Raw genomic sequence first — 57,303 nt, 5'->3', positions numbered from 1 at the left:
CTGTTAAACCTTCCAGTGCAAAATACTCACACTGCATAGGAACCAAGACCGAATCTGCTGCGGCCATGGCATTGATTGTAAGAAGGTTTAGCGATGGAGGACAATCGATAAAGATGAAATCATAGTTATCGCGAACTGACGCAAGTGCATGTTTGAGACGAACTTCGCGCGCAAACACTTCCATCAGTTTGATTTCAGCCGCAGTGACATCGCCGTTGGCAGCAATCAAATCATAGTTGCCAGAGGTCTTGCGACACACGACATCATCAAAGGCGACATCTTCAACCAGCAGCTCATAAGCGGTGGCATCGACCTGATACTTATCGACGCCACTGGCCATAGTCGCGTTACCTTGCGGATCGAGATCAATCACCAATACCTTACGCTTGGTCGCAGCCATAGACGCGGCTAAGTTGATGCACGTTGTTGTTTTACCAACTCCACCTTTCTGGTTGGCGATTGCTACGATTTTTCCCACGGTGAACCTCGCTTTTATTCCTTGCGGGATAAGATTACTAGATGACGCTCACCTTCCAATTCAGGAACTTGCAAAGCTTTGATGTCGGTCACAGAACACCAGTCCGGAAGCTGGTCAATCTCATCCTGAGGCAGTTGGCCCTTAAGGGCCATAAAACAGCCGGTTTGGGCTTTGGGTAAGTGATGACACCACTCCACCATATCAACCATAGAGGCAAATGCTCGGCTTAAAACGCCGTCAAATTTGTCTTGCGGCTGAAACTCTTCAACACGGCTTTGAATCGGCGTGACATTGTCGATCTTTAGTTCATGCAACACTTGTTTAATAAAACGAATGCGCTTACCAAGGCTGTCGAGCAAATAAAATTCTTTGTCTGGATTCATGATAGACAAAGGGATCCCCGGCAGGCCCGGTCCGGTGCCAACGTCAATAAAACGCTGCCCTTGTAAGTGAGAGCTGACCACAATGCTATCGAGAATGTGTTTCACCAGCATGTCACTAGGATCGCGTACCGAGGTCAGATTATAAGCTTTGTTCCATTTGTTGAGCATTTCAACATAACCAACAAGTTGATCTCGTTGGTTATCTGACACCTCAAGCTTAGTTTGTGCGATCAATGCGTCCAGTTGAGTACGTAATGCGTTCATTATGCTTCCTCACCTTTCTTCAGCATGCCTTGCTTTTTGAGATGAACGAGCAAGATGGAGATGGCCGCTGGCGTAATTCCAGAGATGCGTGAAGCAATACCGATAGATTCTGGCTTCGATTCATTCAATTTCGCCACCACTTCATTCGACAGGCCTTTTACGTTGGCGTAATCCATATCAAGTGGCAGGTGTGTATGTTCATGGCGCAGGGATTTTTCAATCTCGTCTTGCTGACGCTTAATGTAACCTTCGTATTTAACTTGGATTTCCACTTGCTCTGCAGCCTGTTGATCCTCCAGCGCAGGCGCAAAGGCTTCTAGCTCTGTCAGCTGCTGATAGGTCATCTCAGGGCGACGCAGTAGATCTTCACCACTGGCTTCACGCACCATTGGTGTTTTTAGTAGTTGGTTAAGCGCATCAATGCCTTGTGATTTAGGGTTCATCCAAGTGTCTTTCAGACGCTGGCGCTCTTTGGTCATGTTGTCGATCTTTTCGTTGAAACGCGCCCAACGAAGATCATCGATCAAACCAAGTTCTCGCGCCTGCTCTGTGAGACGCAAATCCGCGTTATCTTCACGCAGCAACAAGCGATACTCGGCGCGTGAAGTGAACATGCGATATGGTTCTTTAGTGCCCATCGTTGACAAATCATCAATCAAAACGCCGACGTAAGCTTGATCACGGCGTGGGCTCCAACCGTCTTTGTCCTGACTGTACAGACTGGCGTTCAAACCCGCCATTAAACCTTGCGCAGCCGCTTCTTCATAGCCAGTGGTGCCGTTGATCTGGCCAGCAAAGAACAAACCATTAATAAATTTGGTTTCATAGGTCTGTTTTAAATCACGTGGATCGAAGAAATCGTATTCTATCGCATAGCCTGGTCGCACAATGTGGGCATTTTCAAACCCTTTCATTGAACGAACAATTTGAACTTGAACATCAAACGGCAAGCTGGTGGAGATACCATTTGGATAGAGCTCATGCGTGTTCAGTCCTTCAGGCTCGATAAAGATCTGATGGCTGTTCTTGTCGGCAAAACGCATCACTTTGTCTTCAATCGACGGACAGTAACGTGGACCAATCCCCTCGATCACACCCGCATACATCGGGCTACGATCTAAGTTATTGCGGATCACTTCGTGTGTTTGATCGTTGGTGTGGGTGATAAAGCACGGGATCTGGCGTGGGTGCTGTGTTCTTTGACCCATAAAGGAGAACACAGGGGTTGGATTATCACCATGTTGTGCTTCCAACTGGGAGAAATCAACACTTCGCGCATCAATTCGTGGTGGAGTTCCTGTCTTAAGGCGATCAACACGGAATGGTAATTCACGTAAACGATCCGCCAGAGCTATGGAAGGAGGATCGCCCGCGCGGCCACCAGAAGAGCTTTCCATACCAATATGGATCTTACCGCCAAGGAAAGTCCCAACCGTTAATACGACTGCTTTGGCATGAAAACGTAGTCCCATCTGTGTCACAACACCGACAGCTCTGTCCTGTTCAACAATCAGATCATCAACGGATTGTTGAAATAAGGTCAGGTTAGGGGCATTTTCTAATGCTTCACGAACATAGGCTTTGTACAGAGCACGATCAGCTTGAGCACGAGTTGCCCTTACTGCTGGACCTTTAGATGCATTCAGCGTTCTGAATTGAATACCAGCGTGATCGATGGCTTGGGCCATTAACCCTCCCATCGCATCCACTTCTTTGACTAGGTGACCTTTACCGATACCACCGATGGCTGGATTACATGACATCTGACCTAAAGTGTCGATGTTATGTGTCAGTAACAGCGTCTTTTGTCCTGTGCGAGCTGATGCGAGTGCGGCTTCCGTTCCTGCGTGTCCGCCACCGACAACAATGACGTCAAATTTTTCGTGATAAAGCATGAACTGACCTCTGGTATTCAATAGAGAGATGGGCAGATAAAAAGGAGCGCTATTCTACCTGCTTTCACATTGATAGAAAATCGCTTTTCGCGTTTTTAATCTAAGCCTCTGACAAAGCTTACTAATATAGGATCTCTATATATGATCTTTTATTAGATCTATTATAAGGATCGACGATCTCTGTGGATAAGTAAAAAATGATCAACAAGATCATGGATCTTAAACAGATCAAATGATGTGATCTTACCTTGATCAGATCGAGGATTACCTGAGATCAAAATGGCTAGTTATTCACAGTTGAAAAATAGATCAAGAGTTGTTCTTTGGATAACTATAGGTTAATCACCGGATAGTTTGCATTTTATCCACAGATAGAACGATTGAAATTTCACCAGATTGAGAAGAAGAGAGGAAGTGACAATGAGCTATCACTTCCTTATTGGGGTTATAGGCTATTAATATGGTCGGCTAGCCAAGCCTCAGCGGCATCTTCTGGGACATCATGATTGAGCACATCGATTGTCAGACAGTCTGCAACCGGTGTACCACCGATATCCGCGAGTAGTGCATGAGCATGTTGACCCGCAGCACAGAACGTATCGTAGCTGGAGTCGCCAATCGCTATCACGGCATACTTAACCCCAGACATTCTTGGAGGGGTGTTTTGCAGGGCCTGGATAAATGGCTGAATGTTATCTGGGTATTCACCAGCGCCATGGGTCGAAGTGATCAGTAACCAGGTGCCTTCAGCTGGGATCTCACTCAGCTCAGGTTGGTTGTGAATACAGGTCTCAAAACCTTTTTCAATTAGGAGATCACTAAGATGATCGCCAACGTATTCAGCACCACCTAATGTGCTGCCGGTAATTATTTGGATCATAGGGTTTCCTTTTACCTAAAAAACACGCGACTCAAAGGTCGCGCGTATGGGGATTATTTGCCAATACAGAAGGAGGAGAAGATGCGCCCGAGCAAGTCATCTGAGCTGAACTCTCCGGTGATTTCATTGAGGTGTTGCTGCGCAATTCTCAATTCTTCTGCGAGGATTTCGCCCGCCATGTAACCTTCCAGTTGCTGCTGACCTATATCAAGGTGTTCAGCCGCTTTTTCCAGCGCTTCTAGGTGACGACGACGAGCCATAAAGCCGCCTTCGTGCCCACCCGCAAAGCCCATGCACTCTTTAAGGTGCGTACGCAGTGACTCGACGCCCTGACCCGTTCTGGCCGACAGACGAATCAACGTTGGATCGTTAACATGACAGATACCAAGTGTTTCATCGGTTTGATCGACTTTATTGCGGATCACTGTCATGCCGATATTGCTCGGCAATCGATCGACGAAGTCAGGCCAAATCTCTTTCGGGTCAGTGGCATCTGTGGTGGTGCCATCGACCATGAACAAGACGCGGTCGGCTTGCTCGATTTCTTCCCACGCACGTTCGATACCTATTTTTTCGACTTCATCTGACGCATCGCGCAGACCTGCGGTGTCAATGATGTGCAGTGGCATGCCATCAATATGGATATGCTCTCTCAATACATCTCGGGTGGTGCCAGCAATGTCGGTCACAATGGCAGACTCTTTACCCGATAGAGCGTTCAGAAGGCTGGACTTGCCCGCATTTGGACGACCGGCGATGACTACCTTCATCCCTTCGCGCATGATAGCGCCTTGTGTCGCTTCTTTGCGTACGGCGGTGAGGTTATCAATAATTGTCTGAAGGTCTGCAGAGACTTTACCATCGGCAAGAAAATCGATTTCTTCTTCGGGGAAATCAATTGCGGCTTCGACGTAGATACGCAGGTGTATCAGAGACTCTACCAAGGTTTGGATTCGGTTTGAAAACGCGCCTTGAAGTGATTTGAGGGCTGATTTTGCCGCTTGTTCTGAGCTGGCATCAATTAAGTCCGCAATGGCTTCGGCTTGGGCTAAATCAAGCTTATCGTTGAGGAAGGCGCGCTCTGAAAACTCACCTGGGCGAGCGGTGCGGATGCCGGGAATTTGCAGGATGCGCTTGATCAGCATATCCATTACGACTGGGCCGCCATGGCCTTGCAGTTCTAGGACATCTTCGCCAGTAAAGGAGTTCGGATTAGGGAAATAGAGCGCGATCCCCTGATCGAGCTGAGTGCCATCCTGAGCCGTAAATGACAGATACTCTGCGTATCTTGGACGTAATTCTTTGCCTGTTACCTCAGAAGCGACTTTGGCCGCAAGGGGACCGGATACGCGAATAATGCCGACACCGCCTCGTCCGGGCGCAGTCGCTTGAGCGACAATGGTCTCTGTAGTCATAGTGGTAGCCTTTGCGATGCATACCCTGTGAGGGTAAATAGTGAATGAGATGAATTGTAATCAGCCAAAAACAAAAAGGCGACCTTTTGGTCGCCTTTCTCGATTATTTACGCCGACTCGTTATTTTGAGTGCAAGCCTTTCTTCTCCAGCGCCTTATAAATCAGCGTCTGTTGGATCAGAGTAACGATGTTTGACACCAACCAGTAAAGAACCAGACCTGATGGGAAGAACAGGAAGAAACCTGTGAACAGAACAGGCATGAACGTCATGATCTTCTGCTGCATTGGATCTGTCACTGTGGTTGGGCTCATCTTCTGGATCAGGAACATGGATGCACCCATCAGTAGCGGCAAGATGTAGTAAGGGTCTTGCGCTGACAAGTCAGTAATCCAACCAAAGAATGGTGAGTGACGCAGTTCCACCGATTCCATTAGTGCCCAGTAAAGTGCAATGAAAATAGGCATCTGTAGAAGTAGAGGTAGACAGCCACCCAGTGGGTTTACTTTCTCTTTCTTGTACAGTTCCATCATTTCTTGGCTCATACGCTGACGGTCATCGCCGATACGCTCACGCATCGCTTGCAGCTTAGGCTGTAGCATGCGCATTTTTGCCATTGAAGTGTACTGTGCCTTAGTCAGTGGGTACATAGCACCACGCACAATGAAGGTCAGAACGATGATTGCGAGCCCCCAGTTAGACACGAAGCTTTGAATGAATGACAGAAGCGTATGCAGTGGCTTAGCGATAAACCATAGCCAGCCGTAATCCACAACCAAATCTAGATTTGGCGCAGTTTCAGCCATTTCTTGCTGAAGTTTAGGACCTACCCAAAGCGTCGCATTGAATTTGGCTGAATCACCCGTTGCGATGGTTTTGTTCGGCATACGAACACCGATATCACCTAGGTTGCCAATCACGCGAGTGTACAGGTTAGTGCCTGGTTCATTGCGAGGGATCCATGCAGACGCGAAGTAGTGTTGGATCATTGCAGCCCAACCCTGCCCGTCTGGCAGAGTGATAGACAGGTTGCGATCCTGCATATCGTCAAAGCTGTATTTCTTGTAACGCGTTTCTTCTGTTGAGTACGCACCGCCGCGATAAGTTGGCATAGTGATGCTGCCGCCTGCGTCCATTAGGTTTTGACGCAGGTGAGCGTACATACCAAATGTCGCGTTGTTACCTGAGTTGTTGACCACATCGTATTCAACGTCAACCGCGTAGCTGCCGCGCTTAACAATAAATGTTTTGGTGTACTCAAGACCATTTGCTTGGTATGTCATTGGGATGCGAAGTTCATCCTGACCGTCTTCTAGAGTGAAGCTATCCGCGTTCACTGAGTAAGCCGGACGATTTGAGCTGCTCAGATCGATACCTTGAGGGCCCACTAGACCACTTTGCGCAATGAACTGATGACCTGGTTCGTTCTTCAATAGGACGAATGGGTCTGAAGAATCCAGTTCTGCAGAGTATTGGTTCAGGTCTGCAGTGATAACATCACCACCAACCGTATCAATCGACAGAGTCAAGACGTCAGTTGTCACGGTAATCGTTTTAGCAGACGCTTGCTGCGCAGGCGCGGGATCTAAATCATCCGCAAGAGTGGGGGCAGGTAGGGTACTGCTTGATTGTGCCTGTTCAACCGGCTGTGGTGCAGGGTTTGTTTCGACTTGCCATTTTTGAAATAACAAGAAAGAAACCAGTGCTAGCGCGATTAACAGGATATTACGTTGAGAATCCATCGTTATTTATCTCTGTCTTGTTTCTGGACTGGTGGAACGGGATCAAAACCGCCCTCATTCAAAGGGTGGCATTTTAATAGACGTTTGCTTGATAACCAACACCCTTTTACAAAACCGTGAGCTTTTAGTGCTTCTATGGCGTAAGTGGAGCAGGTTGGAGTAAAACGACAGCGTGGTCCGATAAGCGGACTAATGAGACCTTGATAAAGACGGACGAATCCGATTGCTACCCACGCGAAGGGCGAGACAGGCGCTGCCATAATTTATCAAACAGTTTGAACATTTCTTCATTGCTCAGATCTTGGGCGCTTTTCTTGGCAATCACAACAAAATCTTTGTGAGCAAGTTGATGTTGATTGTTACGAAAGCTTTCACGAGCAAGGCGTTTAAAACGATTGCGACCAACGGCGGTTTTAATCTGTTTCTTGGGAACGGCTAAACCTAATCGAGGGTGAGATAGGTTGTTATTGCGAGCAATGATGGTGAAATGTGGTGAGCCAGCTCGATGAGCTTGCTGGAAGACATTTTGATAATGCTCGGGAGTTAACAAACGTAACTCCCGATCGAACGCGTACGTTTTCAAAATAATCGAAGATTACTTAGAAAGACGCTTACGGCCTTTTGCACGACGTGCATTGATTGTTGCACGACCGTTCTTAGTAGCCATACGTGCACGGAAACCGTGAGTACGCTTGCGCTTTAGAACTGAAGGTTGAAAAGTGCGTTTCATGATAATTACCTTTACTGATCAGTAGTTTTAGGTTCTTAGTTAACCCGGCGTGGGCCATTTGGTCTTCTTTATATATAAAGAGGACAAACCGACGCCTCTCAACAAAGAGGCGGAATTGTAATCACAGTCACACAAAGTGTCAATCATTGAGCAACTGCTAAATTCCGGCCGGGCGATTATACGTAGTGTGAGCAAAATCTCAAGGATCAAGCGATCTTCTTTGGTGATCTTTACTCAGCGCCTACTTGGCGAAGGAATCTCTGTAAACGAGGATCCTGTGGATTATTAAAGATATCCTGTGGAGAGCCTTGCTCAACGATATTGCCTTCCGCCATAAAGATCACGCGATCCGCCACTTCTCGGGCGAACTGCATTTCGTGTGTGACCACCAGCATGGTTTGGTGTTTAGTCGCTAACTCCTTCATTAACTGAAGAACTTCTCCGACCCACTCAGGATCTAGTGCTGAGGTCGGTTCGTCAAACAGCAATAATTCGGGTTGCAGTGCCATCGCACGTCCGATACCCACACGTTGCTGCTGGCCACCAGACAGCGCTGCTGGATAACTGTCTCCTTTATCGCCAAGGCCGATGTCGTCAAGAATCTGCTGAGCGCGTGCCAATGCTTGGTCTTTCTTCCAGCCGCGAACGGTGATGAGGCCTTCAGCAATATTCTGACGGGCCGTCATATGAGCAAACAAGGCGTAGTTTTGGAAAACAAACCCTGTCTTACGGCGCAGAGCCAATACTTCCGCTTTGGTGTGCTTTTCAGTATCCACGCTGACGTCATCAATAGTGATGACGCCTTTGTCGGCATTTTCTAGAAAATTCACCGTGCGTAGCAGGGTGGACTTACCCGTACCGCTAGAGCCAATAATGACAATAATCTCGCCCTGTTTGATATCGAGATCGATGCCTTTAAGGACTTCTGTCTCACCAAAGCGTTTGTGAATGTTATCTAACTTGATCATCTTACGTATGCCTTATTCAACTTAGCTTCTGCCCAGATTTGCACGCGAGTCAGTATCACTACAACGCCCCAGTAAATCAGCGCAACGGCAAGGAAAGCTTCGAAAAAGCGGAAGCTCGATGACGCTTCCATTTGCGCTTTTGCCATGATCTCCGCCACACCTAGCGTAAACGCCAGTGAGGTCGATTTGATCATATCAATGAAGTAGTTCATCAATGACGGCAGCGCCACACGCGTTGCCTGCGGCAAGATCACTCGGCGCATCGCTTGCGTCGTTGTCATGCCCACTGACAGGCTGGCTTCCATCTGGCTACGATCTATACCAATGATCGCGGCGCGGATACTTTCCGCCATGTAAGCGGCAAAGTGCAGGGTCAAACCAATCACCGCGGCGCTGAATGCATCCAGACCGACTAGGAACGGAAAAATCTGCGGTAAGCCGTAGTAAAGCAGAAACAGCTGAACCAACAGTGGTGTACCACGGAAGAAGCTGATGTACAGCTGGCTTAACTGATCAAGAACGGGAACGCGAAATACACGGATATTCGCTAAAATGACGGCCAAAATCAGTGAAAATACTAAACCCCATGTCGCCATTTCCATGGTGGTGCCCAGATACTTGAGCAGTATCGGCATCAGGTTCAGCATGTAATTAAAATCGAATCCCATAACGTACCCCAGTTAAAAATAAGCTTCTATACAAAAAGCAAAACCCACTGCAAAGGAAGGAAAGCAGTGGGTTAAGAGCAAATCCGATTGAGTGACTCAACCGGACGAGCAATACTCAACAGTGGTTATTTAGTGATATCAGCACCAAACCACTTCTGAGAAATTTTCTCTAGTGTACCGTCAGCACGCATTTCAGCCAGTGCTTTATTCACTTCAGCCTGAAGCTTTTTGCCGTTGTCATTGTCAACGAAAGGCCAAGCGTTTTGAATCGTCTCAAATGGTTCGCCAGCAAGCTGTAGTGGTAGACCTGTTTTTTTGATCAGCTCAAGTGCCGATAAACGGTCCATAACAAACGCGTCTGCACGACCAAGTGCCACATCGTGTTCGATACCTGTATCGTAAGTCTTGATGTTGATCTTGCCGTCTTTGTCGTAGTTGCGTAGCAACTGCTCAAAGTTTGAACCTAGGTTAACTGCCACCGTTTTACCTTCAAGATCTTTAATACCTTGGATGCTGTCGTTGCCTTTACGAACAGTGATCTGCGCACCATCAACAACGTATGGGTCAGCAAAAAGGTATTTGGCTTTACGAGCATCCGTCATTGTGATCTGGTTTGAAATCGTATCAATACGACCTGTCTCTAGCAGACCAAACAAACCAGAAAAGTTTGCTGTAACGTATTCCACTTTGTAATCGTTACGCTTACCAATTTCATCCCATAGGTCCACTTCGAAGCCTTGCAGCTTGTCTTGCTGAACGAAAGTGAATGGGAAGTAGCGGCCAGACATACCGACTTTAACTTCAGTCGCGGCTTGAACCGTCGCAGCAGAAAGCGCAATTGCTGCTACAGCAGCTTTAATCCAGTTTTTCATAGTACAACTCCATAGTTTTATGGGCACAAATACTACTGTCACTTTAGTTAATTAGATAAATAACCAAGAGCAATAACCTAGACGTCTGTGGAATAAGATAGCTTACTAAAGGTGGCCAGTCGTGTGAGTAATGACGTAGCAAAAAATAAAAAGACGAGATTGGAATAAAATCACACCTTGCGAAAGCTTGATTCACAGACTTATCACCAGATGACGGATCTGTGAGAAAAAGCGCAAATGTGGATCCTTATGTGAGTAAGAATAGGGCAGCTTGTGTTGATCTAGCGGATAATGACGTAAATATTGTGAATAACTTAGATCTTATTCACTGGATCGTCGATCATTTGCTGGCGATCTTGGTTATCAACAGGTAAAATTGCCAATCTTTTTCGATCATTAACTTTGAGTGGGGGCACCGTGTCATCTTCGCTTTGGTTGCAATGTATGCAGCAGCTTCAAGAAGAGCTACCAGCTACAGAATTCAGTATGTGGGTACGTCCGTTACAAGCGGAGCTCAATGACAATACTCTCACTTTATTTGCACCTAACCGTTTTGTAATGGATTGGGTTCGCGATCGTTACCTCAACAGCATTAATCGTTTGTTGCAGGAATACTGTGGCAATGACATCCCAAGCTTACGCTTTGAAGTCGGGAGCCGCCCTGTTTCTGCACCTAAGCCAGCGCCGAAGCGTACGCCAGCTGATGTGGCGGCAGAATCTTCGGCACCGGCTCAGCTGCAAGCGCGTAAGCCAGTGCATAAAACTTGGGATGATGACGAGCAGCAGGTGGCAGAAATCAACCACCGCTCAAATGTGAACATCAAGCACAAGTTCAACAACTTCGTTGAAGGTAAATCAAACCAACTCGGTTTAGCGGCCGCTCGTCAGGTGGCTGATAATCCAGGTGCAGCGTACAACCCGTTATTCCTCTACGGCGGCACGGGCCTAGGTAAAACGCACTTGTTGCACGCGGTGGGCAATGCGATTGTGGATAACAAGCCGAACGCGAAAGTGGTTTACATGCACTCTGAACGATTTGTTCAGGACATGGTAAAAGCGCTGCAAAACAACGCGATTGAAGAGTTTAAACGTTACTACCGCAGTGTTGACGCCCTGCTGATCGATGACATCCAATTCTTTGCCAATAAAGAGCGCTCTCAGGAAGAGTTCTTCCATACTTTCAATGCGCTTTTAGAAGGCAATCAACAGATCATCTTGACTTCTGACCGCTATCCTAAAGAGATCAGTGGCGTAGAAGATCGCTTAAAGTCTCGCTTTGGTTGGGGATTGACGGTGGCGATCGAGCCGCCTGAATTGGAAACCCGCGTCGCGATCTTGATGAAAAAAGCCGAAGATCACCAAATCCACCTTGCCGATGAAGTGGCGTTCTTTATCGCTAAGCGACTGCGCTCGAACGTACGTGAACTGGAAGGTGCGTTAAACCGCGTGATTGCTAATGCCAACTTTACTGGCCGCCCAATCACCATCGATTTTGTCCGTGAAGCACTGCGTGACTTACTGGCTCTACAAGAAAAGCTGGTGACGATCGATAATATTCAAAAGACGGTGGCGGAATACTACAAGATTAAAGTCGCTGATCTGCTGTCTAAGCGCCGCTCACGTTCGGTTGCGCGTCCGCGCCAGCTAGCGATGGCTCTTGCGAAAGAGCTGACCAACCATAGCTTGCCTGAAATTGGTGATGCTTTTGGTGGCCGCGACCATACCACGGTTCTTCACGCCTGCCGTAAAATTGAACAACTGCGCGAAGAGAGTCACGACATCAAGGAAGATTATTCTAACCTGATTCGTACCCTTTCTTCTTAAATCACAGTATTCTAAGCACTAAATAGAATAATACCGTATTAAGCTAAACGAATTCTGATAAGAGCGTACTATGAAATTTTCCATTGAACGTAACCACTTACTTAAACCGCTGCAGCAAGTGTCTGGCGCGTTAGGTGGTCGTCCAACTCTTCCTATTCTGGGTAACCTGTTACTGAAAGTTGAAGACAACATGTTGTCGATGACGGCAACGGATCTGGAAGTCGAGCTTATCAGCCGCGTCGCTCTTGAAGGCGACTTTGAAGCGGGCAGTGTGACGGTTCCCTCGCGTAAATTTTTAGATATCTGTCGTGGTCTGCCTGATGACTCTGTCATTACCTTTGTTTTAGAAGGCGACCGTGTTCAGGTTCGTTCAGGACGCAGCCGATTCTCTCTATCTACCTTACCTGCTAACGATTTTCCGAACATTGAAGATTGGCAGAGTGAAGTTGAAGTCTCGCTGACCCAAGGCGAGTTGCGTGGATTGATTGAGAAAACCCAATTCTCGATGGCAAACCAGGACGTGCGTTACTACCTCAACGGTATGTTGTTTGAAATTGATGGCACGACACTTCGCAGCGTGGCTACTGATGGTCACCGTATGGCGGTATCTCAGGTTCAATTAGGTGCTGATTTTGCTCAGCAGCAAATCATTGTGCCACGTAAAGGTGTACTGGAACTGGTTAAGTTGCTGGATGCGCCTGAGCAGCCTGTGACACTACAAATTGGTAGCTCTAATGTTCGTGCAGAAGTGAACAACTTTGTCTTTACCTCTAAGCTGGTGGATGGACGTTTCCCGGATTACCGCCGCGTGATGCCGCAAACGACGACCAAAACGCTTGAAGCGGAATGTGATGAGCTGCGTCAGGCGTTCTCGCGTGCTGCTATCCTGTCGAATGAAAAATTCCGTGGGGTACGCGTCAACTTAGCGGATACGGAAATGCGTATTACCGCCAATAACCCAGAGCAAGAAGAAGCGGAAGAGATGCTGGATGTCAGCTTCGAAGGCGATCCGATTGAGATTGGCTTTAACGTCAGCTACGTCTTGGATGTGTTAAATACTCTGCGGTGTGAAAAAGTACGCGTGTCGATGTCGGACGCTAACGCCAGTGCCATGATTGAAAACGTGGATGACGACGGCGCTATGTACGTGGTAATGCCGATCCGACTCTAGCATGCCGCTTTCACGTCTTATTATTCAGCAGTTTCGCAACATTAAAGCCTGTGATATTGAACTATCAGCAGGCTTTAACTTTCTTATAGGTCCGAACGGTAGTGGCAAAACCAGTGTTCTGGAAGCCGTCTACTTGCTCGGCCACGGCCGCTCTTTTAAAAGCTCTTTGACAGGCCGAGTCATCCAAAATGACTGTGAGGAGCTGTTTGTACACGGTCGTTTTTTGAACTCGGATCAATTTGAGCTACCAATTGGCATTAATAAGCAGCGTGATGGCTCAACAGAGGTTAAAATAGGCGGTCAATCCGGACAAAAACTGGCTCAATTGGCGCAGGTTCTGCCACTGCAATTGATCCATCCGGAAGGGTTTGATTTACTGACAGACGGCCCAAAACATCGCCGAGCATTTATCGACTGGGGTGTGTTTCACACTGAGTCGGCTTTCTATGATGCTTGGGGTCGGTTTAAACGTCTGAATAAACAGCGCAACGCGTTGTTAAAAACGGCCACCAGCTATCGTGAGCTGTCGTATTGGGATCAGGAGATGGCAAGGTTGGCTGAAAACATTAGCCAGTGGCGAGCCACATATGTTGAGCAGATGACCGAGAAAGCCACGGAAATCTGTCAGACATTTCTCCCCGAATTTGAGATCCAGCTGAAGTATTACCGAGGATGGGATAAGGACACACCTTATCAGGCTATTCTTGAGAACAATTTTGAGCGGGATCAGGCACTGGGTTACACCTTTAGTGGTCCGAATAAAGCCGATTTAAAAATTAAAGTGAACGGGACTCCGGTTGAGGATGTTCTGTCACGAGGTCAGCTCAAACTCATGGTATGTGCATTGCGCGTGGCGCAAGGTCAACACCTCACTGAGATGACCGGCAAGCAATGTGTCTACTTAATTGATGACTTTGCCTCTGAATTAGATAGTCAACGTCGTAAGCGTCTAGCAGACTGCTTGAAGGAGACGGGGGCGCAAGTTTTTGTCAGTTCTATTACAGAAAGCCAAATCGCCGACATGTTGGACGAAAATGGCAGGATGTTCCATGTGGAACATGGCACAATAGAACAAAATATATAGTGGAAGATAACTCATGTCTGAAAATTACGATTCATCGAGTATTAAAGTACTAAAGGGCCTGGATGCAGTACGTAAGCGTCCAGGGATGTACATCGGCGACACGGACGATGGTACCGGTCTACACCACATGGTTTTCGAGGTGGTGGATAACTCAATTGATGAAGCGTTAGCGGGTCACTGTAAAGACATCATCGTGACGATTCATGAGGATTGTTCAGTATCGGTACGCGATGACGGTCGTGGTATCCCGACCGAAATGCACCCGGAAGAGAATGTTTCGGCAGCAGAAGTTATCATGACGGTTCTGCACGCAGGTGGTAAGTTCGATGATAACTCATACAAGGTATCGGGTGGTCTGCACGGTGTAGGTGTTTCGGTAGTAAACGCGCTGTCTAAGCAAGTAACTCTGACCATCCACCGCGGTGGTCAAATCCATACGCAAACCTACCACCATGGTGAGCCGCAAGCGCCACTTGCTGTGATTGGTGAAACGGACAAAACAGGTACGGAAATCCGTTTCTGGCCTAGTGAAGAAACCTTCTCTAACACTGAATTCCATTACGATATTCTGGCTAAACGTCTACGCGAGCTTTCGTTCCTTAACTCAGGTGTCTCGATCAAGCTGGCTGATGAGCGTGAAGAAGACAAGAGCGACCACTTCATGTACGAAGGTGGTATTCAGGCATTCGTAGAACACCTAAACACTAACAAGACGCCGATCATCGAGAAAGTCTTCCACTTCAATGCTGAGCGTGAAGATGGTATTGCTGTTGAAGTAGCGATGCAGTGGAACGATGGCTTCCAGGAAAACATCTACTGTTTCACCAACAACATCCCTCAACGCGATGGTGGTACGCACCTAGCGGGTTTCCGTGCTGCGTTAACACGCACACTGAACTCGTTCATGGATAAAGAAGGTTTCTCGAAGAAAGCAAAAACCGCCACTTCAGGTGATGATGCACGTGAAGGTCTAACTGCAGTTATTTCGGTTAAGGTACCGGATCCTAAGTTCTCAAGCCAAACCAAAGATAAGCTGGTGTCTTCGGAAGTGAAGTCAGCCGTTGAATCTGTGATGGGTGAAAAGCTGTCTGAATTCCTAGTTGAGCATCCAACAGAAGCTAAAACGGTTTGTAGCAAGATCATCGATGCGGCGCGTGCTCGTGAAGCAGCGCGTAAAGCACGTGAAATGACTCGTCGTAAAGGCGCACTAGACCTAGCAGGTCTGCCAGGTAAGCTGGCTGACTGTCAGGAAAAAGACCCGGCACTTTCTGAACTGTACATAGTGGAGGGTGATTCGGCAGGCGGCTCCGCAAAACAAGGCCGTAACCGTAAGAACCAAGCGATTCTTCCACTGAAAGGTAAAATCCTTAACGTTGAGAAAGCGCGTTTCGACAAGATGCTCTCTTCACAAGAGGTTGCAACGCTTATCACCGCACTTGGTTGTGGCATCGGTCGTGACGAATATAACCCAGATAAACTGCGCTACCACAACATCATCATCATGACCGATGCGGATGTCGATGGTTCGCACATCCGTACGCTACTATTGACCTTCTTCTACCGTCAAATGCCAGAGCTTATCGAGCGTGGCTACGTGTACATCGCTCAGCCACCACTTTACAAAGTGAAGAAAGGCAAACAAGAGCAGTACATCAAAGATGAAGATGCAATGAGCCAATACCAAGTGGCATTAGCATTAGACAACGCTTCTCTACACGTAAACGCACAAGCGCCAGCTCTATCGGGTGAAGCACTAGAAAGCCTTGTTAAGCAATACAACTCTGGTATTAAGCTGGTGGAGCGTATGAGCCGTCGCTATCCACACGCATTGGTTCATGAGCTTATCTACACACCGCGTCTGACTGCTGAGCAGTGCCATGATGCAGCAGTCGTTGAAGCGTGGACTAAACAGCTGGTTGAGCAGCTTAATGCTAAAGAAGTGGGTGCGAGCCAGTACAGCTTTGAAGTAGAACAACATGCAGAGCTTGGTTTAAATCTACCTAAGATTGTTGTACGTACTCATGGTGTGACGCATGAGCATGCACTGAGTATTGATCTGATTAACTCGAAAGAATACGGTAAGCTGGCCGATCTGTCAGAAGCGCTTAACGGCCTGATTGAAGAAGGCGCCTACATCAAGCGTGGTGAACGTACTCAGCCTGTTTCAAGCTTCGTTGATGCATTGAACTGGTTAATCAAAGAGTCACGTCGTGGCCTAAGCCTACAGCGCTACAAAGGCCTGGGTGAGATGAACCCAGAGCAGCTTTGGGAAACAACAATGGACCCAGAGACGCGCCGTATGATGCAAGTCACGATTGAAGATGCTGTTGGTGCAGATCAGCTGTTTACGACATTAATGGGTGACCAAGTTGAACCTCGTCGTAACTTTATCGAAGAGAATGCGCTGAAAGTAGCAAACCTAGACGTTTAATCACTACGATGCGTCGTTATTTCGCATGATTTCTGCGTTCGGCGTACTCACATACACTTGTATGCTGCGTGCGCCTCACTTGAACTAATGCGAACTAACTGAGCCTCGAAGCAATTAAATTGATAGCTTCATTGTATTTAAAGCACTGCCTATTGGTGGTGCTTTTTTGTGCCTGTAAGGCATTGAAAATTATTGGTTTGGCAAAATAATTGAAAATAATCCCTTGAAACTATTTTGCTCAAGCCACATATCTAGTTGTGAAGAGGGAGGCTGTCTTGCTCACGAGAGAAGAAACAGAACCTCACTAACCGCCAATAAGGTATCGCTCAGGAGAGGATGACTTTAGAGGCACACAATTGAACTGATTTATAGCTACGTCCCAGAGTCAACAGAACCCGAGGAGTAGTGAATAAATCCCTTAGTCGGCAAAGCTCGAATACAGAATCGATCCGCGCAAACTCACGACTAAGACTATTGCTTACTATGAGGATAGCATTATGAGAACTGTAGATTTCACTCCACTTTACCGCAACGCAATCGGCTTCGATCGTCTATTCAACATGATGGAAGCGAACACTTCGAAGAACACTTCTGGCGGTTACCCTCCATACAATATCGAGCAAAAAGATGAAAACAACTACCGTATTACTATGGCAGTTGCAGGCTTTGCTGAAGAGCAGCTAGACCTTACTCAAAAAGAAAACATGCTGATTGTTAAGGGTGAGCGTAAATCAGAAGAAGAGAAGCAATACGTATATCAAGGCATCGCAGAGCGCGACTTTGAGCGTAAATTCCAGCTAGCAGACTATGTAAAAGTGGTGGGTGCAAGCATGGAAAATGGTCTACTACACATTGACCTAGAGCGCGAAATCCCTGAAGCAATGCAACCACGTAAGATTGCTATTGGTGGTAAGAACCTAATCGAAGGTTAACCCGTCATATTTGAAACCACTGGCTTTAACTAGCCAAATAGATCGGGAATAAGAGTGAAAGAGCACCATCTAGGTGCTCTTTTTTGATCTAACCGAAGCAGTTTACTTCTTAGGCTTCCTGATACGCTTTTTCGACTTCTTCAGCAATAATCTTGATACCTTTCTGCATCATTTCGTCTTCTTGAACGTAGTTCATGCGTAGACATTGGTGTGCGTGCTTCCAGTCATCTTCCTGACCAATAAAGAAGTACTCGCCTGGCACAATTAACACACCGCGTGCTTTCAGTCTTTGGTATAGCTCCATAGTGGTGATTGGCAGCTCATCAAACCAAAGCCATAGGAAGATCGCCCCTTCTGGTTTGTGAATGCGAAAACGTGAGTCAGTGATGGCAGTTTGCAGCAGTTCGACAGCTCGCTGAGATTTTTGCTTATAAAACGGCTTGATAACATTGGTGCTGAGATTCAACAGGTCATCATTTTTAATCATATGATGCCCCAACGCAGGGCCCAGGCTTCCTGGAGCCAAGCTGATGATGCCGTTCATATTGGTCATAGCCTGAGTCACTTCTTCACTAGCAATCACAATCCCGCAACGTACACCTGGAAGGCCGAGCTTAGACAGGCTCATACACAGGATGGTGTTTTCGTTCCAGAACGGCTGAACATCTTCAAAGATGATATTCGGGAATGGCAGACCATAGGCATTGTCGATGATGAGCGGAATGTTGTTTTCGCGCGCCAGTTTATCCAGTTTATGGATTTCTTCATCAGTGAGCACGTTACCGGTAGGGTTGGTTGGGCGTGATGCACAAATGGCGGCAACCGAGTCATCGACTTTGAGCTGCTCGAAGTCGACATGGTATTTAAACAGGCCGTTGTCGAGCATTTCAATTTCTGGGTGGTAGGAGACAAAGATATCCTCATCAACACCTGCATCACCGTAGCCAATGTACTCAGGCGCTAAAGGCAGTAAGATTTTCTTATGCGAGCCATCTGACTGCTTACCCGCCAGCAGGTTGAACAGATAAAAGAAGCCGCTCTGACTGCCGTTGGTCAAGCTGATGTTTTTTTCTGATATGTTCCAGCCATAAGTGTCTTTTAATAGCTTAGCCAGAGCTTTTACAAACGCGTCTTTGCCTTGCGGGCCATCATAGTTGGCCATGGCGGCCACGAGGTCCCCGTTGGCGAGCATCTCCTCACTGGCTTGGCGAAAGTATTCGAGCATTGCTGGAATAGCGGCTGGGTTACCACCTCCGAGCATGATCGCACCTGGCGTGCGCAGGCCGTCGTTTAAGTCATCCATTAAACGCGTGATACCGGAATACTGATTGAATTTTTCACCAAACTTAGAGAATTGCATTTGTAGTTATACCTAATTCATTGTGATTGCTTTAAGTGTAATAGTTACTAGTCGAAGCTAGTAATTCCAAGACTCACCTTGAGCATAGTGGTCTATGGATAATCGGGTAATCCCTGAACATACCTTAATGTGATTACGAGGCAAAGCACAAAATTCCGTCACTGATAAAAACAAAGCCCAACTCCGAGGAGTTGGGCTTCATAGAACCTATATTGTTCGAGATATTACTTCTGTAGAAGTGAAATATCCGCGATCTGTAGGAATAGATTACGCAGGTTGTTCAGTAGCGTTAGACGGTTCTTCTTCAGCGCTTCGTCATCTGCCATTACCATGACGTTGTCGAAGAATGAATCAACAGGCTCACGCAGGTCTGCAAGCTTGCTTAGCGCTTGTTGGTAGTTACCTGTTGCGAACGCTGGCTCTAGCGCTTCTGTCATTACTTCAACGCTTTCTGCCAGTGCTTTCTCTGCGTCTTCTTGTAGAAGTGATAGATCGATGTCTGCTGCTAGCTCACCATCGAACTTGGCTAGGATGTTGCCTACACGTTTGTTCGCCGCAGCAAGTGCTTCTGCCGCTTCCAGTTCTCGGAAGTGAGAAACCGCTTTAACACGTTGGTCAAAGTCAGCTGGCTTAGTTGGACGATTCGCCAGTACCGCTTGGATGATATCCACGCTGAAACCTGCATCTTGGTACCATGCGCGGAAACGACCTAGCATAAAGTCGATAACGTCAGCTTCTACGTTGTCGTTGGTCAAACGGTCACCAAACAGAGATTTTGCCTTAGCAATCAAATCTGTTAGGTCTAGGTTGTAGCCGTTTTCTACGATGATACGCAGCACACCTAGTGATGCACGACGAAGTGCGAATGGGTCAGAACCCTTAGGCGCTTGGCCAATACCGAAGATGCCAACGATCGTATCTAGCTTGTCAGCCATTGCTACCGCAGATGAGATACCAGTGCTTGGCAGTTCGTCACCGGCGAAACGAGGCATGTACTGCTCGTAAAGTGCCAATGCAACTTGCTCGTCTTCACCATCGTGAGTCGCATAGTGCATGCCCATTACACCTTGAGTATCGGTAAATTCGAATACCATAGATGTCATTAGGTCACACTTAGCCAGTAGGCCTGCGCGCTTAGATTTCTCAACGTCAGCGTCGATTTGTTCAGCGATGTAGCCAGCAAGCTCTGTGATGCGGTCTGTCTTGTCTTTGATAGTACCAAGCTGCTTCTGGAAGATCGCTTGCTCTAGCTCAGGCAGGCGGTCGATAAGAGGACGCTTACGGTCAGTGTTGAAGAAGAACTCAGCATCCGCTAGACGTGGACGTACTACCTTCTCGTTACCTTCGATAACGTAACGAGGCTCCTTCGATTCGATGTTAGAAACAAAGATGAAGTTTGGTAGTAGCTTCTTGTTTTCGTCATACACTGGGAAGTACTTCTGGTCACCTTTCATGGTGTAAACCAGCGCTTCAGAAGGGACCTTTAGGAACTCTTCTTCGAACTTCGCCGTCAATACCACTGGCCATTCAACCAAAGAAGTCACTTCTTCAACTAGGTCATCTTCGAGATCAGCCACGCCGCCAACGGCAGCCGCGGCTTTTTGTGAATCAGCAAGGATGATGGCTTTACGTGCTTCGTAATCTGCCATCACTTTACCGCGCTCTTCTAGGATCGCTGGGTATTGTTCCGCAGACTCAATCGTGAATTCTTGCTCACCCATGAAGCGGTGACCACGGATAGTGCGATCTGATGCTACGCCTAGGATTTCACCTTCGATAAGGTCAGAGCCCATTAGCATAGTGAGTGTTTTAACTGGGCGGATAAACTGAGTAGTCTTGTTACCCCAACGCATTGGCTTCGCAATAGGTAGGTTACCCAGTGCTTTAGCTGCTAGGTCGACAACGATTTCAGACGTTGCTTGGCCTTTCACTTCTTGTTTGAAAAGAAGCCACTCGCCTTTGTCTGTTGCGAGACGGTCAGCTTGCTCAACAGTGATGCCGTTACCACGCGCCCAACCTTGAGCGGCTTTCGTCGCGTTACCGTCCGCATCGAATGCGACAGAAACTGCTGGTCCACGTTTCTCAACCACTTTGTCCGCTTGGCCTTCAGCCAATGCAGCAACTTTGAGTGCTAGACGACGAGGAGCGGCGTACCATTTCACGCCTTCGTGTGCTAGGTCTGCGCCTTTAAGCTCCGCTTCGAAGTTTGCTGCGAACGCTTCCGCTAGGGTGCGAAGTTGCGTTGGTGGTAGCTCTTCTGTACCCAGTTCAATTAGAAATTCTTTTGCCATGATTACTTCTCCTCGCCTTCTTTCTTACACATTGGGAAGCCAAGAGCTTCACGTGATGCGTAGTACGCTTCTGCAACCGACTTAGTCAGGTTGCGGATTCGAAGGATGTAACGCTGGCGTTCTGTTACCGAGATAGCTTTGCGTGCATCAAGAATGTTGAATGCATGACCCGCTTTAAGAATGCGCTCGTAAGCTGGAAGCGGCAGTGGCTTCTCAAGCTCAAGTAGCTCTTTGGTTTCTTTTTCACATTGGTCGAAGAAAGTGAATAGGAAATCGACGTCTGCGTGCTCGAAGTTGTACGTTGACTGCTCCACTTCGTTTTGGTGGAAGATGTCACCGTAAGTGACTTTGCTGCCGTCTGGAGCTATGTTCCATACGAGATCGTAAACCGAGTCTACTTCTTGGATGTACATAGCGAGACGCTCGATACCGTAAGTGATTTCACCCGTTACTGGCTTACATTCAAGGCCGCCAACCTGCTGGAAATACGTAAACTGTGTGACTTCCATGCCGTTTAGCCATACTTCCCAGCCTAGGCCCCATGCGCCTAACGTTGGGTTTTCCCAGTTATCTTCGACGAAACGAATGTCGTGAACCAGAGGATCGACACCAAGTACTTCTAGAGAACCTAGGTACAGCTCCTGAATATTGTCTGGCGATGGTTTTAGCGCTACTTGGAATTGGTAGTAGTGCTGAAGACGGTTAGGGTTTTCACCGTAACGGCCATCGGTCGGACGACGTGAAGGTTGTACGTAAGCTGTAGACATTGGCTCTGGGCCAAGCGCTCGTAGACAAGTCATTGGGTGAGAGGTACCCGCACCCACTTCCATATCTAGCGGTTGAACAATGGTACAACCATTTTGAGCCCAATAATCCTGCAGCGCGAGGATCATTCCCTGGAAGGTTTTGATATCGTATTTTTGCATAAGTCAGGTTCGCGCGATTCTTCTGTTGCTGTTATTGATCAAATGTTCGCCGTAGTCGTGGCGATTTCTATCACTTTCAACACATTAATATAATGAAAATAACAATCAAGTATACCCAGATATTGCGTAGGGGAGTAGGGCTAATCTTGATTAATTCCTAGTCAGAATTCTCCTTTAATGGATTTTTAATGGCTTATTCGTCCAAATTTTCCTAAAAGGAAGTTTTTGACCACTTTGTTACTTGAGAAATGACATAGAGCTGGATAGAATTGCGTCCATCTTTGGGGAGTAGCTTACCAACACAATCAGCCTGATTGTTTGGTTCGTTCGTCAACATAATTGGTGCACAATCACCATGGCGCTCGAGACTCATCGCCTGATGGGTTTAGCAAGACCTTAGATAAACATCGTGAACCGGGGTGGGGCACGAGGTTTGTCTTAGGTTTAAAATAATTATCCCTGCCTCAATGAGCATGTCGTGAGCGTTTTAGCTATTTCAATTACCACTGTCGCTTTAGCCGAAATTGGTGACAAAACCCAGCTATTGTCTTTACTGTTGGCCAGTCGTTATCGAAAACCGATACCGATTATCGCCGCAATTTTCTTCGCTACTATTGCCAATCACGCTCTTGCGGCTTGGTTAGGCGTGGTTGTGGCCGACTATTTATCACCAGAGGTGCTTAAGTGGGCCGTGGTGGCAAGTTTTCTCGCTATGGCGGGTTGGGTGCTGATCCCAGATAAGTTGGATGATGACGATGAAATTTCCAACCGAGGGCCGTTTTTCGCCAGCTTTGTCGCGTTCTTTATCGCTGAAATTGGTGATAAAACCCAGATTGCCACCTCTATCTTAGGGGCTCAGTTTGCCGACGCGCTGACGTTGGTGATTATAGGCACCACGCTGGGTATGCTGGCAGCCAATGTTCCTGTGGTTTTAATTGGTAAATTGTCGGCCGATAAGATGCCGCTCAACCTGATTCGTAAGGTGACTGCCCTGCTGTTTATCGCTCTGGCGGTTGGCGCCGCGTTTTTGTAAAAATGTCGCTAAAGTGTGGTAAAAATCGGATATCTGGTGGAGAAATGCGATAGATCAAACTCTGTGCTAAATTCGTGTAAGGGCGTGATCGCTGACATATTAGTGTCATACTTGTCATGCTAACTTAACGGTGTGAATGATGTTACTCAAGGTGAGAATAATTCTGTTTGTTCTTCAAACACCTAGAGTATAGCGAGAGGGCAACATTATGCTTACACGTTATATGGGGATGACCCCAAAAAGTCAGAGTTATCTATTCACTTTCGGCTTGGTACTGTGCTTACTGGCAATGGTACTGACCGACATGTGGCTACCGATTGTTGCAGGTTCATTTGTGTTGACCGCGTTGACGGTTGAAGCCTGGATTCGAGTCGCGCACATTATCCCAATGCACGAAGAAATGCGGGCAATGCAAAAACAGCTGAGAAAATTGCAATCTGAAGTCCACACCATTGAATATGACGAATAAACAAACGGCTGCCCCAGGCAGCCGTTTTTCATTTCAATTAGTTTAGCGTTAACGCTAATCCATTCCTTTCTTGATCAGATACTGATAAGGCAGCTCTTCGGTTTGAGCTGCAATCAGCTGGTGATCCATAAAGCGGCAGAAGCTCGGAATGTCGCGTGTGGTGGATGGATCATCGGCTTTTACCAGCAGAATCTCACCCTCTTGCATGTTACGGATTGTCTTCCTGACCATCATCACGGGCTCTGGGCAGCGCAGTCCTTCTGCCTCTAAAGTTTGGGTCGCCTGTTCTGAATTGATTGTCATGGTCATATCTTTGTTACCTCAATAGGGGGTAGATAATACTGGTGAAGAAAAAATATTCAATAACCCCTTGGCAAAGCGATCAAATTGTTTTAACTTAGTTAACAAGTTGGTAACATTTAAAACAAGGAGCGCTTATGTTGACAGCTTTAGATCGTCTAACAATCTATTCCGTGCTGTGCTTTGTTTCTTTTTGCGCACTTGTTTTACGTACACCAGCAGAATCGTCGTTTATGCCTTTGCTCGGCATGGTTGCGACGGTTGTAGGGATTTGGCTCGAGATGCATCGCTGGCCGAGCGCATCTGAAGAGCAAGAAAATTGATGGTTGAACTTCCAACAACCATTCTCAATTGTAACTACGCTCAATTACATTCCGACACTATCCCCATTTTTCTTGGGCTTCCCCGCTGAAAGGCGGGATTTTTTTTATCTAAAGAGTACAATTCAATAAATATACCCTTCATTTTAAGTGGCTATTTGTGGAATTAGAAGACATCTATCGCCGTGATCTGAATTTGCTGGTGGCGTTGCGGGTTTTAATCGAAGAGTGCAGTGTCAGTAAGGCAGCACATCGGCTTAATCTTAGCCAGTCTGCGATGAGCCGAGTGTTAGGCCGCTTGCGTGACATGCTGGGTGACCCATTGTTTACGCGTCAGGGCCAGCACCTGATTCCAACCGAAAAAGCGCTCGAGGTCGACAAAGCACTGGGAGAGCCACTGGAGTCGCTGCGCCAGGTGTTGTCACCGATGCAAACTGAACCGCAAAGCTTTGAGAACACCTTCAATATCGCGACCACTGATTATGCGATGCAGACTATTCTGCCCTTTGCTTTGCCGCGTATCTATCAGGAGGCGCCCAATGTGTCAATTAACTTTCTACCTCTGCAACATGACCGATTAGCTGATCAGTTGACGTATGAAGGGGCGGATTTAGCCATATGCCGACCTATTGGCCCAGTAGAGCCACTGCGTAGTGAAATTCTTGGGCGTGTAGGGGTTTTATGCCTTTTATCTAAACAGCACCCGTTGGCCAACACGTCACTCAGTCTGAAGGACTACCTAACCTATCCACATGCGATGATTGCTATCAGTGATGGCGTCAAAGCGTTAATTGAGCAGGCTCTGGTCGATCAGCCAAAACGAAAAATGGTGCTGCGGGCTTATCATCTGGAAGCGGCATTGGCCATAGTGGATACCATGCCGTTGATCATTACGGTGCCAGCGGATTTAGCTTATCTGGTCGCCGAACGTTATGACTTGGCAGTTAAGCCTTTACCGTTCCAATTCACGCCGTTTGATTATTCGATGATCTGGCATGCACGTTGCGAGCACTCACCGGCACAGGAATGGCTGCGATCTGTGGTGAGAGAAGAGTGTAGCCGTTTGATTGCGAAACGTATCGCAGATATGGGATTGGATTAACACGATTTCGATCGATACAAAAAGAGCCAGCAATGCTGGCTCTTTTATTTTGAATCTTAGAATTACAGCTTAATCACAACGCGACCTGTTACTTGACCGTTAGTGATGTCTTCTGCGTACTTTGGTGCATCGGCAAGAGCTACTTCAGTACAGGCTTGCTCAAAGTAGCTGTCAGGTAGTAGTTCAACCAGCTTTTCCCAAGCGGCGATACGCTTCTCTGTTGGGCACATCACTGAGTCTACGCCTTGCAGGCGAACATTACGCAGAATAAAAGGCATCACTGTGGTCGGTAGGTCAAAGCCACCAGCCAAACCACATGCAGCTACTGCGCTGTTGTAATCCATTTGCGCCAGTACTTTAGCCAGTACTTTGCTGCCCACAGTATCAACGGCGCCAGCCCAAACTTGTTTTTCCAGTGGGCGTGCGGGTTCTTCAAACTCGACACGATCAATGATGCGACTTGCGCCCAGCTTTTCTAGGAGAGGACCATTTTGTTCAATGCGGCCAGTCACCGCCGCCACTTTGTAGCCGAGCGTTGCCAATAGCGTTACAGCTACTGAACCCACACCACCACTTGCACCAGTCACCAGAATTTCACCCGACTCAGGTTTGACACCAGCGTCGATCAGCGCTTGAACACACAGCATGGCAGTAAAGCCAGCAGTGCCAACCATCATGGCTTTTTTGCTGTCGATCCCTTTAGGCAGTGGTACCAACCAGTCTGCTTTTAGGCGCGCGCGTTGAGCCATACCACCCCAGTGATTCTCACCCACACCCCAGCCAGTTAATACGACTTTATCGCCGACTTGGTAACGTTCATCATCTGAGTGAGCAACGGTGCCTGCCATATCGATGCCCGGTACCATAGGGAAGTTGCGGATGATCTTACCTTTGCCAGTGATCGCCAGACCATCTTTGTAGTTGAGTGATGAGTAATCGACATCGATTAGTACGTCGCCTTGTGGCAATTGTGCTTCATCGATTTGTTCTACAGAGGCGATGGTGCGTTTTTCTTCTTGGTTTAGAATCAGTGCGTTAAACATAGATGGTCTCCACTACGCGGTAGCAAACATTTAAAAACTGATATTGAGTGTAGACTGAAAATCACTATGACTAAAATGAAACTTTAGCATTATATACATGCATACAGTGCATTGTGGAAAGTCGCCTTGGGCAGTAAAGAAAAAGCCAGTCATGTGACTGGCTTTTTGATGATTAAGAAAGGAAAAACTTATACGACGGGTTGTCGGTTTCGTCTTTGCATTGATAACCCAGCTCTCGCAAATGGGCGGAAAATCGTGATAAATCGGCTTCATCCAGTTCAAAGCCACACAATACTCGACCATAGTCGGCACCATGATTGCGATAGTTGAACAGACTGATGTTCCAATGTGTACCTAATGTGCTGAGGAATTTCAGCAATGCACCTGGGTACTCTGGGAATTCAAAGCTATATAGGCGCTCTTTCAGCTGCTTCGATGGTTTACCACCAATCATGTAACGAATGTGCAGTTTTGCCATCTCGTCGTCTGACAAGTCGACCACAGGATAACCGCCTTCACGCAGATCGTGAATGATGTGTTCCAGCTCTTCCTGCCCACCTTGTAGACGGACACCAACAAAAATGTTGGCCAGATCGTCATCGTTGTAGCGGTAGTTGAACTCAGTGACCGCTCGGCCGCCAATCAGGTTACAGAACTCAAAGAAAGCGCCTTGGCGTTCTGGAATCGTGACTGCCAGCAGGCCTTCACGTTTTTCACCCAATTCACAACGCTCAGAGACGTAGCGCAAACCGTGGAAGTTCGTGTTCGCACCTGACAGAACAGTACCTAGGTTGCTGTTCTTAAGCTCGTTTTGCTCGGCGTATTTCTTCAACCCAGCTAAAGCTAGCGCGCCAGAAGGCTCTGCGATAGCACGCGTATCTTCAAAGATGTCTTTGACTGCGGCGCAAATCTCATCGCTTGAAACGGTAATGTGCCCATCAAGGTATTTTTGACACAGGCGGAAGGTTTCTTCACCGATGCGTTTTACTGCGACGCCATCAGCAAACATGCTGACCTGATCGAGAACGACGGGCTCACCTGCATCTAAAGCTGCCTTAAGACACGCTGAATCTTCAGGCTCAACCGCGATGACTTTGATTTCTGGCATCAGCTGTTTGACCAACACCGCCACACCCGCTGCTAAACCACCGCCACCAACTGGCACGAAGATATGATCGAGGTGACCATTCTGTTGCAGCATCTCCATGCCAATGGTGCCTTGGCCTGCGATCACTAACGGGTGATCAAAAGGTGGCACAAATGTATAGCCATGTTGTTCTGACAAACGCTCGGCTTCAGCTTTGGCTTCATCAAAGTTATTGCCGTGCAGTACCACGTGACCGCCAAAACCACGCACCGCTTCGACTTTAATGTCAGGTGTGGTCTTTGGCATCACAATCGTGGTTTTGATACCAAGCTTAGTACCAGAAAGCGCCATGCCTTGGGCATGATTACCCGCTGAGGCTGCAATCACGCCAGCGGCTTTTTGCGCTTCAGACAAACTGGCAACCATATTGTAGGCACCACGTAGTTTGAACGAATGTACAGGCTGGCGATCTTCGCGCTTGATTTGCACCTTGTTACCAATCCGTTCACTCAGGCGTGGCATCTCCTGCAGAGGCGTTACCGTTGCTGCTTCATAAACCGGAGCTCTTAAGATATGGCGCAGATAGTCTGCGCCAGTCTGATGAGCTTTCCCTGAAAAGAGAGAATCAGACATAAGCTAGTCCTCTAGCTTAGATTTGTCTCGCACTGCCCCTTTGTCAGCACTGGTTGCCATACTTGCGTACGCTTTGAGTGCAAAAGAAACTTCACGTTGACGATCGACTGGTTTCCAGCCCAGTTCGTCTTGTTTTGCACGGCGCTCAGCAAGTTCCTGCTCTGAGACTTCTAAAGAAATAGAACGGTTTGGAATATCAATTGCGATCATATCGCCTTGTTTCACCAGACCAATCGCGCCACCATTCGCCGCTTCAGGTGAAGCATGACCAATGGAAAGGCCAGACGTACCGCCAGAGAAGCGACCATCTGTCAGCAGTGCACACTCTTTACCAAGCCCCATTGATTTCAGGTAAGTGGTTGGATAAAGCATTTCCTGCATGCCTGGGCCCCCTTTCGGGCCTTCGTAGCGGATGACAACCACATCGCCTGCTTTTACTTTACCGCCTAAGATGCCTTCAACGGCGTCTTCCTGACTTTCAAATACTACTGCAGGGCCAGTGAATTTATGGATACTTTCATCCACACCAGCGGTCTTCACGATACAACCATCAAGGGCGATGTTGCCTGATAGTACGGCTAGGCCACCTTCTTGAGAGAACGCGTGATCGATTGAACGGATACAACCATCAGCGCGATCATCATCAAGACGATCCCAACGACAATCTTGTGAGAACGCTTTGGTAGTACGAATGCCTGCAGGGCCTGCGCGGAAGAACTTCAATACATCTGCATCTTCCGTTTGGATGATGTCGTATTGTGCTAGCTGCTCTTTCATTGAAAGGCCGAGTACGGTGCGCGCATCATTGTGCAGCAAACCTGCGCGGTCTAGCTCACCAAGGATAGCCATAACACCACCCGCGCGGTGTACGTCTTCCATGTGATATTTCTGAGTAGATGGTGCCACTTTACATAGGTGAGGTACTTTGCGAGATAAGCGATCGATATCTTCCATATCGAAGTCAATCTCACCTTCTTGCGCAGCAGCGAGCAGGTGAAGAATGGTATTAGTTGAGCCGCCCATCGCAATATCAAGCGCCATTGCGTTTTCGAATGCATCAAAAGTGGCGATATTGCGCGGCAGTGCAGATTCGTCATCTTGCTCGTAGTAACGGCGTGTCAGTTCAACGATACGTTTACCAGCGTTGATAAATAGTTCTTCGCGGTCTGCGTGTGTCGCTAGCATTGAACCGTTACCTGGCTGAGAAAGACCAAGCGCTTCAGTCAGGCAGTTCATTGAGTTCGCTGTGAACATACCTGAACATGAACCACATGTCGGACACGCACTGCGTTCGATCTGTTCACTTTGCTCGTCTGAAACTTTCGGGTCTGCACCTTGGATCATCGCATCAACCAAGTCTAGCTTGATTATTTGGTCAGAAAGCTTAGTTTTACCCGCTTCCATTGGACCGCCAGATACAAAGATTACTGGGATGTTAAGGCGCATTGACGCCATCAGCATTCCCGGAGTGATTTTGTCACAGTTGGAGATACATACCATGGCATCGGCACAGTGAGCATTCACCATGTACTCTACCGAGTCAGCGATAAGCTCACGCGATGGCAGTGAATAAAGCATGCCACCGTGGCCCATTGCGATACCATCGTCGACTGCGATGGTGTTGAATTCTTTGGCTATACCGCCTGCTTTCTCGATTTCACCGGCGACCAGTTGGCCCATATCTTTAAGGTGAACGTGGCCCGGTACAAACTGAGTGAATGAGTTCACGACTGCGATGATTGGTTTACCAAAATCTTCATCTTTTACGCCAGTTGCACGCCACAGTGCACGAGCACCCGCCATGTTACGACCGTGAGTGGTGGTTGCTGATCTGTATTTAGGCATCTTACTACTTCCTTTATTTTGCCGCGTCTGCTGGGTAAACGTAATCTAACCAGCCCCACTTATCTTCAGTGGTGCCGTTGAATAGTCCAAAGTAAGCTTCTTGCAGCTCTTTGGTGATAGGGCCGCGTTTACCGCTGCCTACGTCAATTTTATCTATGGTTGCAACAGGAACGACCTCTGCTGCAGTACCTGTCATAAACACTTCGTCTGCTAGGTAAAGTGCTTCACGAGCAATATTTGCTTCGCGAACTTCGTAACCTTTGTCACGAGCGATCGTCATGATCGAATCACGAGTGATGCCCGGAAGGATGGCGCTGGTAGCAGGTGGTGTGGTGATCACTCCATCTTTAATCACAAAGATGTTCTCACCTGCGCCTTCAGACAAATAACCATCAACACTTAATGCAATACCCTCATCGTAGCCATGACGACGTGCTTCACCGCCAACCAGCAATGAAGATAGGTAGTTACCGCCAGCTTTCGCTGCGGTTGGAATGGTGTTTGGCGCTGCGCGGTTCCAGCTGGAAATCATCGCATCGACCCCTTTCTCCAAGGCTTCTTCACCTAGGTAAGAGCCCCATGGGAAAGCGGCGATGATCAGGTCCATTTCGGTGCCCTGCGGTGGACATACACCAAGGCCAACATTGCCAACAAAACCTAGCGGACGAATATAAGCGCTATCGAGTTTGTTCTCGCGCAGTGTTTCGCGCGTCGCTTCCATGATTTCATCCACAGAGTAAGGGATAGGGAAACGGTAGATCTTGGCTGAATCCTTCAGTCGCTTCGCATGCTCACGATGGCGGAATATAATTGGTCCTTTAGGCGTGTTGTAGCAGCGCACACCTTCAAATACTGAAGTACCGTAGTGCATCGCATGAGTCAATACGTGGACATTCGCTTCTTTCCACGGTACCAGCTTGCCATTAAACCAAATGTAATCCGCTGTTGTAGTAGCCATTATTGCCTTCCTTTATGCACAAATTTTTTGTTGTAGGTTGTTATTCGGTAGCTCGTCACTGGCGATTTGTGTTACCTCAACCGTGCGCACATCCCAGAGCTTTTCAATCTGATTGGTCAGAAAGGAGATCGGACGATCGCTGTCGACGATGATCTCGACACTGGCAATCTTGCTCTCATGGTTCTGTGTGCCTGCAACTTGTCTAACAATGAAACCACGATGGCGAACCACACGAAGAACACGCTCCAGCAGTACCGGTTTGTCGTCTGCTTTAATGTCGATTAGATATCTTTCCATCTTAAGTGTTCTCCAGCATGTCATTGTTAGAAGCACCCGGCGGTACCAGTGGCCACACGTTTTCTTCTTCGTCGATTAAAACGTGCAGCAAGTACGAGGTTTCACTATCCAGCATTTCCTGAATCGCTGGCTCAACTTCTTCTTTTCTTGTGATCGTTTTTCCAGGAATATCAAACGCTTTAGCTAAGGTGATGAAATCTGGGTTGTCATCCAGAATGGTTTCACTGTGGCGACCATCAAAGAACAGCGACTGCCATTGACGTACCATGCCTAAGCGTTGGTTGTTCAATAGAACGATTTTGACCGGAATCTGGCGACGTTTTAGCGTGCCCAGTTCCTGAACGTTCATCATGAAAGAGCCGTCACCTGTAATAAGGATAGACTGATCATCCGGACGTGCGACCGCGGCACCCATAGCGGCAGGAAGGCCAAAGCCCATGGTGCCTAAGCCTGCGGATGTGATGAAGTTTTGTGGGTCACGTGGCTGAATATGCTGCGCTGCCCACATCTGGTGCTGACCTACATCGGTTGAGACCATTGAACTATCAGGCATCATGTCGGACAACTGTTTGAGCATACCCGGAGCAAAAATCAGATCACCCGGGTGGTCGTAACGCCACTTAAAGCCACTACGCAGACTTTCACTGTGCTTGACCCATGGCGTGATGTCTTGAGTCAGCTCGAGTTGAGGAAGAAGGGAATTGATATCACCGCGCAGTGGCGCATGGGCGTGACGCAGCTTGTTGATCTCAGCGGCATCGATGTCGATATGGATAACGCGAGCGTGAGGGGCGAACGTTTCCAATTTACCTGTTACTCGGTCATCGAATCGCGCGCCAACAGCAATCAACAGGTCACATTCTTGAACGACTAGGTTCGCGGCTTTGGTGCCGTGCATACCCAGCATACCAAGGTAATGTGGGTCGTGACGTTCAATAGTACCTAAGCCTTTCAGGGTGCTGACCGAAGGCATTGGGTTTAAACGTAAGAATTCGCGAACGGCTTTTGTGGCTTTTCCCAGTTGTACACCGCCACCAACATAAAATACTGGGCGGGTACTTTGTGAAAGAAGCTCCTGAGCGGCAGAAACGGCTTCTGCTTGAGGAACGGGAAGCGCTGGTGGTGTGAATGGAGGCAAAACGTCAACCGGTGCCTGAGCCAGCTGAACATCTTTAGCGATGTCGACAATCACTGGTCCTGGTCGGCCTGCTTTAGCGACTTCAAACGCTTCGGCTAAAGTTGGTGCAAGCTCTTCAATCTCAGTCACGAGGTAGCTGTGCTTGGTACAGGATAGCGACATTCCTATCACATCCATTTCCTGGAAAGCGTCTGTCCCGATGTGGGAACTGGCGACCTGACCCGTGATTGCCACCATTGGGATCGAATCCATAAACGCATCGGCCAAACCGGTTACTAGGTTAGTGGCTCCGGGACCAGATGTTGCCATACAGACTGCGACATCTTGAGTCGCGCGTGCCATACCGATAGCGGCCATCGCTGCACCTTGTTCGTGACGGCAGAGGATGTGTTCGACGCCACCGTCATACAGCGCGTCATAAATTGGCATGATGGCACCGCCTGGATAGCCGAATACGGTTTTGATGCCCTGTTGCTTTAATGCGGCTACGACTAATTCAGCACCTGTCATCGTAAGCCTCCTTGGCTACCTAAGTAGCAATGTTGTGTTGTTGTGCACGTCATGTGCGCTCCCATTCTTCCTGCCAGCTTGCGGCTGAGCTCTTTATTTTTCTGTCTGCCTGACTAAGTCAGTGTTTATTTTTTCGCTGATTTTCAGCGTTTAAGTTGAAAAAAACCCCCGGACTTTTCAGTGCGGGGGTTTTTTTGAATTTGGTGTTTTATTTTTCGCCCACCAGCCCCCGCGCGGAATCAATAATGACCACGATAATCAGGACAATCAGTGCGTTAATGCGGGCGTTGAAATTCATATTCTTTTTTAATGTTGTGCTTACGTAATATGGTACGAAATTGTTTGCGTCACTAGTGGTAACATAGAATTCCGTTACATGACAAGCAAAAAGTCATTCTTTTTTCACATTCTCTCATCATCTCACCACGCTATATAACAAGATTGTTAGAAAAGTGCGCAAGTTATCAAACAGATAAATAGATAGCAGAGAGTGTAGGAAAAATTATGGGCTTAGCCATTATTTACAGTCGGGCATCGGTGGGGGTTGAAGCGCCACCTGTGACGGTAGAGGTGCATATCAGTAATGGAATGCCGGGGTTCACTCTGGTGGGATTACCGGAAACCACTGTTAAAGAATCACGCGACCGAGTGCGCAGTGCGATCATCAACTCTCGATTTGAGTTCCCAGCCAAGCGAATCACGGTCAATCTTGCACCCGCCGATCTGCCCAAGGAGGGAGGGCGCTTTGATCTGCCGATTGCACTAGGCATTCTCGCCGCTTCAGAGCAGATCCCAGTCAGCGGCTTGGCAGAAAAAGAGTTCGTTGGTGAACTGGCTTTGTCGGGTGAGCTGCGCGGAGTGAAAGGGGTATTGCCTGCAGCGCTGGCATCCAACAAAGCACAGCGAAGCTTGGTTGTACCTCATTACAATGGCGATCAAGCCGCGTTAGTGGGCGAAGAACAGCATAAATCTGCCCAAAGCTTGCTAGAAGTGTGCGCCGATCTTTGTGGCCAACAAAAACTTAGCCTGCATCAAACACAAAATCTGCACCGAGCGGTGGATAATGGCCGCGACTTACAAGACATCATTGGTCAGCAGCAAGGTAAACGTGCTTTGGAAATTGCTGCGGCAGGCAACCATAACTTGTTATTTTTAGGCCCGCCTGGGACGGGAAAAACCATGCTTGCCTCGCGTTTGTGCGATTTGCTGCCGGAGATGAGTGACGACGAAGCAATGGAAACGGCGTCTGTTGCGTCACTAACTCAGCAGGAAATCAATGCGCTTAACTGGAAGCGGCGCCCCTTTCGTGCACCGCACCATTCAAGCTCAATGGCAGCGCTCGTCGGCGGAGGCACAATCCCAAGACCGGGTGAAATTTCGTTGGCCCACAATGGATTGCTGTTTCTTGATGAAATGCCAGAGTTTGAACGTAAGGTTCTTGACTCATTGCGTGAGCCGCTGGAATCCGGGGAGATTATTATCTCGCGTGCTCAGGGCAAAGCTCGCTTCCCTGCGCGCTTTCAACTGGTGGGGGCTCTCAATCCCAGTCCGACGGGCTATTACGAAGGTAATCAGTCGAGAGTGAATCCGCAAACCATTTTACGTTATCTGAGTCGGTTATCTGGTCCTTTACTGGATCGTTTCGATATGTCACTTGAGATCCCTGCTTTACCTAAAGGTACTTTGGCCGAAGGTGGCGATCGTGGTGAGACTACAGAAGTAGTTAAGCAAAGGGTTCTCAATGCCAGAGCCTGTATGCTGGAGCGATCCAATAAGGTTAATGCACTGTTGGGCAGTCGCGAAATAGAGGAGTACTGTCCATTGAAAAAAGAAGATGCGCAGTTTTTGGAGAGTGCGTTGCACCGACTTGGGTTGTCAATTCGGGCTTATCACCGAATCATCAAGGTCGCGCGCACAATTGCTGATTTAGATGGTCAGTCGCAGATTGCTCGCCATCACCTGGCTGAAGCGTTGGGGTATCGGGCAATGGACCGATTGCTTAAGCAATTGACCGCTCAGGCGGTGTAAAAAAGCCCGCACTGGGCGGGCTGTACTTCAACTTAGAATTGGTAGTTCATACCGACCGAGAGCAAATACTGATCTTCATCGTAGAAGTCGATGTTGGAGTCGGTTTTGGAGTAGCCAGCAAACGAAATCAACGACCAGTCTTGCCAGCCCATGAACTCTTGATACTCGTAAGCTGCGAAGAAGCTCAGTTCATCTTCGTCACGCGTCTTGCCGTAAATTGGGTTAACGGCGTCGTAAGAGCGGTTAGTGTACCCAGCGGTCAGTGCGAACTGGTGGCGGTTCATGATCTTAAAGTAACTTAGCTCACCGCCAACTGAATCGAGTGAGTTGGCATCTCCGTCGGCATCAGTTTTGATGTAGGTGAGTGAAGGCTGCAAGAACGAAGAGCGAGTTAACGGTAGACGATAGTCACCTTTTAGATAGATAGATGAAGAGTCTCGTTGCAGCACTTTAGTTACTTCTGGATCAGATGAATAGCTAGTTCCAGATTTTTCATCGTCAATATCGCGGGTTGCATACGCGGTGTCTAGGCTGAAGTTAGAGCCCATAATATTGTTGAACTTCAGACGGAATGCATTGCCTGTTTCGTCTGTGGTTTGACGCTCTTGGCCCGTCAGGAATGGGTCAGACCAAGTTTCGCCCGACATCACTGTCGGTAGGAAAGAGGCATCAATCACCATACCTGACGCAAGTTGTTGCTTATATCCTAGCTCCAGCGCTAATGTACCGACAGCGATATCTTCACGAGCCATACCTACGTAAAACTGTTTGTCTAAATTTGTACCGAAGGTATAGGCCAAGCTACCAAGTGGCAGTACTAGCGCACCGCTGTCTGAAGAGGCCGTTTGATTGACATCATTGATGGTTTTATCGCCATCGGTATTGAAGTTTGAAGTGGTAGAGGCAAATCCAGCGCTGAGTGACACTTCACCACTAAATCCTGCTTGTTCTGATAGCTGAGCCATCGTTGGAAGGGCAACCAGCGACAGGGCTATTAGAGAGAGTTTGGCTTTCATTGAGGGTTCTCCTTGTTATGAACCTTTTGACATTAGATAAGTGGTTGTCGAAGTTTTGTCGAACTAATCTGACCATCGTCAGAGTGATTCCAATGTGGTTACGGACTTGTATAATTACACGCTGTTTTATTATTCATAAATGAAACGTTATAAATTCTATCTGGGATCTCATTAATAAGCGTTATGTTTGCATACCTACTCCTTGTTCTGAATGTGGCTCTGGTCATCCTTAACTCAGCTTTTTGCTCGATCGTCATTTGTATCATTGCTTTGATTAAAGCCGTGTTACCAAAAGGTAAATTGCAGGCAAAAGGTACTGCAATGGCTAATCGGGTAATGTGGCTGTGGGCGACCATTAACTCCGGCATTCTTTCCTTGTTCAATCGTGTCGAATGGGACATCGAAGGCGGTCAAAGTTTAAGGAAAGACGGCTGGTATTTACTGATCAGTAACCACCTAAGCTGGACCGACATTGTTGTATTGTGCTGTGTGTTTAAAGACCGCATTCCTATGCCGAAGTTCTTTCTTAAGCAACAATTATTTTACGTTCCGTTTATAGGAATGGCGTGCTGGGCGCTGGATATGCCGTTTATGCGCCGCTATTCCCGAGAGTATTTGATTCGCCACCCGGAAAAGCGTGGTCAAGATTTGGCAACAACTCGTCGATCTTGTGCCAAGTTCAAGCACACCCCAACGACCGTGGTGAATTATGTGGAAGGCACACGTTTTACTGAGCAGAAGCAGAAAAAGAGCAAAGCAGGCTATCAGTACTTGTTGCAGCCCAAAACGGGGGGAATTGCTTATACGTTGGCGGCCATGGGCGATCAGTTTGAAAACATTATTGATGTCACGCTAGCGTACCCAGAAAACACCGATAAACCGTTTCGCGATATGCTGATGGGACGAATGACCAAGATAGTCGTACGCATCAAAGTGTTGCCTGTCGATGACAGCGTTCGTGGGGATTACTTCAACGATAAACCTTACAAGCGCCAGTTTCAGCAATGGTTGGGTGATATATGGCAGGATAAAGATGAACTGCTAAAAGAGATTCATCAGGATAAGTAGATCAATCGAACACTAAAAAGGGAGCCAAGGCTCCCTTTGTTACGTAATCAACTTATTACTTTTTAGTCAGCAGGAAGTTTACCAACTCGAAGTATTCGTTAATTGTCTTGATGCTCTGTGCTTGAACAAGGTACTTATTGTTTACGACAACTGCTGGTACGCCAGATAGGCCGCTGTCTTTAAACTGCTTGTCGAAGCGGCGCACCATAGAGTCAACGGCAAAGCCTTTGAATGCTGCATCAAATTTCTTCGCATCAATGCCTTCGTCTAGGAAGATTTGACGCAATTCTTCATCATTTTTTGGTGGCTTACGCATGTTGTGAATGCGGTTAAACATGACTGGTACCATTTTGTCTTCCACTTTCAGCGCTACCATGGTCGCGTAGGCTTTGCTCATCGACTCACCCATGCTACCACCCATGAAGGAAACGTGATTTTTCTGGAATTTAGCCCCTTCTGGAAGTTGAGCTTTTAGCTGTTCGATGATTGGCTCAAACGTATTACAGTGTGGGCAGTAGAAAGAGAAAAACTCGGTCACTGTTGGCTTTTGTGAAGCCTTGCTGAGAGAAGCTGAAGGAATATCAAGAACTTGATAATGTTCACCTTCTTTGAATTGAGCGGCGTGAGCAGAAAGGCTCAACATAACAGTTGCGACAAGTGCAAACAGCTTTTTCATTATTGACTCCATGTTTGTCATTTTGGCTTCTTACCACTGAGGCATCAGTGAGAGTGGTGGCTCACTCAATGCCGAAATTTGTTCTTTGAAAGCTAATACCTGGCTTTCCCAGTATTTTGGATCATCAAACCACGGGAAGGCGATAGGAAAAGCAGGATCCTGCCATCTTTTTGCCAACCATGCCATATAGTGCACCATACGTAGACCGCGTAAAGGTTCAATTAGTTTCAATTCGTTGGTATTAAAGTCGTTAAACTCCTGATACGCCTCAAGCAGAATATCTAATTGCATCAGTTTATCGGCACGCTCGCCATTAAGCATCATCCACAAGTCTTGTACTGCCGGTCCATTACGAGAGTCATCAAGATCGACAAACATTGGGCCGTCGCGCCAGAGAATGTTCCCCGGATGGCAATCACCGTGAAGGCGAATGATGTTGGCTGAGTCATCCCATTGTTGTTGCAGCGATTGAATCAACAAGTCTAAGTCATTGAAGAAGGCATTCTCCAGATGAAATGGAATAAACTGTGATTGCTCCAGAATCTTACGTGGTTGATGCAGGTATTCTTCGAGACTGATGGTGGGTCTGTGCTTAAAGGGCATTCGAGCGCCGACTTTATGGATTCGACCAAGGAAACGACCTACACCTTCCAATTGTTCGAGGTTATCCACTTCAAACTGGCGTCCGCCAACACTGGCAAACAGTGCAAACAGATACCCCTGATATTGATGCAGAGTTTGCCCCTGAATTTTTATCGGTGGGGCAACCGGGATATCGGATTCAATCAGCTCCAGAGTAAAGTCGTGCTCTTCTTGTATCTGTTCTGAACTCCAGCGCTCGGGGCGATAAAACTTCACCACATAACGTTGACGCTCTTCATCGGTAAACTGATAAACACGGTTTTCATAGCTGTTGAGTGCTAGAAAGCCGGATTCGGCGCGAACGCCAATGCTTTCCAAGGCGTACCACATAAAGTCGGGTGTCAGAGCATCAAAGTTAAAGGCTTGTTGTGTCATAAATAAAAAGGGCTCATTGCTGAGCCCTTTTCCATGTTTTAGGTAGAGGTAGCCGCTAAAGCTTTTTAATAAAGCGGCTTTCTACTTCAATCGTAAAGTCTTCGCTATCGGACAGTATAAACTGAATTGTCGCAACAGGAGAGCTGAGATTGTCCGGATTGACGCCTAAGCTCATTGGCAGGTTGTACACTTCACCCGGTGAAACGTGGACAGTTTGTTTGCCATACCAAGAGACATCAGTGAGCCCTAACACATCCAACTTATACTCTTGAGTTTGCTGAGTTTTGTTGATGATCTTCAGTGTGTAGGTGTTTTCGACTTCGCCGGAGCTGTTGACGCGGAATAACTGATTACGGTCACGCAGCACGCTAAGACCTGCTGGGTCAACGGCAGCCACTTGAGCAAAGAACAAACCGATCATCACTAACAGTACCGCGCCATAGCCAAGTAATTTAGGGCGCATGACTTTGGTATTTTTGCCTGACAAACGATGCTCTGTGGTGTAGCTGATCAGGCCTTTTTCATAGCCCATACGATCCATCGTATTGTCACAGGCATCAATACAAGCGCCACAGTTGATGCACTCATATTGCAGGCCATCGCGAATATCGATACCGGTCGGACACACCTGCACACACAGGTTACAGTCGATACAGTCGCCTAAACCCAGAGCTTTTGGATCGGCTTTACGTGAGCGAGCACCACGAGATTCGCCTCGTTTTGTATCGTAGCCAACGATGAAGGTATCTTTATCAAACATGGCTGACTGGAAGCGCGCATACGGACACATGTGGACACACATGATCGAGCGCATCCAACCTGCATTGGCGTAGGTACAGCCTGCAAAGAATAGTACCCAGAACACTGGCCAGAAATCAGCGTTAAAGGTGAAGAACCCGAGTACAAGATCTTTGATAGGAACAAAGTAGCCGGTAAAGGTGAAACCTGTTGCCAGTGCAATGGCCCACCATGCTAGGTGCTTAAGTCCTTTACGCATTGCAAGATTAGCGGTCAGCTTGCCTGAGTCTTGTTTGCGGCGTTTGTTGGCACTGCCTTCTAGCTTCTCTTCAAACCAGATGTACATGAAGGTCCAGACGGTTTGCGGACACAAATAGCCACACCATACCCGACCTAAGAAGGTGGTAAGGAAGAACAGACCGAAAGCGGAAATCATGAACAGCAATGCCAGCAAGGTCAGATCTTGCGGGTAAAGTGTGGTACCAAAGAAGTTAAACTGCTGATGACCAAGGTCTAATAGAACTGCCTGACGTTCCCCGTACGGAATCCATGGCACCATAGCGAAGAGAACCAGTAGCAACCAGCCTCCGTAGCGACGTAACTGTTGAAATGTGCCCTTACTTTCACGCACGTAGATGCGGTTGCTCGGGTTAAACCTGTCCCCAGTGTTTTTGTGCGTCTTGGGGTTAAAGGTCTTGGGAGTCACGTCTTTTATCTCAATTTTGTCCTGACTCATTACGCTTCCTTCTTGGGCTAAAGGCGAGATTTCTTAGCGATCCCGCTCTGCGACTTTGCTCTTTAATATTTTAGTATTTTCTTATGGACGGCGATTATATACGCAATCATTTTTTTATTTCTTTAAGGCTATCAACCTTTAACAACAAAGATCAGTACAGTTTTATAAATAAATTGCCTAACAGTTTTGCCCGTCTAAATGATTTGGATATAAAAAAAGCGACCCTAAGGTCGCTCTGGCCTAAGCCTGATTATTTGATGATGCCACGCGCCCGCAGAATCGCGGTTTTAAAATCGTCTTCCTGATCTTTTTTCAGCCCCGGAATCATTTCATCTTTGCTGCTGTTGCGCATTTTGAGGTGGTAGATCAGTACATCGTCGGTGAGATCTTCCAGTTTACCTTCGTAACCTGCTTCCTGCGCGAGTTGGACAATAAACTGCAGCAGGTTCATTTGCTGATCTTTTTGCCATTCAGGCTCGAGTAGCTCGAGTAGTTCTTCAATGCGATGACACTTCATCGGCTTTCTCCACACTTTCTATGTTGGTATGCGGTTAAGGTACCAAATCAGACAGGCCAATACCATGGATTCAGGGATGGGAGAATGAGAAAAGAAAAAGCGCAGTGGAGACTGCGCTTTATGCCTATGCCGCCTTAGTGACTTTGGCTGCAGAAGAGGACATTAACGCTGTCTTTTCTACTAAAGTCATTCCGGGCGCGAGTTTTTGTGCCGCTGGAGTAGTGACAAAGCCACCACGACGACGCATCGCACGGTTTGTGTGCGACGTACACCTGACTGCTGTTGGGCGCATTGATTAACCTAACTGCCAGGCACATCCATTGCCGAACTTATGGCCTGATTAGCTATGAGTTGCGCTTCATTACTGAAGAATGGCTCTTCTGGCTCACGCCAATCCAAGTAGCTAATCAGGAATAATGATATGAAATATGCATATCAGGGATCAGATTAGCATCATCCGATCAATTGATCGATATCTAATCGATCTTGTTTGTTTCCTCTCACTACAATTATGTGAGAGGCGTAGTAGCAGTGAGACAAGTGTGCGGATTAGTATGATACCGTGTGATTATGTTGATGGCTGCGCTTTACCAAGGAGGTGTGCATGTCGTTTTTTAAGAAAACCCTCGCGAGTTTTGGTATCGGTTCTGCAAAAGTCGACTCCGTTCTGCAGCAGGAAGTGCTGTATCCGGGTGAAAAGGTCAATGTGACGATTCATGTCTACGGCGGCTCGACGGCGCAGGAAATTGATAATATTGAGATGAAGCTTTATTGCCGCTACATCAAAGAAGTACCAGCTAATCAAAACAGAGACGAGCATAACAGCGGCCATATGCGTCGTATGCCGACCAGCTATACCTTGGCTCACTGGACGTTACCGTATGCATTTACCATTGAGCCGGGAGAAACGCGTGATTTTGAAGTCGAGCTGGACGTGCCATGGAATGCGCCTGTCACCATTGGTGATTCCAAAGTGTGGTTGGAAACCGGGCTGAATATCGCCTTGGCTAAAGATCCTAGTGACACTGATATTCTTACGGTGCGTCCTGATCCTTTGTTAGATGGTATTTTTACGGCTTTGGAAGAGCAGGGGCTGCGTATTCGTCAGGTTGAGTGTGAAGCGGTTGAGGGATTTGAGCTACCGTTTGTTCAGGAGTTTGAATTTGTGCCGACCACTGGGCCTTTTCACGGTCGCTGGCGCGAATTGGAAATGGTGGCGTATCGCAGTGATGATGAATTACAGATGTGGTTTGAAATTGATCGACATCGTGAAGGTGCAAAGGGAATGCTAGCAAGCTTGTTAGGTGGTGGGCAGTTAAAACGTCAGCTGACGATTTCCGTTTATACCCCAGCAGATCAGGCAGGTCAGCAAGTTGTAGAGTATCTCGACAGTCACTCTTAACGTAAAGTTAACAGTTTGGGCTTACAAGTGTAAGCTGAATGTGCCATACTTTGGAGTAAATATTCCACCAGAGTATGGCTTGTTATGTCGACCAATCACACCGCGCCTTACAGCGTCAAAGAAGAAATCGCCAATACACTGACCCACGGTATCGGTATGGTACTTGGCATTGTGGGCTTGGTGTTGCTGCTGATCAAAGCCGTTGATCACAATGCGGATGCTCTGACTATTACCAGTATGAGCATCTACGGTGGCAGCATGATTGTGTTGTTTCTTGCTTCTACTCTGTATCACGCAATTCCTTATCAGAAAGCGAAACGGGCGCTAAAGACGTTTGATCATTGCGCGATTTATTTGTTGATTGCGGGCAGCTATACCCCATTTTTGCTCGTCAGCCTCAGAACGCCTTTGGCGATTGGTTTGATGATCGTGATCTGGACCATCGCGCTGGTCGGCATCATTATGAAATTGGCGTTTGTCTATCGTTTTAAAAAGCTTTCGCTTGTGACCTACTTATTGATGGGGTGGTTATCGCTGGTGGTCATCTATCAACTGGCATTGAATCTGGATGTTGGTGGGTTAACTTTGCTGGCTGTGGGAGGAGTGATCTATTCACTGGGCGTGATTTTCTATGTCGCTAAGCGCATCCCATTTAATCATGCCATTTGGCACGGGTTCGTTTTAGCAGGATGCGCTTGTCATTTTCTGGCGATTTACCTCTATGTCGAGCCGATCTAACGTGTTTCGAGATTAATGACTTTGGCGGTCACTAAGTACTGCTCAGCTTGATCGATCGCCAGTTCAATCGTTTTACCCTGCTCTGCTTGTTGAGGGCGTAGATACGTGTCGGCCATGCGTTTGATAGATTGCCATACTTTGACCGATTCTTTGCTCAGCACGTCTCCCGAGGTCGTCGAGACCTGAATTTCGATTTCAACTAAAATCACTGACTGGCTACTTTGGTTCGTGACTGAGGTTGGAATCATTAACTGACCATCTTGATAGCTCACCGCACCTAATAACACTTCCACGCCTGAGTCAGACAGCTGCATGGTGGCACGATTGCTACCGACAGTGACAATGGTTCCTACCGCTTTTTCGATCAGCGGAATGGCTGCCACTTTGGCTTTTTTGACCGGAATAGTAGCGGCTGGTTGAGTGGTCTCTTCAACTGCTGCCATTTCATCGGTTTTGCTTGCTTCCACTGGCACTACATATTGCCAAGTGAAGTCGTCATTAAGCTGGACTTGGCGACCATCTTGGAGAGTGACAGTTTGGCTGGCAAACACCAATGAACTGGTTAGCAAGGTAAAAAGTCCGATTAGTTTTTTCATTGTTGTGTCCTTAACGTCGCCAGAAAGCCGGGAAAAACAGCACCAACAAGGTGAGTATTTCCAGTCGTCCCATCAGCATTCCAAAGCTGAGCAGCCACTTGGCGGCATCTGGTAGTGGGGCAAAATTACCTGTCGGCCCAATCACTGCACCCATGCCTGGGCCAACGTTGGCCACGGCGGTGATAGACCCGGAAATGCTGGTAATAGGATCCAATCCCAATGCACTTAAGCATCCAGCAATAAAAATAATCGTGATAATGAACATCAGTGCGAACGCAACCACAGAGCGTACGATGTCGTCGTTTACCGGCCTGTGGTTGTAGCGCTGAACAAATACCCCAGAAGGGTGAATAAGCTTCATCATCTGTTTGTTGAGTAGCGTCATCGCAATCTGAAAGCGGAAGACTTTGATGCCGCCAGAGGTCGAACCCGAACAGGCTCCCGCCATCATTAAGAAGGCAAACAAGGTGGTTGGCAATGCACCCCATGCGGTGAAGTCCTCTAGACCAAACCCTGTGGTTGTTACGACAGAGACGATATTGAACATCGACACCCGTAGCGCATCCATAACGCTGTAGCCATCTCGTATCACTAACCAAGCTGAAATGATCAGGCTGGTGATAAGAAACAGGTAGGTGAAACCGCGTACCTGCGCGTCATTGATTAACTCATCTACCCGGCGCTTGCGCATCGCTGCCACAAACAGCAGGAAGGGTAATCCACCTAGGAACATAAACAGAGTCGCTACCCAATGAGACCCTTTAGAAAAGTGGTTCATTGAGCCATCTGAAGTGGAATAGCCGCCTGTCGAGAGAGTGGTGAACGAGTGGTTAATAGCCTCAAACAAATTCATGCCAGTCAGAAGATAGCCTACCATGCACAAGCCAGTCAGGATCAGATAGACCAACATAATGTTTTTGGCCACGGTCTTGGCGCGGGGGCTACTTTTATCTGACCAATCAGAAGATTCGGTATGGAAAAGCTTCATACCACCGACGTTGAGCATCGGCAGCACCGCGACCGCCATAACAATGAAGCCGATCCCGCCAAGCCATTGCAAGATAGAACGCCACAGCAAGATGCTCGGAGCCATGTCATCCAGCCCACTGAGTACAGTTGAGCCGGTTGTCGTAATGCCAGACATGGTTTCAAAGTACGCATCGGTAAAGCTGATGTGGTTGATAAACACAAACGGCAGAGCAGCAAAAGCACTGGCGACCATCCACACCAGACTGGTGATGAGGAACATATCGCGCGCGCTGAGTTTGAAATGCTTAGTACGACCGATTGTCAGACAGACGAAGGCAGCAAGGTGGGTGATGACCACTGACTGGCCAAACTCAAGAAACCCTGCAGTGCCTGTAAAGAAAGCCACCAGAGTGGGGACGTACATGAATAGGGCCAGTTTAGACAGAACCAGCCCGATAACAAACAGTACAGGACGGAAGTTGACCATAGTGTCAATCCTAGAGGAAGAAAGGACTCGGTTGGAATAGCGCTTCGACGTCTGGGACGTACTTCTTATCCACCAGGAACATCACTACGTGGTCGTCTTGCTCAATCACAGTTCGGTCATGAGCTATCAGGACTTCTTCACCACGAACAATCGCACCGATTGTTGTACCCGGTGGTAGTTTGATGTCGCCAATCGCGCGGCCAACGACTTTAGATGTGGTTTCATCACCGTGAGCGATGGCTTCGATGGCTTCTGCTGCGCCTCTGCGTAGTGAAGAGACGTTAACAATATCAGCCCGACGAACGTGCGTTAGCAAGGCTGAAATCGTTGCTTGCTGAGGTGAGATAGCGACGTCAATCACTCCACCCTGAACCAGATCCACATAGGCGCCGCGTTGGATAAGCACCATCACTTTTTTGGCTCCCATGCGTTTTGCCAGCATGGCGGACATGATATTAGTTTCGTCTTCATTGGTCAGGGCGATGAACACGTCGACCTGATCGATATTTTCTTCGGTAAGTAATTCCTGATCCGCAGCGTCACCACAGAAGACAATGGTGTTTTCCAGCTCTTCAGACAGCTTTTCAGCGCGCTGGTAACTGCGCTCAATCAACTTGACGCTGTAAGACTGTTCAAGGCGCTTAGCTAAGCTGGCACCGATGTTACCACCCCCGACAATCATGATGCGGCGATACGGCTTTTCCAGTCGCTGCAGTTCACTCATGACCGAACGGATGTGGTTACTGGCGGCGACGAAGAACACTTCATCATCGGCTTCGATAATGGTGGTGCCTTGAGGACGGATAGGACGCCCCTGACGGAAAATAGCGGCAACGCGAGTATCGATGTGTGGCATGTGCTCACGCAAGGCGGATAGGGCATTACCAACCAGTGGGCCACCGTAATACGCTTTCACCGCCACTAAGCTGACTTTCTGCTCGGCAAAGCTCACCACTTGCAGTGCGCCCGGATATTGGATCAGGCGCTCGATGTAGCTGGTCACCAATTCTTCAGGTGCGATCAGGTGGTCAACCGGAACGGCACCGGATTGGAATAACGCTTCTTTCTCGGCCAGATATTGTGGCGAGCGGATACGAGCGATTCGATTGGGGGTGTTAAACAGAGAAAACGCAACCTGACAGGCGGCCATATTGGTTTCATCCATATTGGTCACGGCGACCAACATGTCGGCATCTTGTGCACCCGCTTCACGCAGTACATCTGGGTGGCTGGCATAACCGTTCACTACCCGTAAATCATATTTATCTTGCAGCTCACGCAGTCGATCGCTGTTTCTGTCGACTATGGTGATGTCGTTGTTTTCACCGACCAGATTCTCTGCCAGTGTACCGCCTACCTGACCAGCGCCAAGAATGATGATTTTCATACCGTTTCTCGTCTAACCAAAATTTAGGGGATCGATGATCCCCGAATTACTACGCGATTTTTGTCAGGATGGCGTAATAAAAGCCATCCATGTCCTCTTCGCCTGGAAGCACTTGGCGTCCTGGGTTGTCTGCTGGCGAACCCTCTAACTGAGCATTCGCGGTGCGTGCCAGAAACGCTTTCACCTGTTCGCTGTTTTCCTGCGGTGTCACAGAGCAGGTCGCATAAACCAGCGTACCGCCCGGCTTCAGCTGTTGCCACATCGCATCCAGAATCTCGCTTTGCAGTTCTGCCAATGCTGCGATGTCATCACCACGACGCAGCCATTTGATGTCTGGGTGGCGGCGAATAACACCCGTGGCCGAACAAGGTGCATCGAGCAGGATGCGATCAAATTGCTCGCCTTGCCACCAATCTTTTGGCTTACGTGCGTCACCGCAAATAACTTGCGCTTTCAGTTGAAGGCGTTGCAGGTTGTCGTGTACGCGTTTGAGGCGGCTGTCATCACAGTCAATAGCCACTACCTGGGCATCTTGAGTACGCTCAAGAATATGGGCGGTTTTGCCTCCTGGTGCAGCACAACAATCTAGAATTAACTCGCCATCTTTTGGCGTTAGGTAGTTAAGCGACAACTGAGCAGCAGCATCCTGAACAGAAACCCAACCTTTCTCAAAGCCTGGCAATTTTGTCACGTCGCACGGGGCGGCCAATTTTAGGGCGTCGCTTGCTTCACTGTGAATACTGCTATCTATGTTTTCATTTTTGAGCAGTTGCTGGTATTCGTCACGGCTGTGATGTTGTTGATTCACACGCAACCACATTGGTGCTTTGCTGTTGTTGGCTTCAATAATGTCTTGCCATTGCTGTGGGTAGGCGTCCTGAAGCAGTTTAAGTAACCAGCTCGGGTGACCGTATTTACCAGCATTGTGGCTCATGGCATGAGCATCTAGTTCTTCTTGGCTACGTTGATAGTTACGCAACACTGCATTGATTAAGCCGCGTAGGCGTGGGCCTTTGAGCGTTTTGGTGCCTTCGACGGTTTCACCGACGGCTGCGTGCGCTGGAATACGCATAAAGCTCAGTTGGTAAATACCGACCAGAATCAGGTGGTGGAAAACGCGTTGTTTGCCTTTAAGAGGCTTATCCATCAGCTCATTCGCGATCGATTCAAGGCGAGGTAAATAACGCAATGATCCGTAACAGATTTCCTGTAACAACGCTTGATCGCGAGGTTTGACTTGTTGTTGAGCCGCAGGAAGTGCGTTAGATAGAGACTGGCCTTTATCGACCACTTGGAAAAGGACATTAGCCGCAGCAGCGCGAACATTCATGTTGAATACCTTAGCAGTAAGGGAGGGTGTCTCCACCCTCAAAAAGTACGTATAAATTAGGTCAGCTGTGTGCCGACTTCAAACCAGCTGGCACGCGAGTTGAGGATATCCTGAACTGGCATGGCTTTTTTACCGGGTACCTGAAGCTGTTCGAGAACCAGAACATGCTTGCCAGTGGCAATGTAGATTCCCGTTTTATCTGCTTGCAGTATGGTGCCGGGTGCTTCAGTTGTCGTCTGAGCGTCAACGCGGCTTTGCCAGACTTTGATGCTGCTGTCGGCGGCTTCAAAATGACTCATCGGCCAAGGATTGAAGGCGCGCACACAACGTTCAATATGCTCAGCGTCATCACTCCAGTTAATGCGTGCTTCTTCTTTGCTGAGCTTTTTGGCGTAATTCGCTTGCTCGTCATCTTGCTTTTCAGGAGACGCTTTGCCGTCAGCAATGTCAGCCAGACACTCAACCAGAGCTTGCGGGCCAAGCCCTGCCAGCTTTTCATACATAGAAGCGCTGGTATCTGTCGCTTCGATCGGCAAAGTGGCAATTTTCAGCATATCGCCAGTATCTAAGCCGATATCCATCTGCATAATAGTGACGCCTGTTTCCTGATCGCCTGCCCAAATAGAGCGCTGGATAGGAGCGGCACCGCGCCAACGTGGCAGAATCGAACCATGAACGTTGATACAACCTAGTTTCGGCGTATCAAGTACTGCTTGTGGCAGCAATAAGCCGTAAGCGACCACGACCATCAGATCCGCATTTAAATCAGCCAGTTCTTGCTTGGCGTCATCTGACTTAAAGTTTTCTGGTTGGTAAACCGGGATATCATGCTCAAGCGCGATGTTCTTTACTGGGCTGGCAGTCAGCTTCTTGCCTCGGCCCGCTGGACGGTCTGGCTGGGTGTAGACCGCAATAACCTCGTGCTCCGAAGACAACAACGCCGCCAAGTGACGGGCGGCGAAGTCCGGAGTACCGGCAAAAACAATTTTCAAAGGTTTGCTCAAAGTACGTTCCTTTAGTGAGCCATTAGGCTTGGCTGGCTTGCTTTTCGTTAAAGCGTTTGATTTTTGCCAGTTTGTCCTGAATGCGCTTGCGTTTTAGAGGCGAAAGATAATCGACAAAAAGTTTGCCTTCTAAATGGTCAAGCTCATGCTGAACACAGATTGCAAGCAGGTCATCTGCTTCAAATGTGTATTCTTTGCCATCACGGTCAAGCGCTTTCACCGTGACTTCCGCAGCACGCGAAACCAGTGCTCGTGCACCAGGAACAGACAAACAGCCTTCCTCAATGCCATCTTCGCCACGCTTATCAAGAATTTCAGGGTTGATCAAAACCATTGGCTGATCGCGAGTTTCTGAAATATCGATAACGACGATGCGTTGGTGAAAATCGACCTGCGTTGCCGCAAGACCAATACCTTCTTCGTCATACATGGTTTCAATCATGTCGTCGACGAACTTTTGAATCTCAGGGGTCACCTTCTCCACTGGTTTTGCAACAGTGCGAAGGCGCTCATCTGGGAATGTTAATACTTGTAATACAGACATATACACTCGAAATGTTGAACTGAGCCGAATCAGGATAAACCTTGTTGGCTCAATTCTAGACATTTTGCCACTCAAATGACAGCCTCATTACACTTTTGCGTATTTTCCCCGAGTTAAATTGCACTGTGAATCATGTCAAATTTGGCGAACACTGAGTAGCCAAGCTTTGTTTGGAATAAGAGGTTTAGGCTGACTCTCTCTAGCTCATCAGTGTCGTGTAACAAGGTGTTAGGCCGGATTAAATTTTCCTATGACGAAAGAAGAACTGACGGCTTGGCTGAGCTTGTACTTTACGCCGCGGATTGGGCCCAAAACGTTTCAGCGTCTGGTAGCGGTAGACTCTCCAGTTAACATCATTGACTCTTCACCCGAGACATTACGCCGTTTAGGCTTTTCCGACTCGCAACTGAATTATCTCCAACACCGAGCTGCCGAGGATATTGAGGCGTGTTTCGAGTGGCAAGCAGAATCAAGTGCCAGAACCATTCTACCTTTGAGTGAACAGCGTTATCCGGCACTACTGAAACAGGCTGACGCTGCGCCAGCAATACTGTTTGTTGAAGGTCAGCTAGAGAGTCTGTCTCAGCCACAAATGGCGATTGTGGGCAGTCGCAATGCCAGTATTGATGGGCTTAACACCGCACGCAGCTTTGCAACCCAGTTGGTGAATCAAGACATGGTCGTGACCAGCGGCTTGGCGCTAGGCGTTGATGGTTATGCTCATGATGGGGCACTCAATGGTAATGGCCAAACCATCGCCGTGCTCGGTTGTGGTTTAAACTCTGTGTATCCGGCACGGCATAAGAAGTTAGCTCAACGAATCGTTCAACAAGGGGCGCTGGTGTCTGAGTTCCATCCTAATGTGAAGCCAAAAGCTGATAATTTCCCACGCCGAAATCGAATCATTAGTGGCTTGTCATTGGGCGTTTTAGTCATAGAAGCGGCAGAGAAAAGTGGCTCTCTGATCACCGCTCGCTATGCGATGGAGCAAGGTCGAGAAGTGTTTGCGATTCCCGGCTCGATTCATCATCCCCATGCGAGAGGTTGTAACCTGTTGATAAAACAGGGTGCGTGTCTGGTTCAGCAGGTTTCTGACATAACCGATGAAATTGACAGTCTGATTCGCTGGTCTGATGTTAATAAGCCGCCAGTGCAAAGCGATCTATTTGAACAAATTGATTGCAAAGAAGAATTGCCATTTCCTCAGCTGTTAGCTAACGTAGGAAGTAAGGCTACACCAGTTGATATTCTTGCAAGCAGGACCAATATACCTGTGCATGAAGTCATGATGCAGCTCTTGGAGCTTGAGCTCTCAGGGCATGTTGTTGCGGTTTCCGGTGGCTATATTCGAAAGGGGAGGGGCTAGCTATGATGATGGATATCCTTATGTATCTGTTTGAAACTTACATCCATAGCGATGCGGAGTTACAGGTCAATCAAGATGAGCTAGAAGAAGAATTACTTCGTGCTGGCTTTCATCAAAAAGACATCTATAAAGCCCTTGTCTGGCTGGAAGAGTTGGCTGCATTGCAGCAAAGCGAAACGCATTCCGCGATTTCTATTTGCAGTACATCCACCTCAACGCGTATCTATACCGCGAAAGAGTGTGAGCGCTTAAACCTTGAATCGCGAGGTTTTCTGACTTTCCTTGAGCAGGTCAATGTGCTGACGACTGAGACGCGTGAAATGGTGATTGACCGTATCATGGGGCTTGAAACAGACGAGTTCGAACTGGATGATCTGAAATGGATTGTGCTGATGGTGCTGTTCAATGTTCCAGGTAATGAAAACGCCTACACGCTTATGGAAGAGCTGTTGTATACCAAAGAGCAAGGTATTCTTCACTAAACTCCATGAGTGGCTATGAGCGGTAAAATAGATCATCAGTTGTTTTCGGCCCATGAGCACGCTTTAGACCATAAAGCGTGCCCTAAATGCCAGTCTGAGCAGCGTGAGGGCGAGTTACAACTTCGCCACGGCAAGCACGGCCCGTTTTTGGGCTGTAATCAGTATCCAACCTGCGACTTTATCCAACCTTTACATCAGAATGACGGCCATATCATTAAAGAGCTGGGCGTACCCTGTCCGGAGTGCTCGAATGAATTGGTGCTGCGCCAAGGGCGTTACGGTATGTTTATTGGTTGCAGTCATTATCCGCACTGTGACCATATCGAGTCGCTTGAGCAACCATCTGAACAAGAGGTTCAAGTAGAACATGCGTGCCCGGAGTGTGGCAAAGGTCATTTGGTCGAGAGGAAGAACCGTTTTGGCAAAGTCTTCTTTGCTTGCGATAACTACCCTAAATGCAAGTTTGCGGTTAATCAGCCGCCAGTTAAGGGTAAGTGCGAAAAGTGTGGCTTTCCTTTATTGGTCGAGAAGAAGCTCGCTAGTGGGATGAAACATCAGTGCGCTGACCGAAAATGTCATCACACTCAGAGTGAACAATAAAAAACGGCGCTGTTTCAGCGCCGTTTTTGTTTTTATTAAGTTTGCGATGACTAGTGCTTAATGTGACGCGCGATCTCATGAACCGCCGCGAAAGCATCCGCGTCTAAGACTTCTGCCAGAGTAGATAGTTGACGTTGCAGCTCACCACTGTAATCACCACACACGTTAATGTGGCCCATCTTGCGTCCTGCGCGCTTTTCTTTCCCATACCAGTGAACGTGACATCCAGGCATAGCGAGCACGCTTTCTGGTAGGGTATCCTCACCGAGGATATTGATCATCGACGTTTCGCGGATCAGCTTGGTGCTACCCAGTGGCATACCACACACTGCTCGTAAGTGATTCTCAAACTGACAGGTTTCTGCACCTTGTTGTGTCCAGTGGCCAGAGTTGTGGACACGAGGTGCAATTTCGTTGACCAGCAAGGTGCCATTCAAATCAAAGAACTCAAGGGCTAGCACGCCCACATAGTTGAGCTCGTTAGCAACCGCAGTGAACATCTCTTGTGCCTGTTGTTGCAACTCAGTATCGGCAATGGCTGTTGAGACGCTCAGTACTCCGTTGGTGTGGACGTTTTCAGCAAGCGGGTAGACCGTGACGTCACCATCTCGACTGCGTGCACCGACAAGTGACACTTCACGTTGAAAAGGAACAAACTCCTCCGCAACAATCGCTTGTGTTTCGGTGGCGCCAATACACGTTTCCATCTCAGCCCATATTGCGTCTATCTGAGCAGGGTCTTTGAGTCGCCACTGGCCTTTGCCGTCATAACCACCTAAGGCACTCTTTAGTACCATTGGGATACCGACATGCTCAATAGCGTGAGCAAAGTCTTCGCGTGTCTGGATCACATGGTATTTGGCGTTGTGGACCTTAGCACTGTCCAGCAATGCTTTTTCGATTCGTCGGTCACCGCCAGCTTTGATGGCGTCGGCAGAGGGGAAGAGCTTTCCGCTTGCTTGGCAAACATCAAGAATATCATGTGGGATATGCTCGAACTCGGCGGTAATTACATCTGCTTGCTCAATCGCATTGTCCAACCCTTTGCCCAGTAGCAACTGAGTCAGCGGATGGACGATATTTTCGCTCGCAACATCATACGCAATAATATCGATGTTCAGAGGAGCGCCAGCCAGTGACATCATGCGTGCCAGCTGTCCCGCTCCAAGCACTAACACTTGCATGGGATTAGTCCTCTGCCGGGTTTGGGTTCGCTAACACGGTTTCAGTTTGCTGGTTGCGAAATGCTTCTACTTTTTCCATCACGGTGTCATCGTGTGTGCCGATGATCTGAGCCGCGAGAATGCCTGCATTCGCCGCCCCCGCTTCGCCAATAGCCAATGTGCCTACCGCGATACCTTTTGGCATTTGAACAATTGATAGTAGCGAGTCCATCCCTTTTAATGCACGCGATTGAACAGGGACACCGAGAACAGGTAGGCTAGTGAAAGCGGCCGCCATGCCTGGTAAATGAGCGGCGCCACCAGCACCGGCAATGATGACTTTCAGGCCGCGCTCTTTAGCGCTGTTGGCATAATCAGCAAGAAGCTGCGGAGTACGGTGAGCTGACACCACTTTTGTTTCATATTCGACGCCAAACTGATCCAGCATTTCAGCTGCTAGTTTCATGGTTGGCCAGTCAGATTTAGAACCCATGATGATACCGACTTTCATCTTAAACTCCTTTAATGCAACTCTATTGATGAGCAGATAAATTTGAGCGCATTATACGGGGATTTTAATCTCAAGCAAACGTTTGCGCGAAGTTTAAATCCAGATTGACACAATTTATAAATAAATAGCTTTAGTCACTACCAATGATTATTTGTAAACTTAGTGATTAGACAGTACATCAGACAGGAAAGAATCAGTGGATAATTTTGAGCAGGCTCTATTGGCTCTGAAAAACGGTGAAGTGATTGCGTACCCGACGGAGGGTGTGTTCGGTGTTGGTTGCGATCCTGATAACCCTGAAGCGATTCAGAAACTATTAGAACTGAAACAAAGGCCAGTGGAAAAAGGTCTGATCCTGATCGCTGCTAGCTATGAACAATTGCTGCCGTACATTGACGAGTCTCAGCTGACGGATGAGCAGCTACAGAAAGTTCATCAGACTTGGCCTGGCCCTGTTACTTGGATCATGCCGTGCAGCGATAAAGTGTCGGATTGGGTTTCAGGCCAGTTTGACTCGATTGCGGTGCGTGTGACCGATCATCCTTTGGTACAAAAGATGTGTAATGCGCTTGGAAAGCCGTTAACCTCTACCAGCGCAAATTTGACCGGTGAACCCCCTTGTATGACGACTGCAGAAGTGGAGCAACAACTAGGTGATCGCTTAGTTGCAATTCTGGCGGGAGAAACGGGTGGGCGAGACAAGCCAAGTGAAATTCGCGACGCAAAAACATCCAAGGTATTAAGACAGGGTTAGCCCTGCAAAGGAAGTAGAAACATGTCAGCCATCGACAAGCAAGCAGTTAAACAGTTCCTGATGGAGCTACAGGATTCCATTTGTCAGCAACTTGAACAGGCCGATGGCCATGCTGAGTTTATAGAAGATGAGTGGAGTCGTGAGCCTGGTGAACGTTTAGGTGGTGGTGGTCGCACTCGAGTGATGAAAGAGGGGGCTGTATTTGAGCAAGGTGGTGTGAACTTTTCGCACGTACAGGGAAAGGAAATGCCAGCGTCGGCTACGGCACATCGCCCTGAACTTGCAGGCCGTCGATTTGAAGCGATGGGCGTGTCTTTGGTCATGCACCCGAAAAACCCTTATATCCCCACATCCCACGCCAATGTGCGTTTCTTTATTGCTGAGAAAGATGGTGAAGCGCCTATCTGGTGGTTTGGTGGTGGCTTTGACCTGACACCTTTCTATCCGTTTGAAGAAGATGCCCAATATTGGCATAACACTGCTAAAGAGGTGTGTGCACCGTTCGGCAGTGAAGTGTATCCAGAGCATAAAGCGTGGTGTGACAAGTATTTCTACCTACCTCATCGTGATGAAACACGTGGTGTTGGTGGTTTGTTCTTTGACGATTTGAATCATTGGGAGTTCGATAAGTGTTTTGATTACATCAAAGCCGTTGGTGAAGGGTATTGCCAAGCCTACCTGCCAATTGTCGAGCGTCGCAAAGCAACCGAATACGGTGAGCGAGAGCGTCAGTTCCAGCTCTATCGTCGTGGTCGCTATGTTGAGTTTAACTTGGTTTATGACCGCGGAACGCTGTTTGGCCTGCAAAGTGGTGGGCGTACGGAGTCGATTCTGATGTCGATGCCACCACTGGCGCGATGGGAATACAGTTACCAAGTGGAGCCGGGAACCCATGAAGCAGAGCTGTATCAGGACTACTTGAAGCCTCGCGATTGGTAACACTTTCTTCCTTATAGGGTTAATGATAGGGTCATTGGTTTGCAATGGCCCTTTTTGTTTTGAGTAGGTAAGGATATGACCCAGCAGATAGATCGTTATGCCGTTTTTGGAAACCCGATAAGCCAAAGTAAGTCTCCCTTTATACATACGCTGTTCGCTCGTCAAACCAATCAGTCACTGACGTATACCGCTGAACTGGCTCCTGTGGATGGATTTGTTGCGGCGGCTGAAACTTTTTTTGCTCAAAACGGAAAAGGATGCAACGTCACTGTGCCATTCAAGGAAGATGCTTACCGACTGGCTACACGTTTAACAGAGCGGGCTCAGTTGGCGGGTGCCGTCAATACACTGAAAAAGCTCGATGATGGTGAGATCTTGGGTGATAACACCGATGGTGAAGGGCTGGTACAGGACCTATTGCAGAATCAGGTCGTGATTGAAGGTGCAAGAATTCTCTTGATCGGTGCAGGAGGAGCGGCTCGTGGTGTAATCAAGCCTTTGCTTGACCAAAAGCCTGCTGAAATTGTGGTTACCAACCGGACCTTGTCCAAAGCGCAGACGCTACAAGAGATGTTCACGAGCTTTGGTTTGATCAAAGCGGTTGAGATGGCATACATCGAACAGAGCTACGATATTATCATCAACTCGACGTCCTCCAGTCTCAGTGGCGAGCTGCCTGCAATTTCATCGGCAATCTTCTCATCTAACTCTACAGTTTATGACATGATGTATGGCTCTGGTCTCACGACATTCAATCAGTGGGCAATTGAGCATAATGCGGCGGTGGTATACGACGGATTGGGCATGCTGGTGGGGCAGGCTGCGGAAAGCTTTATGTTATGGCGAGGTATTCGTCCTGGGACAAAACAAATTCTACGTGAGTTAAGAAAAAACTTAGAGGGTATGTAATGAATCAGTCGATTCTGTTTCCCGATATGCAGCATTGGGATGACCACCTGCAAGCAATCGTGTTTCCCGCGCAGCAGTCAGGCGCGCTGATAGAGTGCGTGGTTACCTTGAATCAGCTGGAAGTATTGGTTGGGCAAAAACTTCAAGGTGCTGAGCAAGCTCTCGTTTGCTTTAGTCAGCACCGATTTGACCTGGAAGAGTTAGCCGAAGAGCTGATTGAAGACGAAACCTTCAATCAGTTAGGGCAAGTCGAAGTCATTTGCTAATCACGTCGACATGATGCAGGTAATCTTCTTTGTTCTGCACATAATTGTCGGCTGACTTTTGTAGGAAGGCGCGTTCTTTATCATTAAGAGGACGTGCCTGTTTGACTGGGCTGCCTACATACAAGTAGCCGCTTTCGAGAGTTTTTCCCGGTGGGACCAAACTGCCAGCGCCAATCATGACGTCTTCTTCTATTACAGCCCCATCCAATACAATCGCGCCCATACCTACCAGCACCCTGTCTTTGATAATGCACCCATGTAGCATCACTTTATGGCCGACAGTGACATCGTCGCCAATAATAAGCGGGTAACCATCAGGGTTTTCCTGATTTTTGTGCGTAACATGCAATACGCTGCCATCTTGGACATTGGTTCGCTTGCCAATGTGAATATGATTGACGTCGCCGCGAGCCGCAACCAAAGGCCAGATGCTCGAGTCATCGCCAATTTTAATATCGCCCACCAATACTGAGCTCTGATCAATATAGACACGCTCACCAATGACGGGGCGTGTATCTTTATAACTACGCAAGGCGCTCATTTTTTCTCCTTATATAGAGGAATTCTGGATAAACAGAGGTAGAAGAGTAAGGAAAATAGCTATCTTTGAATAGAAAATACTCAAACGGCAAAAAAATCAAAAAAAACTGCAAAAAGGGGTTGCCAACGTGACGTCGATCTCTATAATGCCCCCTCGCTGACACGGGAACGCTTCGAAGCTTATGTTTCGAAACAATGAAGCCCAGTTAGCAAGGTCGATTAGCCAAGTGGAAACACTTGAAAATAAGTTTGAAAAAAGTGGTTGACACTAAACTTTATCTCGCTAAAATGACCGCCCGAAGTGATGTTAATCACAAAAAGAACGCTCTTTAACAATATAAACCTATCAATCTGTGTGGGCACTCGTTGATGATAATCCAATTAGAAGCTTCGGCTTCAAATTAGGTTTCAATGATACGAAGTGACCATTGAATCTTCGGATTCAGCACAGTCAATTCAAACATTACTTATGT

General features: G+C 47.9%; 57 protein-coding genes (1 of these 57 only partly in view). 20 read left to right on the top strand and 37 right to left on the bottom strand.

The features are described 5' to 3' along the window. The 12 genes from QMA41_RS22845 to QMA41_RS22790 all read right to left on the bottom strand — a co-directional run. On the bottom strand, positions 1–478 hold the 5' portion of the coding sequence (locus QMA41_RS22845) for a ParA family protein (RefSeq protein ID WP_006957452.1). 296 nt of this gene lie to the left of the window's left edge; 478 of the gene's 774 nt are visible here — the first part of the coding sequence; the start codon lies at positions 476–478; the stop codon falls past the left edge of the window. 14 nt (positions 479–492) lie between these two features. Next, a complete protein-coding gene (rsmG, locus tag QMA41_RS22840; RefSeq protein WP_281630687.1) occupies positions 493–1,125 on the bottom strand; it encodes a 16S rRNA (guanine(527)-N(7))-methyltransferase RsmG in 633 nt (210 codons plus the stop codon). Further along, a complete protein-coding gene (gene mnmG, locus QMA41_RS22835) occupies positions 1,125–3,020 on the bottom strand; it encodes a tRNA uridine-5-carboxymethylaminomethyl(34) synthesis enzyme MnmG (protein ID WP_095665858.1) in 1,896 nt (631 codons plus the stop codon). Before mnmG ends, rsmG begins: the two co-directional genes overlap by 1 nt. A gap of 445 nt (positions 3,021–3,465) precedes the next feature. Next, entirely contained in the window at positions 3,466–3,900 is a 435-nt protein-coding gene (gene mioC, locus QMA41_RS22830; protein ID WP_043009587.1) for an FMN-binding protein MioC, read from the bottom strand. Between the two features lie 53 nt (positions 3,901–3,953). Then, entirely contained in the window at positions 3,954–5,315 is a 1,362-nt protein-coding gene (mnmE, locus tag QMA41_RS22825) for a tRNA uridine-5-carboxymethylaminomethyl(34) synthesis GTPase MnmE (RefSeq protein ID WP_006957456.1), read from the bottom strand. 120 nt (positions 5,316–5,435) lie between these two features. Further along, positions 5,436–7,055 carry a membrane protein insertase YidC gene (gene yidC / locus QMA41_RS22820; RefSeq protein WP_281630686.1) on the bottom strand — a complete coding sequence of 540 codons (1,620 nt, stop codon included), beginning with the start codon at positions 7,053–7,055 and terminating at the stop codon, positions 5,436–5,438. A gap of 2 nt (positions 7,056–7,057) precedes the next feature. Continuing rightward, on the bottom strand, positions 7,058–7,315 hold the full coding sequence (gene yidD, locus QMA41_RS22815; protein WP_080555897.1) for a membrane protein insertion efficiency factor YidD: 258 nt from the start codon (positions 7,313–7,315) through the stop codon (positions 7,058–7,060). Continuing rightward, the gene (gene rnpA / locus QMA41_RS22810; RefSeq protein WP_006957457.1) at positions 7,282–7,605 is read right to left on the bottom strand and encodes a ribonuclease P protein component; all 324 of its coding nucleotides are present in this window, start codon (positions 7,603–7,605) and stop codon (positions 7,282–7,284) included. Before rnpA ends, yidD begins: the two co-directional genes overlap by 34 nt. 45 nt (positions 7,606–7,650) lie before the next feature. Beyond that, a complete protein-coding gene (gene rpmH, locus QMA41_RS22805) occupies positions 7,651–7,785 on the bottom strand; it encodes a 50S ribosomal protein L34 (RefSeq protein ID WP_004411068.1) in 135 nt (44 codons plus the stop codon). Positions 7,786–8,015: 230 nt separating this feature from the next. After that, positions 8,016–8,753 carry an amino acid ABC transporter ATP-binding protein gene (locus tag QMA41_RS22800; protein WP_006957460.1) on the bottom strand — a complete coding sequence of 246 codons (738 nt, stop codon included), beginning with the start codon at positions 8,751–8,753 and terminating at the stop codon, positions 8,016–8,018. Then, a complete protein-coding gene (locus tag QMA41_RS22795) occupies positions 8,750–9,421 on the bottom strand; it encodes an amino acid ABC transporter permease (protein ID WP_006957462.1) in 672 nt (223 codons plus the stop codon). The genes QMA41_RS22800 and QMA41_RS22795 overlap by 4 nt, the downstream gene beginning before the upstream one ends. Before the next feature lie 125 nt (positions 9,422–9,546). Then, positions 9,547–10,293, bottom strand: coding sequence for an amino acid ABC transporter substrate-binding protein (locus QMA41_RS22790; RefSeq protein ID WP_006957464.1), 747 nt, complete (start codon positions 10,291–10,293; stop codon positions 9,547–9,549). Between the two features lie 417 nt (positions 10,294–10,710). On the opposite strand from QMA41_RS22790, the gene dnaA reads away from it, so the two are divergent. The 5 genes from dnaA (at position 10,711) to QMA41_RS22765 (ending at position 17,735) form a co-directional block, all read left to right on the top strand. After that, on the top strand, positions 10,711–12,117 hold the full coding sequence (gene dnaA / locus QMA41_RS22785; RefSeq protein WP_029235934.1) for a chromosomal replication initiator protein DnaA: 1,407 nt from the start codon (positions 10,711–10,713) through the stop codon (positions 12,115–12,117). 70 nt (positions 12,118–12,187) lie between these two features. Then, complete coding sequence (gene dnaN / locus QMA41_RS22780; RefSeq protein WP_006957468.1) at positions 12,188–13,288, top strand: DNA polymerase III subunit beta; 1,101 nt, start codon at positions 12,188–12,190, stop codon at positions 13,286–13,288. A gap of 1 nt (position 13,289) precedes the next feature. After that, positions 13,290–14,372 carry a DNA replication/repair protein RecF gene (gene recF / locus QMA41_RS22775; protein ID WP_019273976.1) on the top strand — a complete coding sequence of 361 codons (1,083 nt, stop codon included), beginning with the start codon at positions 13,290–13,292 and terminating at the stop codon, positions 14,370–14,372. Between the two features lie 13 nt (positions 14,373–14,385). Further along, a complete protein-coding gene (gene gyrB, locus QMA41_RS22770; RefSeq protein WP_281630685.1) occupies positions 14,386–16,803 on the top strand; it encodes a DNA topoisomerase (ATP-hydrolyzing) subunit B in 2,418 nt (805 codons plus the stop codon). A 497-nt stretch (positions 16,804–17,300) separates the two neighbouring features. Further along, on the top strand, positions 17,301–17,735 hold the full coding sequence (locus QMA41_RS22765) for an Hsp20 family protein (protein ID WP_019273978.1): 435 nt from the start codon (positions 17,301–17,303) through the stop codon (positions 17,733–17,735). 109 nt (positions 17,736–17,844) lie between these two features. Here QMA41_RS22765 and QMA41_RS22760 read toward each other — a convergent pair whose 3' ends face one another. The 3 genes from QMA41_RS22760 to glyQ all read right to left on the bottom strand — a co-directional run bounded on the left by QMA41_RS22760 (position 17,845) and on the right by glyQ (position 22,312). Next, positions 17,845–19,095: a valine--pyruvate transaminase gene (locus tag QMA41_RS22760; RefSeq protein ID WP_281630684.1), complete on the bottom strand. Its 1,251-nt coding sequence runs from the start codon at positions 19,093–19,095 to the stop codon at positions 17,845–17,847. Positions 19,096–19,319: 224 nt separating this feature from the next. After that, complete coding sequence (gene glyS / locus QMA41_RS22755) at positions 19,320–21,386, bottom strand: glycine--tRNA ligase subunit beta (protein ID WP_281630683.1); 2,067 nt, start codon at positions 21,384–21,386, stop codon at positions 19,320–19,322. A gap of 2 nt (positions 21,387–21,388) precedes the next feature. Continuing rightward, positions 21,389–22,312, bottom strand: a complete 924-nt coding sequence (glyQ, locus tag QMA41_RS22750; RefSeq protein ID WP_006957480.1) for a glycine--tRNA ligase subunit alpha — start codon at positions 22,310–22,312, stop codon at positions 21,389–21,391. Between the two features lie 478 nt (positions 22,313–22,790). Here glyQ and QMA41_RS22745 point away from each other — a divergent pair, with 478 nt between their 5' ends. Then, the gene (locus QMA41_RS22745) at positions 22,791–23,345 is read left to right on the top strand and encodes a TMEM165/GDT1 family protein (protein WP_281630682.1); all 555 of its coding nucleotides are present in this window, start codon (positions 22,791–22,793) and stop codon (positions 23,343–23,345) included. A 208-nt stretch (positions 23,346–23,553) separates the two neighbouring features. After that, a complete protein-coding gene (locus QMA41_RS22740; protein ID WP_006957484.1) occupies positions 23,554–23,814 on the top strand; it encodes a hypothetical protein in 261 nt (86 codons plus the stop codon). 54 nt (positions 23,815–23,868) lie between these two features. Here the strand turns inward: QMA41_RS22740 and tusA are convergent, their stop codons facing one another. Next, on the bottom strand, positions 23,869–24,117 hold the full coding sequence (gene tusA / locus QMA41_RS22735) for a sulfurtransferase TusA (RefSeq protein ID WP_038514221.1): 249 nt from the start codon (positions 24,115–24,117) through the stop codon (positions 23,869–23,871). Between the two features lie 134 nt (positions 24,118–24,251). Here tusA and QMA41_RS22730 point away from each other — a divergent pair, with 134 nt between their 5' ends. Further along, on the top strand, positions 24,252–24,437 hold the full coding sequence (locus tag QMA41_RS22730) for a hypothetical protein (protein ID WP_082312960.1): 186 nt from the start codon (positions 24,252–24,254) through the stop codon (positions 24,435–24,437). A gap of 157 nt (positions 24,438–24,594) precedes the next feature. Continuing rightward, the gene (locus tag QMA41_RS22725; RefSeq protein ID WP_064488914.1) at positions 24,595–25,536 is read left to right on the top strand and encodes a LysR family transcriptional regulator; all 942 of its coding nucleotides are present in this window, start codon (positions 24,595–24,597) and stop codon (positions 25,534–25,536) included. 62 nt (positions 25,537–25,598) lie between these two features. Here QMA41_RS22725 and QMA41_RS22720 read toward each other — a convergent pair whose 3' ends face one another. From QMA41_RS22720 to ilvG, 6 genes are all read right to left on the bottom strand, one after another. Then, positions 25,599–26,579 (bottom strand): MDR family oxidoreductase, encoded by a 981-nt coding sequence (locus QMA41_RS22720; protein WP_095562062.1) that lies wholly within the window; start codon positions 26,577–26,579, stop codon positions 25,599–25,601. Between the two features lie 172 nt (positions 26,580–26,751). Next, the gene (gene ilvA, locus QMA41_RS22715) at positions 26,752–28,299 is read right to left on the bottom strand and encodes a threonine ammonia-lyase, biosynthetic (protein WP_021456905.1); all 1,548 of its coding nucleotides are present in this window, start codon (positions 28,297–28,299) and stop codon (positions 26,752–26,754) included. Between the two features lie 3 nt (positions 28,300–28,302). Further along, positions 28,303–30,144, bottom strand: a complete 1,842-nt coding sequence (gene ilvD, locus QMA41_RS22710) for a dihydroxy-acid dehydratase (protein ID WP_038514209.1) — start codon at positions 30,142–30,144, stop codon at positions 28,303–28,305. A 13-nt stretch (positions 30,145–30,157) separates the two neighbouring features. Then, positions 30,158–31,102, bottom strand: a complete 945-nt coding sequence (gene ilvE / locus QMA41_RS22705; protein ID WP_019273987.1) for a branched-chain-amino-acid transaminase — start codon at positions 31,100–31,102, stop codon at positions 30,158–30,160. Between the two features lie 12 nt (positions 31,103–31,114). Continuing rightward, positions 31,115–31,399, bottom strand: coding sequence for an acetolactate synthase 2 small subunit (ilvM, locus tag QMA41_RS22700; RefSeq protein ID WP_006957495.1), 285 nt, complete (start codon positions 31,397–31,399; stop codon positions 31,115–31,117). 1 nt (position 31,400) lies between these two features. Further along, entirely contained in the window at positions 31,401–33,047 is a 1,647-nt protein-coding gene (gene ilvG, locus QMA41_RS22695) for an acetolactate synthase 2 catalytic subunit (protein WP_021456907.1), read from the bottom strand. Positions 33,048–33,551: 504 nt separating this feature from the next. Here ilvG and QMA41_RS22690 point away from each other — a divergent pair. Continuing rightward, positions 33,552–35,075: a YifB family Mg chelatase-like AAA ATPase gene (locus QMA41_RS22690; protein ID WP_281630681.1), complete on the top strand. Its 1,524-nt coding sequence runs from the start codon at positions 33,552–33,554 to the stop codon at positions 35,073–35,075. A gap of 32 nt (positions 35,076–35,107) precedes the next feature. Here the strand turns inward: QMA41_RS22690 and QMA41_RS22685 are convergent, their stop codons facing one another. After that, positions 35,108–36,091, bottom strand: a complete 984-nt coding sequence (locus QMA41_RS22685) for a DUF2860 domain-containing protein (protein ID WP_043009574.1) — start codon at positions 36,089–36,091, stop codon at positions 35,108–35,110. 183 nt (positions 36,092–36,274) lie between these two features. Between QMA41_RS22685 and QMA41_RS22680 the strand changes: the two genes are divergently transcribed. Then, positions 36,275–37,159, top strand: coding sequence for an acyltransferase (locus QMA41_RS22680; protein ID WP_006957501.1), 885 nt, complete (start codon positions 36,275–36,277; stop codon positions 37,157–37,159). A gap of 55 nt (positions 37,160–37,214) precedes the next feature. Here QMA41_RS22680 and QMA41_RS22675 read toward each other — a convergent pair whose 3' ends face one another. From QMA41_RS22675 to QMA41_RS22655, 5 genes are all read right to left on the bottom strand, one after another. After that, entirely contained in the window at positions 37,215–37,835 is a 621-nt protein-coding gene (locus QMA41_RS22675) for a thiol:disulfide interchange protein DsbA/DsbL (protein ID WP_006957502.1), read from the bottom strand. Between the two features lie 30 nt (positions 37,836–37,865). Next, on the bottom strand, positions 37,866–38,852 hold the full coding sequence (locus tag QMA41_RS22670) for a serine/threonine protein kinase (protein WP_281630680.1): 987 nt from the start codon (positions 38,850–38,852) through the stop codon (positions 37,866–37,868). A gap of 55 nt (positions 38,853–38,907) precedes the next feature. Then, on the bottom strand, positions 38,908–40,326 hold the full coding sequence (gene ccoG, locus QMA41_RS22665; RefSeq protein WP_006957504.1) for a cytochrome c oxidase accessory protein CcoG: 1,419 nt from the start codon (positions 40,324–40,326) through the stop codon (positions 38,908–38,910). Positions 40,327–40,576: 250 nt separating this feature from the next. Further along, complete coding sequence (locus QMA41_RS22660) at positions 40,577–40,843, bottom strand: YihD family protein (RefSeq protein ID WP_006957505.1); 267 nt, start codon at positions 40,841–40,843, stop codon at positions 40,577–40,579. A gap of 124 nt (positions 40,844–40,967) precedes the next feature. Then, a complete protein-coding gene (locus tag QMA41_RS22655) occupies positions 40,968–41,135 on the bottom strand; it encodes a hypothetical protein (protein ID WP_171341828.1) in 168 nt (55 codons plus the stop codon). A 312-nt stretch (positions 41,136–41,447) separates the two neighbouring features. On the opposite strand from QMA41_RS22655, the gene QMA41_RS22650 reads away from it, so the two are divergent. Both QMA41_RS22650 and QMA41_RS22645 read left to right on the top strand, forming a co-directional pair. Next, on the top strand, positions 41,448–42,245 hold the full coding sequence (locus QMA41_RS22650; protein ID WP_281630679.1) for a sporulation protein: 798 nt from the start codon (positions 41,448–41,450) through the stop codon (positions 42,243–42,245). 84 nt (positions 42,246–42,329) lie between these two features. Further along, positions 42,330–42,983, top strand: a complete 654-nt coding sequence (locus tag QMA41_RS22645) for a hemolysin III family protein (RefSeq protein ID WP_043009570.1) — start codon at positions 42,330–42,332, stop codon at positions 42,981–42,983. Here QMA41_RS22645 and QMA41_RS22640 read toward each other — a convergent pair. The 6 genes from QMA41_RS22640 to def are packed head-to-tail and all read right to left on the bottom strand — an operon-like array spanning position 42,980 to position 49,300. After that, positions 42,980–43,579 (bottom strand): DUF3157 family protein, encoded by a 600-nt coding sequence (locus tag QMA41_RS22640; RefSeq protein ID WP_281630678.1) that lies wholly within the window; start codon positions 43,577–43,579, stop codon positions 42,980–42,982. The genes QMA41_RS22645 and QMA41_RS22640 overlap by 4 nt on opposite strands. Positions 43,580–43,589: 10 nt before the next feature. Further along, on the bottom strand, positions 43,590–45,035 hold the full coding sequence (locus QMA41_RS22635; protein WP_281630677.1) for a TrkH family potassium uptake protein: 1,446 nt from the start codon (positions 45,033–45,035) through the stop codon (positions 43,590–43,592). A gap of 10 nt (positions 45,036–45,045) precedes the next feature. Further along, on the bottom strand, positions 45,046–46,422 hold the full coding sequence (gene trkA / locus QMA41_RS22630; protein WP_006957511.1) for a Trk system potassium transporter TrkA: 1,377 nt from the start codon (positions 46,420–46,422) through the stop codon (positions 45,046–45,048). Between the two features lie 49 nt (positions 46,423–46,471). Further along, entirely contained in the window at positions 46,472–47,752 is a 1,281-nt protein-coding gene (rsmB, locus tag QMA41_RS22625) for a 16S rRNA (cytosine(967)-C(5))-methyltransferase RsmB (protein WP_281630676.1), read from the bottom strand. Positions 47,753–47,808: 56 nt separating this feature from the next. Further along, complete coding sequence (gene fmt / locus QMA41_RS22620) at positions 47,809–48,756, bottom strand: methionyl-tRNA formyltransferase (RefSeq protein WP_281630675.1); 948 nt, start codon at positions 48,754–48,756, stop codon at positions 47,809–47,811. Between the two features lie 22 nt (positions 48,757–48,778). After that, complete coding sequence (def, locus tag QMA41_RS22615) at positions 48,779–49,300, bottom strand: peptide deformylase (RefSeq protein ID WP_006957514.1); 522 nt, start codon at positions 49,298–49,300, stop codon at positions 48,779–48,781. Between the two features lie 250 nt (positions 49,301–49,550). On the opposite strand from def, the gene dprA reads away from it, so the two are divergent. From dprA to QMA41_RS22600, 3 genes are read left to right on the top strand one after another with little or no spacing between them, the layout of a single operon-like run. Then, positions 49,551–50,666 carry a DNA-processing protein DprA gene (gene dprA / locus QMA41_RS22610; protein WP_281630674.1) on the top strand — a complete coding sequence of 372 codons (1,116 nt, stop codon included), beginning with the start codon at positions 49,551–49,553 and terminating at the stop codon, positions 50,664–50,666. A gap of 2 nt (positions 50,667–50,668) precedes the next feature. After that, positions 50,669–51,148 carry a DUF494 family protein gene (locus QMA41_RS22605; protein WP_006957516.1) on the top strand — a complete coding sequence of 160 codons (480 nt, stop codon included), beginning with the start codon at positions 50,669–50,671 and terminating at the stop codon, positions 51,146–51,148. Between the two features lie 15 nt (positions 51,149–51,163). Beyond that, positions 51,164–51,748, top strand: coding sequence for a topoisomerase DNA-binding C4 zinc finger domain-containing protein (locus tag QMA41_RS22600; RefSeq protein WP_281630673.1), 585 nt, complete (start codon positions 51,164–51,166; stop codon positions 51,746–51,748). A 50-nt stretch (positions 51,749–51,798) separates the two neighbouring features. Here the strand turns inward: QMA41_RS22600 and QMA41_RS22595 are convergent, their stop codons facing one another. Both QMA41_RS22595 and purE read right to left on the bottom strand, forming a co-directional pair. Continuing rightward, positions 51,799–52,932 (bottom strand): 5-(carboxyamino)imidazole ribonucleotide synthase, encoded by a 1,134-nt coding sequence (locus QMA41_RS22595; protein WP_281630672.1) that lies wholly within the window; start codon positions 52,930–52,932, stop codon positions 51,799–51,801. Between the two features lie 4 nt (positions 52,933–52,936). Beyond that, positions 52,937–53,422, bottom strand: coding sequence for a 5-(carboxyamino)imidazole ribonucleotide mutase (purE, locus tag QMA41_RS22590; RefSeq protein ID WP_239876644.1), 486 nt, complete (start codon positions 53,420–53,422; stop codon positions 52,937–52,939). Positions 53,423–53,618: 196 nt separating this feature from the next. Here purE and QMA41_RS22585 point away from each other — a divergent pair, with 196 nt between their 5' ends. The 4 genes from QMA41_RS22585 (at position 53,619) to QMA41_RS22570 (ending at position 56,290) form a co-directional block, all read left to right on the top strand. Further along, positions 53,619–54,176 carry an L-threonylcarbamoyladenylate synthase gene (locus tag QMA41_RS22585; protein ID WP_019274031.1) on the top strand — a complete coding sequence of 186 codons (558 nt, stop codon included), beginning with the start codon at positions 53,619–53,621 and terminating at the stop codon, positions 54,174–54,176. A gap of 21 nt (positions 54,177–54,197) precedes the next feature. Further along, positions 54,198–55,115 (top strand): oxygen-dependent coproporphyrinogen oxidase, encoded by a 918-nt coding sequence (gene hemF / locus QMA41_RS22580; RefSeq protein ID WP_281630671.1) that lies wholly within the window; start codon positions 54,198–54,200, stop codon positions 55,113–55,115. A gap of 75 nt (positions 55,116–55,190) precedes the next feature. Next, the gene (aroE, locus tag QMA41_RS22575; protein ID WP_281630670.1) at positions 55,191–56,024 is read left to right on the top strand and encodes a shikimate dehydrogenase; all 834 of its coding nucleotides are present in this window, start codon (positions 55,191–55,193) and stop codon (positions 56,022–56,024) included. After that, entirely contained in the window at positions 56,024–56,290 is a 267-nt protein-coding gene (locus QMA41_RS22570) for a DUF1488 domain-containing protein (protein WP_281630669.1), read from the top strand. Before aroE ends, QMA41_RS22570 begins: the two co-directional genes overlap by 1 nt. Here the strand turns inward: QMA41_RS22570 and QMA41_RS22565 are convergent. Continuing rightward, positions 56,280–56,831, bottom strand: coding sequence for a gamma carbonic anhydrase family protein (locus QMA41_RS22565; protein ID WP_171341839.1), 552 nt, complete (start codon positions 56,829–56,831; stop codon positions 56,280–56,282). The two genes, QMA41_RS22570 and QMA41_RS22565, sit on opposite strands and share 11 nt — an antisense overlap. Between the last annotated feature and the right edge of the window lie 472 nt (positions 56,832–57,303).

Source organism: Vibrio sp. St2 (genome assembly GCF_947311885.1).
GTDB classification, from domain to species: domain Bacteria; phylum Pseudomonadota; class Gammaproteobacteria; order Enterobacterales; family Vibrionaceae; genus Vibrio; species Vibrio coralliilyticus.
This window is presented reverse-complemented; position numbering and strand designations above follow the sequence as displayed.

Coding starts and splice junctions, on each gene's coding strand:
- rsmG (WP_281630687.1), bottom strand. CDS start 1,125: ATGAACGCATTACGTACTCAACTGGACGCATTGATCGCACAAACTAAG.
- mnmG (WP_095665858.1), bottom strand. CDS start 3,020: ATGCTTTATCACGAAAAATTTGACGTCATTGTTGTCGGTGGCGGACAC.
- mioC (WP_043009587.1), bottom strand. CDS start 3,900: ATGATCCAAATAATTACCGGCAGCACATTAGGTGGTGCTGAATACGTT.
- mnmE (WP_006957456.1), bottom strand. CDS start 5,315: ATGACTACAGAGACCATTGTCGCTCAAGCGACTGCGCCCGGACGAGGC.
- yidC (WP_281630686.1), bottom strand. CDS start 7,055: ATGGATTCTCAACGTAATATCCTGTTAATCGCGCTAGCACTGGTTTCT.
- yidD (WP_080555897.1), bottom strand. CDS start 7,315: ATGGCAGCGCCTGTCTCGCCCTTCGCGTGGGTAGCAATCGGATTCGTC.
- rpmH (WP_004411068.1), bottom strand. CDS start 7,785: ATGAAACGCACTTTTCAACCTTCAGTTCTAAAGCGCAAGCGTACTCAC.
- QMA41_RS22800 (WP_006957460.1), bottom strand. CDS start 8,753: ATGATCAAGTTAGATAACATTCACAAACGCTTTGGTGAGACAGAAGTC.
- QMA41_RS22795 (WP_006957462.1), bottom strand. CDS start 9,421: ATGGGATTCGATTTTAATTACATGCTGAACCTGATGCCGATACTGCTC.
- QMA41_RS22790 (WP_006957464.1), bottom strand. CDS start 10,293: ATGAAAAACTGGATTAAAGCTGCTGTAGCAGCAATTGCGCTTTCTGCT.
- dnaN (WP_006957468.1), top strand. CDS start 12,188: ATGAAATTTTCCATTGAACGTAACCACTTACTTAAACCGCTGCAGCAA.
- recF (WP_019273976.1), top strand. CDS start 13,290: ATGCCGCTTTCACGTCTTATTATTCAGCAGTTTCGCAACATTAAAGCC.
- gyrB (WP_281630685.1), top strand. CDS start 14,386: ATGTCTGAAAATTACGATTCATCGAGTATTAAAGTACTAAAGGGCCTG.
- QMA41_RS22765 (WP_019273978.1), top strand. CDS start 17,301: ATGAGAACTGTAGATTTCACTCCACTTTACCGCAACGCAATCGGCTTC.
- QMA41_RS22760 (WP_281630684.1), bottom strand. CDS start 19,095: ATGCAATTCTCTAAGTTTGGTGAAAAATTCAATCAGTATTCCGGTATC.
- glyS (WP_281630683.1), bottom strand. CDS start 21,386: ATGGCAAAAGAATTTCTAATTGAACTGGGTACAGAAGAGCTACCACCA.
- glyQ (WP_006957480.1), bottom strand. CDS start 22,312: ATGCAAAAATACGATATCAAAACCTTCCAGGGAATGATCCTCGCGCTG.
- QMA41_RS22740 (WP_006957484.1), top strand. CDS start 23,554: ATGCTTACACGTTATATGGGGATGACCCCAAAAAGTCAGAGTTATCTA.
- tusA (WP_038514221.1), bottom strand. CDS start 24,117: ATGACAATCAATTCAGAACAGGCGACCCAAACTTTAGAGGCAGAAGGA.
- QMA41_RS22730 (WP_082312960.1), top strand. CDS start 24,252: ATGTTGACAGCTTTAGATCGTCTAACAATCTATTCCGTGCTGTGCTTT.
- QMA41_RS22720 (WP_095562062.1), bottom strand. CDS start 26,579: ATGTTTAACGCACTGATTCTAAACCAAGAAGAAAAACGCACCATCGCC.
- ilvA (WP_021456905.1), bottom strand. CDS start 28,299: ATGTCTGATTCTCTCTTTTCAGGGAAAGCTCATCAGACTGGCGCAGAC.
- ilvD (WP_038514209.1), bottom strand. CDS start 30,144: ATGCCTAAATACAGATCAGCAACCACCACTCACGGTCGTAACATGGCG.
- ilvE (WP_019273987.1), bottom strand. CDS start 31,102: ATGGCTACTACAACAGCGGATTACATTTGGTTTAATGGCAAGCTGGTA.
- ilvM (WP_006957495.1), bottom strand. CDS start 31,399: ATGGAAAGATATCTAATCGACATTAAAGCAGACGACAAACCGGTACTG.
- ilvG (WP_021456907.1), bottom strand. CDS start 33,047: ATGACAGGTGCTGAATTAGTCGTAGCCGCATTAAAGCAACAGGGCATC.
- QMA41_RS22690 (WP_281630681.1), top strand. CDS start 33,552: ATGGGCTTAGCCATTATTTACAGTCGGGCATCGGTGGGGGTTGAAGCG.
- QMA41_RS22685 (WP_043009574.1), bottom strand. CDS start 36,091: ATGAAAGCCAAACTCTCTCTAATAGCCCTGTCGCTGGTTGCCCTTCCA.
- QMA41_RS22680 (WP_006957501.1), top strand. CDS start 36,275: ATGTTTGCATACCTACTCCTTGTTCTGAATGTGGCTCTGGTCATCCTT.
- QMA41_RS22675 (WP_006957502.1), bottom strand. CDS start 37,835: ATGAAAAAGCTGTTTGCACTTGTCGCAACTGTTATGTTGAGCCTTTCT.
- QMA41_RS22670 (WP_281630680.1), bottom strand. CDS start 38,852: ATGACACAACAAGCCTTTAACTTTGATGCTCTGACACCCGACTTTATG.
- ccoG (WP_006957504.1), bottom strand. CDS start 40,326: ATGAGTCAGGACAAAATTGAGATAAAAGACGTGACTCCCAAGACCTTT.
- QMA41_RS22660 (WP_006957505.1), bottom strand. CDS start 40,843: ATGAAGTGTCATCGCATTGAAGAACTACTCGAGCTACTCGAGCCTGAA.
- QMA41_RS22655 (WP_171341828.1), bottom strand. CDS start 41,135: ATGCGCCCAACAGCAGTCAGGTGTACGTCGCACACAAACCGTGCGATG.
- QMA41_RS22650 (WP_281630679.1), top strand. CDS start 41,448: ATGTCGTTTTTTAAGAAAACCCTCGCGAGTTTTGGTATCGGTTCTGCA.
- QMA41_RS22645 (WP_043009570.1), top strand. CDS start 42,330: ATGTCGACCAATCACACCGCGCCTTACAGCGTCAAAGAAGAAATCGCC.
- QMA41_RS22640 (WP_281630678.1), bottom strand. CDS start 43,579: ATGAAAAAACTAATCGGACTTTTTACCTTGCTAACCAGTTCATTGGTG.
- QMA41_RS22635 (WP_281630677.1), bottom strand. CDS start 45,035: ATGGTCAACTTCCGTCCTGTACTGTTTGTTATCGGGCTGGTTCTGTCT.
- trkA (WP_006957511.1), bottom strand. CDS start 46,422: ATGAAAATCATCATTCTTGGCGCTGGTCAGGTAGGCGGTACACTGGCA.
- rsmB (WP_281630676.1), bottom strand. CDS start 47,752: ATGAATGTTCGCGCTGCTGCGGCTAATGTCCTTTTCCAAGTGGTCGAT.
- def (WP_006957514.1), bottom strand. CDS start 49,300: ATGTCTGTATTACAAGTATTAACATTCCCAGATGAGCGCCTTCGCACT.
- dprA (WP_281630674.1), top strand. CDS start 49,551: ATGACGAAAGAAGAACTGACGGCTTGGCTGAGCTTGTACTTTACGCCG.
- QMA41_RS22605 (WP_006957516.1), top strand. CDS start 50,669: ATGATGATGGATATCCTTATGTATCTGTTTGAAACTTACATCCATAGC.
- QMA41_RS22600 (WP_281630673.1), top strand. CDS start 51,164: ATGAGCGGTAAAATAGATCATCAGTTGTTTTCGGCCCATGAGCACGCT.
- QMA41_RS22595 (WP_281630672.1), bottom strand. CDS start 52,932: ATGCAAGTGTTAGTGCTTGGAGCGGGACAGCTGGCACGCATGATGTCA.
- purE (WP_239876644.1), bottom strand. CDS start 53,422: ATGAAAGTCGGTATCATCATGGGTTCTAAATCTGACTGGCCAACCATG.
- hemF (WP_281630671.1), top strand. CDS start 54,198: ATGTCAGCCATCGACAAGCAAGCAGTTAAACAGTTCCTGATGGAGCTA.
- aroE (WP_281630670.1), top strand. CDS start 55,191: ATGACCCAGCAGATAGATCGTTATGCCGTTTTTGGAAACCCGATAAGC.
- QMA41_RS22570 (WP_281630669.1), top strand. CDS start 56,024: ATGAATCAGTCGATTCTGTTTCCCGATATGCAGCATTGGGATGACCAC.
- QMA41_RS22565 (WP_171341839.1), bottom strand. CDS start 56,831: ATGAGCGCCTTGCGTAGTTATAAAGATACACGCCCCGTCATTGGTGAG.